The organism is Pseudomonas sp. PSPC3-2 (assembly GCF_049897085.1).
Taxonomy (GTDB): domain Bacteria; phylum Pseudomonadota; class Gammaproteobacteria; order Pseudomonadales; family Pseudomonadaceae; genus Aquipseudomonas; species Aquipseudomonas paraveronii.
In genome coordinates, this window is sequence record NZ_JAFCVO010000009.1 from 224,061 (window position 1) to 280,745 (window position 56,685).

57 protein-coding genes (2 of these 57 running past the window's edge) are annotated in these 56,685 nt (G+C 60.7%); 51 read left to right on the forward strand and 6 right to left on the reverse strand.

Features of this window, described 5'->3' with window-relative positions; translation table 11 throughout:
* The 3 genes from ACP7CJ_RS17085 to phhA all read right to left on the reverse strand — a co-directional run.
* A protein-coding gene (locus tag ACP7CJ_RS17085) for an amino acid aminotransferase (RefSeq protein WP_276194227.1) crosses the window boundary here: on the reverse strand, nt 1-1,069 show its 5' portion. The gene continues 128 nt to the left of window position 1, outside the view; 1,069 of the gene's 1,197 nt are visible here — the first part of the coding sequence; the start codon lies at nt 1,067-1,069; its stop codon lies beyond the left edge, outside the window.
* On the reverse strand, nt 1,069-1,425 hold the full coding sequence (locus tag ACP7CJ_RS17090; RefSeq protein ID WP_426100052.1) for a 4a-hydroxytetrahydrobiopterin dehydratase: 357 nt from the start codon (nt 1,423-1,425) through the stop codon (nt 1,069-1,071). Before ACP7CJ_RS17090 ends, ACP7CJ_RS17085 begins: the two co-directional genes overlap by 1 nt.
* A 107-nt stretch (nt 1,426-1,532) precedes the next feature.
* A complete protein-coding gene (gene phhA / locus ACP7CJ_RS17095; RefSeq protein WP_276194225.1) occupies nt 1,533-2,324 on the reverse strand; it encodes a phenylalanine 4-monooxygenase in 792 nt (263 codons plus the stop codon).
* Nucleotides 2,325-2,579: 255 nt separating this feature from the next.
* On the opposite strand from phhA, the gene ACP7CJ_RS17100 reads away from it, so the two are divergent.
* Complete coding sequence (locus ACP7CJ_RS17100) at nt 2,580-4,166, forward strand: sigma-54-dependent transcriptional regulator (protein WP_276194224.1); 1,587 nt, start codon at nt 2,580-2,582, stop codon at nt 4,164-4,166.
* Between the two features lie 40 nt (nt 4,167-4,206).
* Here the strand turns inward: ACP7CJ_RS17100 and ACP7CJ_RS17105 are convergent, their stop codons facing one another.
* Nucleotides 4,207-4,971 (reverse strand): hypothetical protein, encoded by a 765-nt coding sequence (locus tag ACP7CJ_RS17105; RefSeq protein WP_426100051.1) that lies wholly within the window; start codon nt 4,969-4,971, stop codon nt 4,207-4,209.
* A 599-nt stretch (nt 4,972-5,570) separates the two neighbouring features.
* Here ACP7CJ_RS17105 and ACP7CJ_RS17110 point away from each other — a divergent pair.
* From ACP7CJ_RS17110 to yegS, 50 genes are all read left to right on the forward strand, one after another.
* Entirely contained in the window at nt 5,571-6,311 is a 741-nt protein-coding gene (locus tag ACP7CJ_RS17110; RefSeq protein ID WP_276194222.1) for a flagellar basal body rod protein FlgF, read from the forward strand.
* A 67-nt stretch (nt 6,312-6,378) separates the two neighbouring features.
* Nucleotides 6,379-7,164, forward strand: coding sequence for a flagellar basal-body rod protein FlgG (gene flgG / locus ACP7CJ_RS17115; RefSeq protein ID WP_426100050.1), 786 nt, complete (start codon nt 6,379-6,381; stop codon nt 7,162-7,164).
* A gap of 53 nt (nt 7,165-7,217) precedes the next feature.
* The gene (gene flgH, locus ACP7CJ_RS17120; RefSeq protein WP_276194220.1) at nt 7,218-7,913 is read left to right on the forward strand and encodes a flagellar basal body L-ring protein FlgH; all 696 of its coding nucleotides are present in this window, start codon (nt 7,218-7,220) and stop codon (nt 7,911-7,913) included.
* Between the two features lie 27 nt (nt 7,914-7,940).
* On the forward strand, nt 7,941-9,029 hold the full coding sequence (locus ACP7CJ_RS17125) for a flagellar basal body P-ring protein FlgI (protein ID WP_426100111.1): 1,089 nt from the start codon (nt 7,941-7,943) through the stop codon (nt 9,027-9,029).
* Nucleotides 9,030-9,033: 4 nt separating this feature from the next.
* A complete protein-coding gene (gene flgJ / locus ACP7CJ_RS17130; protein WP_276194219.1) occupies nt 9,034-10,299 on the forward strand; it encodes a flagellar assembly peptidoglycan hydrolase FlgJ in 1,266 nt (421 codons plus the stop codon).
* A 10-nt stretch (nt 10,300-10,309) separates the two neighbouring features.
* On the forward strand, nt 10,310-12,346 hold the full coding sequence (gene flgK, locus ACP7CJ_RS17135; RefSeq protein ID WP_276194218.1) for a flagellar hook-associated protein FlgK: 2,037 nt from the start codon (nt 10,310-10,312) through the stop codon (nt 12,344-12,346).
* Between the two features lie 14 nt (nt 12,347-12,360).
* On the forward strand, nt 12,361-13,944 hold the full coding sequence (locus ACP7CJ_RS17140; protein WP_426100049.1) for a flagellar hook-associated protein 3: 1,584 nt from the start codon (nt 12,361-12,363) through the stop codon (nt 13,942-13,944).
* Nucleotides 13,945-14,220: 276 nt separating this feature from the next.
* On the forward strand, nt 14,221-15,150 hold the full coding sequence (locus ACP7CJ_RS17145; RefSeq protein ID WP_276194216.1) for a ketoacyl-ACP synthase III: 930 nt from the start codon (nt 14,221-14,223) through the stop codon (nt 15,148-15,150).
* 265 nt (nt 15,151-15,415) lie between these two features.
* Nucleotides 15,416-16,858: a flagellin gene (locus tag ACP7CJ_RS17150; protein WP_426100048.1), complete on the forward strand. Its 1,443-nt coding sequence runs from the start codon at nt 15,416-15,418 to the stop codon at nt 16,856-16,858.
* 75 nt (nt 16,859-16,933) lie between these two features.
* Nucleotides 16,934-17,293, forward strand: coding sequence for a flagellar protein FlaG (locus ACP7CJ_RS17155; protein WP_426100047.1), 360 nt, complete (start codon nt 16,934-16,936; stop codon nt 17,291-17,293).
* An 80-nt stretch (nt 17,294-17,373) separates the two neighbouring features.
* A complete protein-coding gene (gene fliD, locus ACP7CJ_RS17160) occupies nt 17,374-18,765 on the forward strand; it encodes a flagellar filament capping protein FliD (RefSeq protein WP_426100046.1) in 1,392 nt (463 codons plus the stop codon).
* A gap of 142 nt (nt 18,766-18,907) precedes the next feature.
* Entirely contained in the window at nt 18,908-19,297 is a 390-nt protein-coding gene (gene fliS, locus ACP7CJ_RS17165) for a flagellar export chaperone FliS (protein ID WP_426100045.1), read from the forward strand.
* A 24-nt stretch (nt 19,298-19,321) separates the two neighbouring features.
* Nucleotides 19,322-19,618, forward strand: coding sequence for a flagellar protein FliT (locus ACP7CJ_RS17170; protein ID WP_276194212.1), 297 nt, complete (start codon nt 19,322-19,324; stop codon nt 19,616-19,618).
* 169 nt (nt 19,619-19,787) lie between these two features.
* The gene (locus ACP7CJ_RS17175; protein WP_276194211.1) at nt 19,788-21,263 is read left to right on the forward strand and encodes a sigma-54 dependent transcriptional regulator; all 1,476 of its coding nucleotides are present in this window, start codon (nt 19,788-19,790) and stop codon (nt 21,261-21,263) included.
* A 110-nt stretch (nt 21,264-21,373) separates the two neighbouring features.
* Nucleotides 21,374-22,585 (forward strand): sensor histidine kinase, encoded by a 1,212-nt coding sequence (locus ACP7CJ_RS17180; RefSeq protein WP_426100110.1) that lies wholly within the window; start codon nt 21,374-21,376, stop codon nt 22,583-22,585.
* Nucleotides 22,586-22,592: 7 nt separating this feature from the next.
* Entirely contained in the window at nt 22,593-23,969 is a 1,377-nt protein-coding gene (locus ACP7CJ_RS17185) for a sigma-54-dependent transcriptional regulator (protein ID WP_426100044.1), read from the forward strand.
* A gap of 131 nt (nt 23,970-24,100) precedes the next feature.
* Nucleotides 24,101-24,430 (forward strand): flagellar hook-basal body complex protein FliE, encoded by a 330-nt coding sequence (gene fliE, locus ACP7CJ_RS17190; RefSeq protein ID WP_276194209.1) that lies wholly within the window; start codon nt 24,101-24,103, stop codon nt 24,428-24,430.
* Between the two features lie 16 nt (nt 24,431-24,446).
* Nucleotides 24,447-26,225, forward strand: coding sequence for a flagellar basal-body MS-ring/collar protein FliF (gene fliF / locus ACP7CJ_RS17195; RefSeq protein WP_426100043.1), 1,779 nt, complete (start codon nt 24,447-24,449; stop codon nt 26,223-26,225).
* Complete coding sequence (gene fliG / locus ACP7CJ_RS17200) at nt 26,218-27,237, forward strand: flagellar motor switch protein FliG (protein WP_048720872.1); 1,020 nt, start codon at nt 26,218-26,220, stop codon at nt 27,235-27,237. The genes fliF and fliG overlap by 8 nt, the downstream gene beginning before the upstream one ends.
* 10 nt (nt 27,238-27,247) lie before the next feature.
* Nucleotides 27,248-28,012 (forward strand): flagellar assembly protein FliH, encoded by a 765-nt coding sequence (gene fliH / locus ACP7CJ_RS17205; protein WP_276194207.1) that lies wholly within the window; start codon nt 27,248-27,250, stop codon nt 28,010-28,012.
* Nucleotides 28,002-29,360, forward strand: coding sequence for a flagellar protein export ATPase FliI (fliI, locus tag ACP7CJ_RS17210; protein WP_253397705.1), 1,359 nt, complete (start codon nt 28,002-28,004; stop codon nt 29,358-29,360). The genes fliH and fliI overlap by 11 nt, the downstream gene beginning before the upstream one ends.
* A gap of 3 nt (nt 29,361-29,363) precedes the next feature.
* Nucleotides 29,364-29,813 (forward strand): flagellar export protein FliJ, encoded by a 450-nt coding sequence (fliJ, locus tag ACP7CJ_RS17215; RefSeq protein WP_276194206.1) that lies wholly within the window; start codon nt 29,364-29,366, stop codon nt 29,811-29,813.
* A 123-nt stretch (nt 29,814-29,936) separates the two neighbouring features.
* Complete coding sequence (locus ACP7CJ_RS17220) at nt 29,937-30,242, forward strand: STAS domain-containing protein (RefSeq protein WP_276194205.1); 306 nt, start codon at nt 29,937-29,939, stop codon at nt 30,240-30,242.
* The gene (locus tag ACP7CJ_RS17225) at nt 30,239-31,957 is read left to right on the forward strand and encodes a SpoIIE family protein phosphatase (protein ID WP_426100042.1); all 1,719 of its coding nucleotides are present in this window, start codon (nt 30,239-30,241) and stop codon (nt 31,955-31,957) included. Before ACP7CJ_RS17220 ends, ACP7CJ_RS17225 begins: the two co-directional genes overlap by 4 nt.
* A 30-nt stretch (nt 31,958-31,987) precedes the next feature.
* Entirely contained in the window at nt 31,988-32,332 is a 345-nt protein-coding gene (locus tag ACP7CJ_RS17230; protein ID WP_247407287.1) for an Hpt domain-containing protein, read from the forward strand.
* A gap of 97 nt (nt 32,333-32,429) precedes the next feature.
* Nucleotides 32,430-33,836 (forward strand): flagellar hook-length control protein FliK, encoded by a 1,407-nt coding sequence (locus ACP7CJ_RS17235; protein ID WP_426100041.1) that lies wholly within the window; start codon nt 32,430-32,432, stop codon nt 33,834-33,836.
* 223 nt (nt 33,837-34,059) lie between these two features.
* Entirely contained in the window at nt 34,060-34,566 is a 507-nt protein-coding gene (gene fliL / locus ACP7CJ_RS17240; protein ID WP_247408027.1) for a flagellar basal body-associated protein FliL, read from the forward strand.
* 9 nt (nt 34,567-34,575) lie between these two features.
* On the forward strand, nt 34,576-35,544 hold the full coding sequence (fliM, locus tag ACP7CJ_RS17245; RefSeq protein WP_247408025.1) for a flagellar motor switch protein FliM: 969 nt from the start codon (nt 34,576-34,578) through the stop codon (nt 35,542-35,544).
* A 60-nt stretch (nt 35,545-35,604) separates the two neighbouring features.
* The gene (gene fliN / locus ACP7CJ_RS17250; protein ID WP_276194202.1) at nt 35,605-36,072 is read left to right on the forward strand and encodes a flagellar motor switch protein FliN; all 468 of its coding nucleotides are present in this window, start codon (nt 35,605-35,607) and stop codon (nt 36,070-36,072) included.
* Nucleotide 36,073: 1 nt separating this feature from the next.
* A complete protein-coding gene (fliO, locus tag ACP7CJ_RS17255; RefSeq protein WP_276194201.1) occupies nt 36,074-36,511 on the forward strand; it encodes a flagellar biosynthetic protein FliO in 438 nt (145 codons plus the stop codon).
* Nucleotides 36,511-37,254, forward strand: coding sequence for a flagellar type III secretion system pore protein FliP (fliP, locus tag ACP7CJ_RS17260; protein WP_198717140.1), 744 nt, complete (start codon nt 36,511-36,513; stop codon nt 37,252-37,254). The genes fliO and fliP overlap by 1 nt, the downstream gene beginning before the upstream one ends.
* Before the next feature lie 4 nt (nt 37,255-37,258).
* Nucleotides 37,259-37,528, forward strand: a complete 270-nt coding sequence (gene fliQ / locus ACP7CJ_RS17265; protein WP_003214552.1) for a flagellar biosynthesis protein FliQ — start codon at nt 37,259-37,261, stop codon at nt 37,526-37,528.
* A gap of 4 nt (nt 37,529-37,532) precedes the next feature.
* Nucleotides 37,533-38,318 (forward strand): flagellar biosynthetic protein FliR, encoded by a 786-nt coding sequence (gene fliR, locus ACP7CJ_RS17270; protein ID WP_276194200.1) that lies wholly within the window; start codon nt 37,533-37,535, stop codon nt 38,316-38,318.
* A 3-nt stretch (nt 38,319-38,321) separates the two neighbouring features.
* Entirely contained in the window at nt 38,322-39,458 is a 1,137-nt protein-coding gene (gene flhB / locus ACP7CJ_RS17275; protein WP_276194199.1) for a flagellar biosynthesis protein FlhB, read from the forward strand.
* Nucleotides 39,459-39,837: 379 nt separating this feature from the next.
* Entirely contained in the window at nt 39,838-40,044 is a 207-nt protein-coding gene (locus ACP7CJ_RS17280) for a cold-shock protein (protein WP_276194197.1), read from the forward strand.
* Between the two features lie 330 nt (nt 40,045-40,374).
* Nucleotides 40,375-42,489 carry a flagellar biosynthesis protein FlhA gene (gene flhA / locus ACP7CJ_RS17285; RefSeq protein WP_276197973.1) on the forward strand — a complete coding sequence of 705 codons (2,115 nt, stop codon included), beginning with the start codon at nt 40,375-40,377 and terminating at the stop codon, nt 42,487-42,489.
* An 11-nt stretch (nt 42,490-42,500) separates the two neighbouring features.
* A complete protein-coding gene (flhF, locus tag ACP7CJ_RS17290) occupies nt 42,501-43,817 on the forward strand; it encodes a flagellar biosynthesis protein FlhF (RefSeq protein WP_276194196.1) in 1,317 nt (438 codons plus the stop codon).
* Nucleotides 43,818-43,922: 105 nt separating this feature from the next.
* Entirely contained in the window at nt 43,923-44,756 is an 834-nt protein-coding gene (fleN, locus tag ACP7CJ_RS17295; protein ID WP_003192912.1) for a flagellar synthesis regulator FleN, read from the forward strand.
* The gene (fliA, locus tag ACP7CJ_RS17300; RefSeq protein ID WP_247407275.1) at nt 44,753-45,493 is read left to right on the forward strand and encodes an RNA polymerase sigma factor FliA; all 741 of its coding nucleotides are present in this window, start codon (nt 44,753-44,755) and stop codon (nt 45,491-45,493) included. The genes fleN and fliA overlap by 4 nt, the downstream gene beginning before the upstream one ends.
* Nucleotides 45,494-45,661: 168 nt before the next feature.
* Nucleotides 45,662-46,036, forward strand: a complete 375-nt coding sequence (locus ACP7CJ_RS17305) for a chemotaxis response regulator CheY (RefSeq protein ID WP_247407279.1) — start codon at nt 45,662-45,664, stop codon at nt 46,034-46,036.
* Between the two features lie 18 nt (nt 46,037-46,054).
* Complete coding sequence (locus ACP7CJ_RS17310) at nt 46,055-46,843, forward strand: protein phosphatase CheZ (RefSeq protein ID WP_017845401.1); 789 nt, start codon at nt 46,055-46,057, stop codon at nt 46,841-46,843.
* A gap of 11 nt (nt 46,844-46,854) precedes the next feature.
* Nucleotides 46,855-49,065, forward strand: a complete 2,211-nt coding sequence (locus ACP7CJ_RS17315) for a chemotaxis protein CheA (RefSeq protein ID WP_426100040.1) — start codon at nt 46,855-46,857, stop codon at nt 49,063-49,065.
* 48 nt (nt 49,066-49,113) lie between these two features.
* The gene (locus ACP7CJ_RS17320; protein WP_253397691.1) at nt 49,114-50,238 is read left to right on the forward strand and encodes a protein-glutamate methylesterase/protein-glutamine glutaminase; all 1,125 of its coding nucleotides are present in this window, start codon (nt 49,114-49,116) and stop codon (nt 50,236-50,238) included.
* On the forward strand, nt 50,238-50,978 hold the full coding sequence (locus tag ACP7CJ_RS17325) for a flagellar motor protein (RefSeq protein WP_247405923.1): 741 nt from the start codon (nt 50,238-50,240) through the stop codon (nt 50,976-50,978). The genes ACP7CJ_RS17320 and ACP7CJ_RS17325 overlap by 1 nt, the downstream gene beginning before the upstream one ends.
* Before the next feature lie 15 nt (nt 50,979-50,993).
* A complete protein-coding gene (motD, locus tag ACP7CJ_RS17330) occupies nt 50,994-51,881 on the forward strand; it encodes a flagellar motor protein MotD (protein ID WP_276194192.1) in 888 nt (295 codons plus the stop codon).
* 50 nt (nt 51,882-51,931) lie between these two features.
* The gene (locus tag ACP7CJ_RS17335; RefSeq protein WP_198717128.1) at nt 51,932-52,720 is read left to right on the forward strand and encodes a ParA family protein; all 789 of its coding nucleotides are present in this window, start codon (nt 51,932-51,934) and stop codon (nt 52,718-52,720) included.
* Nucleotides 52,720-53,520 carry a CheW domain-containing protein gene (locus ACP7CJ_RS17340; RefSeq protein WP_426100039.1) on the forward strand — a complete coding sequence of 267 codons (801 nt, stop codon included), beginning with the start codon at nt 52,720-52,722 and terminating at the stop codon, nt 53,518-53,520. The genes ACP7CJ_RS17335 and ACP7CJ_RS17340 overlap by 1 nt, the downstream gene beginning before the upstream one ends.
* An 85-nt stretch (nt 53,521-53,605) precedes the next feature.
* A complete protein-coding gene (locus tag ACP7CJ_RS17345; RefSeq protein WP_198717126.1) occupies nt 53,606-54,088 on the forward strand; it encodes a chemotaxis protein CheW in 483 nt (160 codons plus the stop codon).
* Nucleotides 54,089-54,481, forward strand: a complete 393-nt coding sequence (locus ACP7CJ_RS17350; protein ID WP_426100038.1) for a DUF2802 domain-containing protein — start codon at nt 54,089-54,091, stop codon at nt 54,479-54,481.
* 143 nt (nt 54,482-54,624) lie between these two features.
* Complete coding sequence (yegS, locus tag ACP7CJ_RS17355) at nt 54,625-55,545, forward strand: lipid kinase YegS (protein WP_426100037.1); 921 nt, start codon at nt 54,625-54,627, stop codon at nt 55,543-55,545.
* Here yegS and ACP7CJ_RS17360 read toward each other — a convergent pair.
* Together ACP7CJ_RS17360 and ACP7CJ_RS17365 are read right to left on the reverse strand one after the other, a co-directional pair.
* Nucleotides 55,504-56,163, reverse strand: a complete 660-nt coding sequence (locus ACP7CJ_RS17360; RefSeq protein WP_247406288.1) for a response regulator transcription factor — start codon at nt 56,161-56,163, stop codon at nt 55,504-55,506. The two genes, yegS and ACP7CJ_RS17360, sit on opposite strands and share 42 nt — an antisense overlap.
* Nucleotides 56,160-56,685, reverse strand: the 3' portion of a protein-coding gene (locus tag ACP7CJ_RS17365) for a sensor histidine kinase (protein ID WP_276194190.1). The gene runs 368 nt beyond the window's last position; 526 of the gene's 894 nt are visible here — the last part of the coding sequence; its start codon lies off the right edge, out of view; the stop codon is at nt 56,160-56,162. The genes ACP7CJ_RS17360 and ACP7CJ_RS17365 overlap by 4 nt, the downstream gene beginning before the upstream one ends.

The window sequence follows — 56,685 nt, forward strand, 5'->3', positions numbered from 1 at the left end:
GCTCGGCACTCAAGCCGGTATAGGAAAACATCCCACGTTGCGCGCCGATATGCGCAAACCGCTCGGCCAGCCCGTGTGGCGCCAGGGCCTCGACCAGTCCGGAGCGCAACTGCGCAATGCGCGCGCGCATCGCTTCGACTTCGCCGCTCCACTGCGCCTTCAGCTCGGCGTCACCGAGGATCGTCGCGACGACTGCCGCGCCGTGGTCCGGTGGGGTTGACCACAGGTTGCGCGCGATATTTGCCAACTGGCTGCGTACATCCGTGAGTTTCTCGGCATTCGCCGCACACACGATCAGCGCGCCGACACGGTCGCTATACAGGCCGAAGTTCTTCGAGCAGGAGCTGGTGATCAGCACTTCCGGCAGCTCGGCCGCGAACAGCCGCACCGCCCAGGCGTCCTGCTCCAGGCCGTCGCCAAAGCCCTGGTAGGCGAAGTCGATCAGCGGCAGCAGGTGGCGCTCGCGCACGATCTGCAAGACCTGGCGCCAGTCCTCCTGGGACAGGTCGAAACCGGTCGGGTTATGGCAGCAGGCGTGCAGCAGCACCACGTCGCGCTCGGGCACCGTGGACAAGGTCGCCAGCATTGCGCCCACATCCAGCCGATTGTCCGCGCCGACGTAAGGGTAGTGACTGACCTTGATCCCGGCCTTGGCGAAGATGCTTTCGTGGATCGGCCAGGTTGGGTTGCTCAGCCATACGCCGCGGCCGGGCAGGCTGTGGGCGATAAAGTCGGCGCTCAGGCGCAGGGCTCCGGTGCCGCCTGGGGTCTGGGTCGCGCCGGCGCGGTGTTCACGCAGCAGCGCGGACTCGGCGCCGAGCACCAGCTCGCTGATCAACCTGCCGAACGCGGCGTCGCCGTGGCCGCCAATGTAGGTCTTGGTGGTTTGCCGTTCCACCAGGCGCTGCTCGGCTCGCTTCACCGAAGGGGGAATCGGTGTCAGCCCTTGGTCGTCCTTATACACGCCCACGCCGAGGTCGAACTTGTTCGGGTTGGCATCCTGGGCATACAGGTCCATCAGCCCGAGGATCGGGTCGCCGGGCACGCGGCCAATCGCATCAAAATGCATTACTTGCGGCCCTCGGCACCCTTGGCCACTTCGTCGGTGCGCGCGGCCATGATGAAGTCGTTGCGGTGCAGGCCTTTGATGGAGTGGCTCCACCAGGTCACCGTGACCTTGCCCCACTCGGTGAGCAGGCCTGGGTGGTGGCCTTCAGCTTCGGAGATTGCACCCATGGCGTTGGTAAAGGCCAGGGCGAACCTGAAGTTCTTGAACAGGAAAACCTTCTCTAACTGCATGACGCCATCGCGCACTTCAATGTTCCAGTCGGGGATCTGTTTGAGCAGCACCGGTAGTTCTTCATCGCTGACTTGCGGGGCATCGGCGCGGCAGGCTTCACAGTGGGCTTGGTTCAAGGTCGTCATGGGGGGGGTGTCCTGAATTCGAGTGTTTGGAAAACGGTCGTCAGTGGCGTCACCCTAAAGCAACGCGGGACCAGGGAACAGATTCACCTGGCTTCAAAACCTACGGTTCACGCGGCTTTGGGCTTGGGTGCGAAGAGCGGTGTGTGCAGACCCAGCTGCATCCCACGCTCGACCATGCCCATGATGTCTTCCTGCGCTACGTCGAACAGGCGCTTGAGCTCGGGCAAGACAAAATATAGCGGTTGCAGGATGTCGATGCGATACGGCGTGCGCATCGCCTCCAGCGGATCGAAGGCTTGATGTTTGGGCTCGGACGACAGGCTGTACACCGTCTCCTTGGGCGACGACAAAATACCGCCACCATAGATGCGCCGACCGGCGGGCGTGTCCACCAGGCCAAATTCGATGGTCATCCAATACAGGCGCGCCAGGTACACCCGCTGCTCCTTGGTGGCCGCGAGGCCGAGCTTGCCGTAGGTGTGGGTGAATTCGGCGAACCAGGGATTGGTCAGCAGCGGGCAGTGGCCGAAGATTTCGTGGAAAATATCTGGCTCTTGCAGGTAGTCCAATTCTTCGTGGGTGCGAATAAAAGTCGCCACCGGAAACTGCTTGTTGGCGAGTAATTCGAAGAACGTCTGGAAGGGAATCAGCGCTGGCACACGGGTGACTTGCCAGCCGGTGGTCTCGGCCAGCACCGTGTTGATTTCGCTCAGTTGCGGGATGCGATCCAGGGGCAGGCCGAGCTTGTCGATGCCGTCCAGGTATTCCTGGCAGGCGCGGCCCTCGATCACTTTCAACTGGCGCGTGATCAGGGTGTTCCACACCGCATGTTCTTCCGGCGGGTAGTGGATAAAACCTTGCGCATCGGGCTCGCGGGCCACGTAGTGCGTCTGCTTCATACGGCTCTCCTGCTGGCAATCGTTCTTGTTATGTCCTGCGATGTACGTATTGATAACCCGGCTGGAGCGAGATTCCATCCGCCTGCGCGAGGAGGTTGTAGGAAAATTTACTGCTATTCGTAAAGTATTCGTTACGGATGGGCCGCTAATCGATGTGTTGGGCTGTAAAAAGGTCGCCAGGTGTAACATAATCTTGACGATTATCTGCGCCCAGCGACAAAAAGACGCGGCGCCTACTCTTCTTCGGGCCTTTTCATGCGTATCAAAGTGCATTGCCAGAACCGCATCGGCATCCTGCGGGACATTCTCAACCTGTTGGTGGAGTACGGCGTCAACGTCGCCAAGGGCGAGGTCGGCGGTGAGCATGGCAACGCCATTTACCTGTTTTGCCCGAACCTGGTGAACATGCAATTCCAGGCGTTGCGCCCAAAGTTCGAGGCGATTGCCGGGGTGTTTGGTGTAAAGCGTGTAGGGCTGATGCCCAGCGAGCGTCGGCATATGGAGCTCAATGCGCTGCTCGGTGCCCTGGAGTTTCCAGTGCTGTCCATCGACATGGGCGGCTCGATCGTCGCCGCCAACCGTGCGGCCGCGCAGTTGCTCGGGGTGCGGGTGGACGAGGTGCCGGGCATTCCGCTGTCGCGCTACGCCGAGGATTTCGATTTGCCGGAGCTGGTGCGCGCGAGCAAATCGCGGATCAATGGCCTGCGGGTCAAGGTCAAGGGTGACGTGTTCCTGGCGGACATCGCGCCGCTGCAATCGGCCGAACACGACGACAGCGAAGCCATGGCCGGCGCGGTGTTGACCCTGCACCGTGCCGACCGCGTCGGTGAGCGTATTTATAATGTGCGCAAGCAGGAACTGCGTGGCTTCGACAGTATCTTCCAGAGTTCCAAGGTCATGGCTGCCGTGGTTCGTGAAGCGCGGCGCATGGCGCCATTGGATGCGCCGCTATTAATAGAGGGCGAAACCGGCACCGGCAAGGAGCTGCTTGCCCGCGCCTGTCACCTGGCCAGCCCCCGTGGCCAATCACCGTTGATGGCCCTCAATTGTGCCGGCCTGCCGGAGTCGATGGCCGAGACCGAACTGTTTGGCTACGGCCCCGGCGCTTTTGAAGGGGCGCGGGCCGAAGGCAAGCTGGGGCTGCTGGAGCTGACAGCGGGCGGTACGTTGTTTCTTGATGGCGTCGGGGAAATGAGCGCACGGTTGCAGGTGAAGTTGCTGCGCTTCCTGCAGGACGGTTGCTTTCGCCGAGTCGGCAGTGATGAAGAGGTGTACCTGGATGTGCGGGTGATTTGCGCAACCCAGGTGGACCTTTCGGAACTCTGCGCGCGGGGTGAATTCCGCCAGGACCTTTATCACCGCCTGAACGTGCTGTCGCTGCATATCCCGCCTCTGCGCGAATGCCTCGATGGTCTGGGGCCACTGGTGGAACACTTTCTCGACCAAGCCAGCCGACAGATCGGCTGCCCGTTGCCCAAACTGGCCCCGGCCGCTATGGATCGGCTCAGCCATTACCACTGGCCGGGCAATGTACGGCAGTTGGAAAACGTGTTGTTTCAGGCGGTGTCGTTGTGTGAGGGCGGGACGGTCAAGGCTGAACACATTCGCCTGCCGGACTACGGCGTGCGTCAGCCCCTTGGCGATTTTTCCCTGGAAGGCGGCCTGGAAGCCATCGTCGGTCGTTTTGAAAGGGCCGTGCTGGAAAGTCTGTATGCCGAACATCCCAGCAGTCGGCAGTTGGGTAAGCGCTTGGGCGTTTCCCATACAACGATTGCGAACAAGTTGCGGGACTATGGCATGAGCAAGGAAAGTGCTGGCAAGCGTCCTGAACACGGCACTTGAAAGGCGCTATGTTCAGGTTGTTCTGCGGTGGCAGGCAGCGTTAAAACACCAGGAAACCCCTGTCCGGGCCTATGACGATGGAGCTACCCGTCTCCTTCTCTATCCAGGCCAGATTGGCTTCTTGATCCGGATGGGTGGGGTAGAGTATGCCCAGGTTGTAGTTCTTGTCTTTCGGCAGTCCCTCAAGGCTCTTCGTAATGTCAGGGGACAGCGCTCCGTACTTTCCGGATCTCAGTGCGTCGGTTGATATCCCTTCATTGGTACTTTTGGGGTTGAGGATTGACAGGTCGATGTGTTCGAGCAACGCCGAGCCATGGGGTGGAAATAATCTACCCTCTTTGCGACTTTCGATTTCGATGGCGGCGCCACCTTTTTGCGGAACCCAAAATACGCCGCCACTCATCCTTTCATTCTCTTCTTTAGAGATTGAGACGATTCGGTAATCCTGGTTTTTATCCAGTTTTTCCAGTTCTTTGAGTGCGCTGCGCGACAAGGGGCCGAACTTACCGCTGCGCACATCGTTAGCGGACACGCCAAAGTCGGCTTCAAAGGTCCTGGTCGGGAGGCTCTGCAGCAGTTTTTGTAGTGCGAAGACCGTTGGATTGACGTCACAGCATGGCGTTTCCCAATCCCTGTTTTTCGCGTAATTGTTTGGGTTTAACTCTGGGCGTGTCTCCAGCGGACGTCGTTGTTCCGAAGGCCGGGTGTTTAACGACTCGACTATGTTGAGAAGGTTGTTATAAAGAAATTGTATTTGCCAGTTTGTTGCTGCTTGCATAGAAGGAGTGTTGCAAGTGCCAGACATTTAAATACCCTTAAGTGCGAATAAGTTGATAAGGCGCGAATGATCGTAAAGTAGTCGTGACTGCTTTGCGATGGAGCGAAGTTACGAGAGCTGTATTTAATCGCCAAGCGGGTTTTGATCAGTAAATGTAAAAGGCTATCGGAGTATTCTTGTTTGGGGTTGGGTTTGTCTGGTTGTTATAAAAAACAAGAGAACTACATATGTGCTCACTCATTTGCGGTGCCGTCAGGTAGGCGGCTTTTTTGGGGTTTGTAATGGGTGGACAATAAAACTTCGCGCCAGTCGTTTCGAGATGACCAGGGAGGAGGGCAAGTGCCCAGTGGCTTGCCAAGTGTTTCAGCGGTTCGGCTTCATCCGCGACCATCCAATGCCGTCGCGCTTGAGTGCTTGGAAAACACCCGTAGGACTCCAACCTTTGCCGTCAGCGGCATAACTCCGCCGTTTTTTCGACTCCTCCTGGGCCGGTCTTTTTCGACGCCTTGCCGCAAACCCTTGCCCCGCCTGGACTTTCTGCGCTTTTAGAAAGTTGGTTCGAAAATTGCTTAAGTCTTATCAGTACAGCGGTGGGCGGCAAGCGTCCGTCAGAAAGAGGATAAAGCGTGGACAAGTACCTTTACGTGGCAATGACCGGCGCCAGCCAGAATGCTCTGGCGCAGAAGGCCCATGCCAACAATCTGGCGAACATTTCCACCAACGGCTTCCAGCGCGATCTGGAGCAGGCGCGCTCGATACCGGTGTTCGGCGACAGCTTTCCGGCGCGGGCATTTGCCCTGACCGAGCGGCCCGCCACCGATTTCTCTCCGGGCGCCATGATCGAAACGGGTCGTGACCTCGATGTGGCGGTCGGCGGCGACGGCTGGATGGCCGTGCAAACCCCAGATGGCAGCGAAGCCTACGTGCGCAGCGCCAGCATGAATGTTGATGCGCTCGGCGTGCTGCGGGCCGGCAATGGTATGCCGATCATGGGCAACGGTGGCCCGATCGCCGTGCCGCCGCAGCAGCAGATTGAAGTGGGCGCCGACGGCACCGTCAGCATTCGCGCGATGGGTGAAGGCCCACGGGTGATGGCTGAAGTGGATCGGATCAAGCTGGTCAAGCCCGACGTCAAGAACATGACCAAAGGCCTGGACGGTACCATCCACACCAAGGACGGCCAGCCGGCCCAGGTCGATGCGAGCGTCAAGCTGACCTCGGGTTTCCTGCAGGCGAGCAACGTCAATGCGGTGGAAGAAATGACTGCGGTGCTGGCGCTTTCCAAGCAGTTCGAGCTGCACATCAAGATGATGAACAGCGCTAAAGAAGACGACCAGGCCATGACGCGCGTTTTGGCAATGAGCTGATTGCGGTTTCACTGAATACTAATTTTGCGGCGCAGCGCCAACAAACAGGCGCACGAAGGAGAACAGCATGCTTCCGGCTCTATGGGTTGCCAAAACAGGTCTGTCTGCCCAGGACACCAACCTGACCACTATTTCCAACAACCTGGCGAACGTTTCGACCAAGGGCTTCAAACGTGATCGCGCCGAGTTCCAGGACTTGCTCTATCAGATCAAGCGCCAGCCAGGTGCCCAGTCGACCCAGGACAGCGAACTGCCGTCGGGCCTGCAATTGGGTACCGGTGTGCAGATCGTCGGCACCCAGAAAAATTTCACGGCCGGTAACCTGCAGCAAACCGGTCAGCCTCTGGACATGGCGATCAACGGCAAAGGGTTCTTCCAGATCCTGCAACCAGACGGGACTACGTCCTACAGTCGAGATGGTACTTTCCACCTGGACTCCAACGGCCAAATCGTCACGGCCAACGGTTTTGCCTTGCAGCCGGCCATCGTCGTGCCTGCCAATGCCCAGACCTTCACCGTCGGCAACGATGGCACCGTGTCCATCACCGTGGCTGGCAACCCGGCGTCGCAAGTGATCGGCAACGTGCAAACCGCCGACTTCATCAACCCGGCCGGCCTGCAAGCCATAGGTGGCAACCTATTCCTGGAAACCGCCTCCAGTGGTGCACCGCAAATCGGCACCCCTGGCCTGAACGGCTTCGGCACCACGCTGCAAAGCACCCTGGAAACCTCCAACGTCAGCACCGTGGAAGAGATGGTCAACATGATCACCACTCAGCGCGCCTACGAGATGAATTCCAAGGTGATTTCCACCGCCGACCAGATGCTTTCGTTCGTTACGCAGAATCTGTAATCAAGTCTATGGGGCGCTCCTTAGGGCGCCTGCAACACCGTGAGGTTAGGGTCATGAATCGCTATGTTTCCGTTCTGGCATTAAGTGGGATTGCCGTGCTCGCGGGCTGTGTCGCCCCGACGCCAAAACCCAATGACCCGTACTACGCGCCGGTGTTGCCGCGCACGCCGTTGCCGGCGGCGGCCAATAACGGCTCGATCTACCAGGCCGGTTTCGAACAGAACCTGTACGGCGACCGCAAGGCGTTCCGGGTCGGTGACATCATCACCATCACCCTCAACGAGAAAACCACGGCCAGCAAGAACGCCAACTCCCAAGTGGACAAGACCAGCAAGAACAGTGTTGGCCTGACCTCGTTGTTCGGCGCCGTGCCGAACACCAACAACCCCTTGGGCAGTGGTGACTTGAGCTTGAGCGCAGGCTACAGCGGTGACCGTGCCACCAACGGCAAGAGCTCTGCTGGACAGAACAACAGCCTGACCGGTTCGATCACCGTGACGGTGGCCGATGTATTGCCCAACGGCATCATCGCCGTGCGCGGTGAGAAGTGGATGACCCTCAACAGCGGTGACGAACTGGTGCGCATCGCCGGCATGGTCCGTGCCGACGACATTGCCACCGACAACACCGTATCGTCGACGCGCATTGCCGATGCACGCATTACCTACTCGGGTACGGGTTCGTTTGCTGATGCGAGTCAGCCGGGCTGGTTCGACCGTTTCTTCCTTAGCCCGCTGTTCCCTTTCTAGGTGGCCACTTTGAAATTCAAACAGCTGATGGCGGCGGCACTGTTGCTGTCCCTGAGCGCAGTCGCCCATGCCGAACGCCTGAAAGACATCGCCAGCATTTCCGGCGTGCGTTCCAACCAGTTGATCGGTTATGGCCTGGTGGTCGGGCTCAACGGTACGGGTGACCAGACCACCCAGACCCCGTTCACCCTACAGACCTTCAACAACATGCTCTCGCAGTTCGGCATTAAGGTGCCGGCGGGTTCAGGCACCGCGCAGCTGAAAAACGTCGCGGCCGTGTCGATCAGCGCCGACTTGCCGGCATTCTCCAAGCCGGGTCAGGTAGTGGACATCACTGTGTCGTCCATCGGTAACTCGAAAAGCCTGCGCGGCGGCACCCTGTTGATGACGCCGCTCAAAGGTATCGACGGCAACGTCTACGCCATCGCCCAGGGCAACCTGGTGGTGGGCGGGTTTGACGCCGAAGGCCGCGACGGCTCGAAGATTACGGTGAACGTGCCGTCGGCCGGTCGTATCCCCGGCGGCGCCACGGTTGAACGCACCGTGCCCAGCGGCTTCAACCAGGGCAACAGCCTGACCCTGAACCTCAACCGTTCCGACTTCACCACCGCCAAGCGTGTGGTCGACAAGATCAACGACATGCTCGGCCCTGGCGTCGCCCAGGCTATCGACGGCGGCTCGGTCCGGGTTACCGCGCCGCTGGACCCAAGCCAGCGCGTGGATTACCTGTCGATCCTGGAAAACCTTGAGGTCGACCCCGGCCAGGCGGTGGCCAAGGTCATTATCAACTCGCGCACCGGCACTATCGTCATCGGCCAGAACGTCAAGGTGTCGCCGGCCGCGGTGACCCACGGCAGCCTGACCGTGACCATTACCGAAGACCCGATCGTCAGCCAGCCTGGGCCGTTGTCCAATGGCCAGACCGCCGTGGTACCGCGCTCGCGGGTGAATGCCCAGCAAGAAGCCAAGCCGATGTTCAAGTTCGGCCCCGGCACCACCCTGGACGAGATTGTCCGCGCGGTGAACCAGGTGGGCGCAGCGCCCGGCGACTTGATGGCGATCCTCGAAGCATTGAAACAGGCCGGCGCCTTGCAAGCCGACCTGATCGTGATCTGAGGCCATGGCCATGGATATGCGCAAGAGCGGGATCAGCAGCACGGCGGACTCGGGGTCTTATTCCGACTTGAACCGGCTTAATCAGCTCAAGGTCGGCGCCGACAAGAACAGCGACGGCAACATGCGCAAAGTGGCGCAGGAGTTCGAGTCGCTGTTCCTGAGCGAGATGCTCAAGTCCATGCGCTCGGCCACCGAGGCCCTGGGCAAGGACAACCCACTGAACACCCCGGCTGCCAAGCAGTACCAGGAAATGTACGACCAGCAACTGGCCGTCTCGATGTCCCGCGAGGGCGGTGGTATCGGCCTGGCCGACGTGCTGATGCGCCAGATGCAGAAGAACAAGCCGGTGGACGCCCAGGCGGCCACCTTGCAGGGGCCGGCGGCGGCTGAACCGGTGAAGAAAGTCGATGTGCCGACTGAAATCGCCGCCGGCACCCAGGCGACCGGGCCATTGGGCCGCTCCAATGGCCAGCGACCACTGTGGGCCTACCGCGTGGCCGTCGCCGAAGGCGCCAGCGCTCACACCAACGACGTGGCGCTGATGAACCAGCGCCGTATCGCCTTGCCGAGCAAGCTGACCGATCGACTGCTCGCCGGCATCGTGCCAACTGCGCCGGTCGCTATCGATGCCAACCGCGCGCCACTGCGTAACAGCGCCTTCGATGACAACGTGATCAACAGCAGCGCACACAGTTCTGCCGTGCCCAGCGGCCGCATGCAGGTCTACGGCCGCGCCGTGGCCCAGCCGCCGTTGGCACCAGCGAAGAAAGCCTTCAGCTCCCAAGATGAATTTGTCGCCACCATGTTGCCGATGGCCAAGGCCGCAGCGGCGCGTATCGGTGTCGATCCGAAGTACCTGGTGGCCCAGGCCGCCCTGGAAACCGGTTGGGGTAAATCGGTGATGCGCGCCGAGGATGGCAGCAGCAGCCACAACCTGTTCGGTATCAAGGCCGGCCAGAGCTGGCAGGGCGGCCAGGCCCGCGCGATCACCAGCGAGTTTCGCGATGGGGCAATGGTCAAGGAAACGGCGCAGTTCCGTTCCTACGATTCCTACCAGGACAGCTTCCATGACCTGGTGACGTTGTTGCAAAGCAATGATCGCTATAAAGAAGTTGTGAAATCAGCCGACAACCCGGAACAGTTTGCGCGCGAGTTGCAAAAAGCCGGTTATGCAACCGATCCGGATTACGCCAGTAAGATTTCGCAGATTGCCAAAACGATGAACAGCTACCAGAACTACGCTGCCGCGGGCGCGACCACTCATTTATAAGGTCTGAATCATGAGTTTGCTCAATATCGGGATGTCGGGGTTAAACGCCGCTCAAGGATCGTTGTCAGTCCTGAGTAACAACATTGCCAACGTCAACACCCCGGGATACTCGCGCCAGCAGACCACGCAGAATGCCAGCGTCAGTAACCAGTACGGCGGCGTGTATATCGGCAGTGGCACCACCCTTGGTGATGTGCGCCGTATTTATAACGATTTTCTGGGGGCCGCCTACCAGAAGAGCACCTCGCTCAACAGCGATGCCACCGCTTACGCGGGCCAGGCCTCTGCGATCGACAAGACCCTGTCGGACAAGTCCACCGGCATGTCCTCGGCGCTCAGCTCGTTTTTTGCCTCCCTACAGACCGCTGCGGCAACGCCCAGCGATGTGTCCGCGCGCCAACTGCTGGTGACCAGCGCCCAGACCCTGAGTAACCGCTTCAACTCGATTTCCTCACAGCTGACCCAGCAGAGCGAAGGCATCAACAGTCAGTTGAGCACCATGAGTGACCAGGTCAACAAGCTGACCTCCTCGATTGCCTCGCTGAACAACCAGATATCACAGGTCCAGGGTTCGTCGAACAGTACGCCGAACAATCTGCTGGATGCGCGCGATGAAGCGGTTCGCTCGCTCAACGAGCTGATCGGTGTCACCGCGACTGAGAAGAACGGCCAGTACAGCATCAACACCGGAACGGGGCAGTCGCTGGTCGAGGGCAGTACCTCCAATACGATTTCCGCCGTGCCCAGCAGCACCGACAATAGCCAGTACACCATCCAGCTCAAAATGGGCAGCACGTCGATGGACATCGGTTCTGTGGTGACCGGCGGCAGCATCGGCGGCCTGTTGCGCTATCGCAGTGATGTGCTGACGCCGGCGATCAACGACCTGGGGCGCATCGCCCTTGCGACCGCCGACAGCGTGAACAGCCAGTTGGGCCAGGGCCTGGATCTCAACAGCGATTTCGGTTCTTCGCTGTTCAGCGATATCAACAGCGCAACGGCCATTGCCCAGCGTAGCCAGGGGGCTGCGGGTAACAGCGCAGGGTCGGGCAACTTGAACGTGACGATTGCCGACAGCAGCAAGCTGTCGACCTTCGACTACAAGGTCACCTTCACCAGCGGCAACCAGTACAACGTGGTGCGCTCCGACGGTAAAGCCATGGGCGCGTTCGACACCACCACCACGCCGCCGCCGGTGATTGACGGGTTCACACTGGCGTTGGATGGCAATGGGCCGGTTGCTGCTGGGGATAGCTTCAAAGTCCGCCCGACGGCGACGGGCGCCAGCAACATCGGCGTCGGCGTCACAGACCCCAACAAACTGGCTTTTGCAGGGCCATTGGCCGGTAATGCAAGCAAGACCAACACCGGCACTGGCACATTTACAGCACCGACTTTGACGGTGCCGATAGACATCAATGGCGGCGCCACTACTGCTCAGTTGCGCACCGGGATCGAGAATTCGATGCCGGTGAAGATGGTGTTCGGCAAGCCAGCGGCGGACGGCACCCAGCCCTACACGCTCAGCGATGCCCAGGGCAACTCGATCGGCACCGGCAGCATTATCCCGGGCCAGGACAATAAGATCACCGCCAATGTGCCGATGCGCGATGCCACTGGCGCGTTGATTCCAGGCAAGAGCTTTAGTTTCGATACCACCGTGGCGGGTGCGCCTGCCAACGGCGACAGCACCACCTTTTCGTTCAACAGTGGCGCGACCTCCGATGGTCGCAACGCGCAGCAGTTGCTGGGTTTGCAGACCAAGGCGACGGTCGGTGCGGTGGATGGCAATGCGGGCGTGAGCCTGGTCAGCGCCAACAGCCGTCTGGTGTCTCAGGTCGGTTCCAAGGCCGCCCAGGCCAACACCGACAGCACCGCCACTGGCGCCCTACTGACGGCAAATAAGGCGGCTAGCAACTCTGCGTCCCAGGTCAACCTGGACGAGGAGGCGAGCGACATGATCAAGTTTCAGCAGTACTACACCGCGTCGTCGCAAATCATCAAGGCCGCGCAAGAAACCTTCAGCACACTGATTAACGCCCTTTAAAGGAGTCTGGAACGATGCGTATCTCTACACAGCAGTATTTCGACACCAGCTCCAGCAAGTATCAGGACAACTATTCGGGTGTGGTGAAGGCCCAGGACCAGGCGAGTTCCGGTGTCCGCGTACAAACGGCCTCCGATGACCCGGTGGCCGCTGCGCAATTGCTGATGCTGCAACAGCAAAAAGACATGCTGGGGCAGTACAACGGCAATATCACCACTCTGCAGAACTCGTTGACCAACGAAGAGAGCGTCCTGTCGAGCATCAATACGGTGATGCAAACCGCCAGCGGCTTGGCGTTGCAGGCCGGTAACCTCAAGCTCAGCGATGATGATCGCAGGGCGATCGCCAGTCAGGTGGGGGCGCTGGAAGACCAGGTATTGGGCCTGCTCAACACCAAGGACTCCAGCGGCAACTACATGTTCTCCGGGGCCAAGACCGATACGCCGCCCTATAATCGCAATAATGATGGCACTTACACCTACCAGGGTGATGAGACGTCTCTGAGCCTGCAGGTGTCGAGTAACTTGACGGTTGCGGCGGGGGATACCGGCAAGACGTTGCTGGAGAGTTCATCCAACACCGGTCGCACCCAGGCCACGCTGTTGCCGCCGGCGGTCAACGATGGCACGGTTGGGATTTCGGCCGGCCTTGTCACGTCCGGCACGGATTACACCAAGAGTTTTGCCGATGGCCAGCCTTATAAGCTGACTTTCGCCAGCAGCACCCAATACAGCGTGACCGACAATGCCGGTAACGATGTCACGTCCGAGATCACCGGTAACGGGACATTTGACGCTACCAAGGAAGGCGCTTCCAGCGTCAACCTTCGTGGGGTGAAGTTCGACATCCGCCTGAACCTGGGGGCGGATGTGGCGACGGGGGCTCCCTCCGATGCGTTGGTGGCGGGCACGGCATTCACTTTGGAAAGCAAGCCGGATACATTCAGCCTTTCGCGTACCGCGAGTAATGCATCCACGGCGCAGTTGACCGGCGGTCAGGTTACGAATCAGGCGGCCTACGCCAGCACCTTCCCCAACTCGGGGGCGGTGGTCAAGTTCACCAGCGGTAACGCTTATGAGGTGTACGCTCAGCCGTACACGGCCAACAGCAAGACGATCGCCACAGGTACCATGCTCACTGGCGCGACGTCGATCACCGCTGCCGGTGTGACCTTTGGTGTGAGTGGTACGCCGGGTGCGGGGGATCAGTTCTCCGTCGGTGCCACCAGCAACAAGAATATGAATGCCCTGGATACCCTGGGCCAGTTGCGCAAGGCCCTGCTAACGCCGGCCGATGCCAGCCAGGTCGCCAAGAACTCGCTCAAGGATGCGTTGAACACCTCCATCGGCAACTTGGCCAACGCCTCGGCGCAGATCGACCAAGTGCGTGGCTCCATCGGCGCGCGCCAGAACGCCCTGGATATTCAGGGCCAGGAAAACACCAGCCTGAGTTTGGCCAATACCTCCACCATGTCGTCGCTGGCAAACGTCGACATGGGGCAGGCCGCCATTGACCTGACGTTGCAACAGACCATGCTGCAGGCCTCGCAGCAGGCCTTCGTGAGAATCTCTCAGTTGAGCCTGTTCAGCCGCATGTAATCAACAGCAGGACTCGCGGCCCCACCTGGCAACAGGGGGGCCGTTGTCGTTTCTGGCGGCGGGAATGTTGCAGGGTTTTGCACAAAGCGCACAAAATTGAGTGACCTGTGAGTCATAAAGCGCATCTTCACTGTATCGTGTGAAAAGGATAAGTCACCTGCGGGTCTTTGCGTGGCGGCTTTCAGCGAAATTTTTACGGGGTTATCCCCTTTATTTTCAGCGCTCCCGGCATAGTCCGAGGGGTGTTATCCAGCTATTTAGTATTGGGAAGCCACAATGATTGGCATAAAAAGTATCGCCAGTTACGTGCCGGCAGACGGGATCGATAACTACGCCCAGGGTGCCAAATTCGCCAAGGATGAAGAATTCATCATCGGCAAGATCGGTTCGGCGTTCCTGCCGCGTAAGGATGCCGCGCAGGAAACCTCCGACCTGTGCGTCGAGGCGGTCAATGCCTTGTTTGCTGCCAACCCTCAGTTGTCGCGCGAATCCATTGACGCACTGGTCGTCGTGACCCAGAACGGCGATGAGGAGGGTTTGCCTCACACGGCCGCTATCGTTCAGGACAAATTGGGCCTGCCGACCCATGTGGCTGCGTTTGATCTCTCCCTGGGCTGCTCCGGCTATGTCTACGGCATCTATGTGATGAAGGGCTTCATGGAAGCGACCGGCCTGAAAAACGGCCTGCTGATCACCGCCGACCCGTATTCGAAGATTGTCGACCCGGACGACCGCAACACCACCATGCTCTTCGGCGATGCCGCCACCGCCACCTGGATGGGGGAAGACCCTGAGTGGTTGCTGGGCAAGTCGAAGTTCGGTACCGACGGTTCCGGCGCGCCGCATTTGAAGGTCAGTGATGGCGTGTTTTTCATGAATGGTCGCCAGGTGTTCAACTTCGCCTTGCTCAAGGTGCCGGCGCATTTGCACGAGCTGCTCAACGAATCGGGCCTCAAGGCCGACGACATCGACGCCTTCTGCATTCACCAGGGCAGTGCGGCGATTGTTGATGCCGTGGCCCGGCGTTTCGAAGATGCACCTGTGGAGAAGTTCATCAAGGACATGGTCGAAACCGGCAACACCGTGTCTTCGAGCATTCCGTTGCTGCTGGAAAAACGCATGAATGACCCCGACTGGAAGCGCGTTGCAATCAGTGGGTTTGGTGTGGGCCTGTCGTGGGGATCGGCGATTCTCTATCGCCCGTGATCCTCTGATGGTGCGGCACAAAAAACGCCCAGGCTCAAAAAGCCTGGGCGTTTTTTATTTGGCGCCAGAAAGCCCAGTATTTACGGGGCGGCAGGCGATCGTAAATGCTTGAATTCCAAAGGGTGGCCCCGTGCTAGTAAAAAAAATCAAAAAAATCCTCAAGCAACCTGCATTCACGACGATAACTATTACGAAGGTTCTCTAGGCCACACCCGGCGGTTGCCAGGGCCGGAAGCCGCAGTACACCACCCACGAGGATTTCGTCATGGCATTAACAGTAAACACTAACCTTGCTTCGCTGAACGTTCAGAAAAACCTGAACAGTGCTTCCACTGCCCTGCAAACCTCCATGCAGCGCCTGTCCTCTGGCCTGCGTATCAACAGCGCTAAAGACGACGCCGCCGGCCTGCAAATCTCCGACCGTCTGACCAGCCAAATCAACGGCCTGGGCGTTGCGATCAAAAACGCCAACGACGGTAGCTCGATTGCTCAGACCGCTGAAGGCGCGATGCAGCAGTCCACCAACATCCTGCAAAGCATGCGTACTCTGGCTCTGCAATCCGCGAACGGCTCGCCAAGCGCTGAAGACCGTAAGTCGAACCAGGCTCAATACTCCGCTCTGACTGCTGAATTGACCCGTATCGCGACCACCACCACCTTCGGTGGCAAGAACCTGCTCGACGGTTCTTTCGGCACTACTTCGTTCCAGGTCGGCGCCAACGCCAACCAGACTATCGACATGACCATCGGTAACGTTGCCGCCAACAACATTGGTTCGCAACAGCTGAAAACCCAGGCCCTGACGCCTAACGCAACCGGTATCGGCGCTGGCGCGATCATCGTTACCGGTGGTGGTCAGTCTGCAACAGTGAACCTGGCAGCTGGCGCTTCCGCCAAGCAGATCGCTACGCAAATGAACGGCGCTGTCGGTGGCCTGGCTGCTACTGCCAGCACTGAAGCTCAGTTCACTGTGAACGCGGCTACCATTGCTGGCGCTACTCCGCCTAACGCCAACTTCACCCTGCAAGTGGGTAGCGGTTCTGCGGTCCAGTTCACTGGCGTGACCAGCACTTCCGACCTGGCTGACCAACTGAAGTCCAACGCTGCCAAGCTGGGCATCAGCGTTAACTACGATTCGACTACCAACTCTCTGTCGGTCAAGTCTGACACTGGTGAGAACCTGACCTTCAACGCTGGCGACGGCGGTGCTGCTGGTATCTCGGTTGCAACCAAAGGCGGTAGCGGTGCCTACGGTACTGCTACTGCTCTGGCCGCCACCGCTATCGTTGCGACCGGTGCTGTTTCGCTGAACTCTTCCAACAGCTACGCGCTGAACGGTGCTGGTGTAACGGGTTTGTTCGCCGCCACAGGTACTGCTGCCAACTCCGCCAAAACCACCGTCAACAACACCGACGTTACCACTGCTAGCAACGCGCAGAACGCGATCGACGTGATCACCCAGGCGATCTCGGACATCGACTCCCAGCGTGCCGGTCTCGGTGCTGTACAAAACCGTTTCGACAACACCGTTGCCAACCTGACTAGCATCGCCAACAACTCCACTGCCGCTCGCGGCCAGATCCAGGACGTTGACTACGCTGCTGAAACTGCTCAGTTGACCAAGCAACAAACCCTGCAACAGGCGTCCACTGCGATCCTGTCCCAGGCCAACCAACTGCCTTCCGCTGTACTGAAGCTGCTTCAGTAATAGCCATCGGTAGATGACTGACGGAAGGGCGCGTTTACGTGCCCTTTTGTCTTTTGCGTGATGAGGAGATTGGACATGGACATGAGCGTCAAGTTGAACCAGTCTTATCCTGCAGCGGCGCCGCAGAGTGCTCCTGCCGCCAAGAGCAGCGACCCGCAGCAAACCAAGGTCGATCCTACGGTTGCCACGGTCGAACCCAAACAGGACTCGAAGCCGTCGGACCTTGAACAGGCGGTGACGGATATTCGCAAATTCGTCCAGGCTACCCAGCGTAACCTGGATTTTTCCATTGATGACTCCACCCATCAGGTGGTGGTCAAGGTCATTGCGACCGAAACCGGCGAGGTCATTCGTCAGATCCCTTCGGAAACGGCATTGAAACTCGCACAAAACCTTCACGACGCCAGCAACGTGTTGTTTAACGCCAAAGTCTGAGCTGGCATGAATTTTGTTGCTGTAGCTGCTTGAGGCGTCGTCCGTCAAGAAAGCGCCAGCCCCAATCAGGAGATAGAGTCATGGGTGATATCACGGTAAGCGGCCCGGTTACGGGTATCAACACTGAGTCGATCGTGACAGCTTTGGTGAACGCGGAACAAGCACCCAAGCAGTCGCAGATCAACAAGCAAACGCAGACGTCGACCGCCCAGCTGTCCTCGATCGGCAAGATTCAAGCGGCGCTGGATGCTTTTCGCGGTGCCATGGACAACATGGCCAAGGACGCCAGTATCGGCGGTATGACGGCGAGCACCTCGGATTCCAGCATTTCCTCCATCACCCTGGGTGCCGGTGCCTCCACCGGGACTTACGCGCTGGTGGTCAACCAGTTGGCGACGGCCTCTAAGGTCGCTAGCAAGACTTACGCGGGCGGTGCGTCGACGGTCATCAACTCGACCGCCTCAGCGACCAGCCTGACGCTCTCCCAATCGGGTAAGAATTATTCGGTCAATGTGCCCGCGGGCGCGACGTTGCAGCAAGTGCGCGACTCGATCAACTCGCAATACACGAGCGCAGGCTTGAGTGCCAACATCCTGACCGACTCCACGGGTTCCCGTCTGGTCATGACGTCGACCAATACCGGGGCCGGCACCGACATTACCATTGGCGGCAACTCCGGCCTGGAAGTCGGCACCTCGGTGTTGGCGGGCGGCGTGCCGCAGAATGCGAAATACACCATCGACGGTACGGCGCAGGAATCCAAGAGCAACAACCTGGCTGACGCGATCAGTGGCGTGAGTATCAAGTTGACGGGCGTCTCGGCAATGTCTTCTGACGGCGTTAACCGGGTGGCGTCGACCATTTCGGTCACACGTAGTACCGACACGCTCAAGAGCTCGGTCAAGGGGTTCGTGGATACCTATAACGCCTTGGTAACCGCGATGAACACTGAGACGGCAGTCACCACCAACGCTAATGGCACTACCACGGGCTCTGCGCTGACGGGCGATGCCACCATGCGCAATCTGCAGTCGGCTTTGCGTAGTCAGTTGAACGCATTGTCGGGTTCGGGAACGTTGAAGTCCCTGGCTCAGTTTGGTGTGAATACTGACCAGACAAGCGGCAAGCTGAGCATTGACGATAAACTGTTCGGTGCGGCTGTCTTGACTAACCCCACCGACATCGGCGGCATCTTCAACGGTGACAATGGTCTGCTGGCGCGTATGAAATCGGCGACTGACAGCTATGCGCTAAGCAATACCGGCATCCTCGCCACGCGTTCAACGACGCTGTCGAGCGACCTCAAGGATATGCAAACCCAGCAGGATACTCTAACGGCGCGCATGGCCGCGCTGAAGACGAGTCTGACCGCTAAATACACGGCGATGAACAACCTGGTTGCGCAGCTCACCTCTCAACGAACAAGCGTCATGACCACGCTCGATTCACTGAACAGTACGAAGAGCAACTGATCCTCAATGAGGCCGCCCGGCGAGGTGATGACCTTTGTCGGGCGTGGCCTTCGCCAGACCGCCGGCTTAAAGTTTTTTGCGATACCGTCGACATAATTACCAGAGCCGTTCTTTTTAGTGTTGCCTGTCACGAGGTAGAAAAATGAATCCCATGAGAGCCCTTCGCCAATATCAGAAGGTCAATTCCCATGCCCAGGTCTCCGAGGCCAGCCCACACCGTTTGGTCCAGATGCTGATGGAAGGCGCTTTGGATCGCATGGCTCAGGCCAAGGGCGCCATGGCTCGTGGTGATATCGCGCAAAAAGGCTTGTTGTTGGGCAAGGCGATCGACATCTTGATCGGCTTGCGTGATGGCCTTAACCCAAAAAAAACTGATGACCCGGCGGCGTTGCAGCAACTGGATAACCTGTACGCCTATATGACCACGCGCCTGCTGGAAGCAAACAGCAAGAGCGATGTCACCATGATCGACGAAGTAGCCGGCCTGATGATTACGCTCAAGGAAGGCTGGGACGGTATTGCAACACTGTAGGCCTTTGGGCCTGAGGAAGATGTCATGAGCCACGCCCTGCAACGGATTGACGAAACCCGCGAAGCTTTGGTCGACGCATTGGCTGAACGTAATTGGGACGCTATCGGCGAACTGGATATGGGCTGCCGTGCGGTGATTGATGAGGCGCTCAATAATGCGCCGGTGGACGAGGATGCCCTGCGGGAAAAGCTCGAGAGCTTGTTGGCGGTCTATCAGCAGTTGCTTGAGGTGACGACTGGCGAGCGCCAGGCGATTTTCGAAGAGATGTCGCAGATCAACCGAGCGGAAAATGCGTCAAAGGTTTACCATCTGTTCGGTTGACCGGGCGCAGTTAATCCGAACGGCGCGTCATATATTTGACTGTGCCAGCATTTTTGACTTAACTAGTGCTGTTTTCAGATTTCAGACGTCTAGTAAGGTAAGAAGTCTTACAGGCATCTAGATAGCCCACACTCTGGGCGGAGCGTTTTACTAGGGAAGTTGCTATTGCATGTGGCGTGAAACCAAAATTCTGCTGATTGATGACGATAGCGTCCGCCGCCGCGATTTAGCGGTGATTTTGAATTTTCTCGGCGAAGAAAATCTTCCCTGCGGTAGCCACGATTGGCAGCAGGCGGTCAGCTCGTTGTCGTCGAGCCGTGAAATCCTTTGTGTGCTGATTGGGACGGTAAACGCTCCTGGCGCAGTTCTGGGCTTGTTAAAGACACTGTCAACCTGGGATGAGTTCCTTCCGGTGTTGCTGATGGGCGATATTTCTTCGCTCGACCTGCCGGAAGACCAGCGCCGCCGCGTGTTGTCCACCCTGGAAATGCCGCCCAGCTACAGCAAATTGCTCGACTCCCTGCACCGCGCCCAGGTCTATCGCGAAATGTACGACCAGGCCCGTGAGCGTGGTCGCCACCGTGAGCCCAACCTGTTCCGCAGCCTCGTTGGCACCAGCCGGGCGATCCAGCACGTGCGCCAGATGATGCAGCAAGTGGCCGATACCGACGCCAGCGTGCTGATCCTCGGCGAGTCGGGCACCGGCAAGGAAGTGGTCGCGCGCAACCTGCACTATCACTCCAAGCGCCGCGACGGGCCGTTTGTGCCGGTCAACTGCGGGGCGATCCCGGCAGAGCTGCTGGAAAGCGAATTGTTCGGCCACGAGAAGGGCGCCTTTACCGGGGCGATCACCAGCCGTGCCGGGCGTTTCGAGCTGGCCAACGGCGGCACCCTGTTCCTCGACGAAATCGGCGACATGCCGCTGCCGATGCAGGTCAAGCTGCTGCGCGTGCTGCAGGAGCGCACCTTTGAGCGCGTGGGCAGCAACAAAACCCAGAGCGTCGACGTGCGCATCATTGCGGCGACCCACAAGAACCTCGAAAGCATGATCGAGGTCGGCAGCTTCCGCGAAGACCTCTATTACCGCCTCAATGTGTTCCCGATCGAGATGGCTCCGCTGCGTGAGCGCGTGGAAGACATCCCGCTGCTGATGAACGAACTGATCTCACGCATGGAGCACGAAAAGCGCGGCTCGATTCGCTTCAATTCGGCGGCGATCATGTCCCTGTGCCGCCACGCCTGGCCGGGCAACGTCCGCGAGCTGGCCAACCTGGTGGAGCGCATGGCGATCATGCATCCCTACGGTGTGATCGGCGTGGTCGAGCTGCCGAAGAAATTCCGCTACGTCGACGAAGAAGACGAGCATCTGGTGGACAGCCTGCGCAGTGACATGGAAGAGCGGATCGCCATCAACGGCCATACCCCGGACTTCGGTGCCAACGCCATGCTGCCGCCGGAAGGGCTTGACCTCAAAGACTACCTCGGCAACCTCGAACAAGGGCTGATCCAGCAAGCCCTGGACGACGCCAACGGCATCGTCGCCCGTGCGGCCGAGCGCTTGCGCATCCGTCGAACCACCCTGGTGGAGAAGATGCGCAAGTACGGGATGAGTCGTCGAGACGGTGATGAACAGGCAGATGATTGACGCCTGTTTTTCAAGCCACTGTTTTATAGGTGGTTTTTTTTAGGCACGGGTATTGCTACAGCCCTCGCAACGTTCCGTTTAACTGACGGTCAGCCAAGCGAGAGAGCATGATGCCCCACGCCGCCCAACTATCTTCGGTCCCTGAGCTCCAGGGGCCGGTCCCGACCGCCGAACAGCTCAGCCGACATGGCCTTGAGCAGGCGTTCTCGCTGTTCAGCCAGATGTCCAGCCAACTGAATGACTCCTATAGCCTGTTGGAAGCGCGGGTCTCCGAGCTCAAGGGTGAACTGGCGGTCGTCAGTGCGCAGCGCATGGAAGAGCTGGCCGAGAAAGAGCGCCTGGCCAACCGTCTGCAAAACCTCCTCGACCTGTTGCCCGGCGGCGTGATCGTCATCGACGACCAGGGCCGCGTGCGCGAAGCCAACCCGGCCGCCTGCGACCTGCTCGGGCTGCCGTTGGAGGGCGAGCTATGGCGCCATGTCATCACCCGCTGCTTCGCACCGCGTGACGATGACGGCCATGAAATCTCCCTCAAGGATGGGCGCCGCCTGTCTATCGCCACGCGCTCCCTGGATGCCGAGCCCGGCCAACTGGTGCTGCTCAACGACCTGACTGAAACCCGTCACCTGCAAGACCAACTGGCGCGCCATGAACGCTTGTCGTCGTTGGGAAGGATGGTCGCTTCTTTGGCGCATCAGATCCGCACGCCGTTGTCGGCGGCGTTGATCTACGCCAGTCATTTGACTGATGAGCAATTGCCCGCCGAAACCCAGCAGCGTTTTGCCGGACGACTCAAGGAGCGTTTGCATGAGTTGGAGCACCAGGTGCGCGACATGCTGGTGTTTGCCCGCGGAGAATTGCCGCTGACCGACCGCCTCACCCCGTCCGGCCTGATGCAGGCCCTGCAAGCGGCGGCCGCCACCCACGTCCAGGGCGCCAATGTGCGCTGGCAGTGCGACAGCCACCAAGGCGAATTGTTGTGCAACCGCGACACGCTGGTGGGCGCGCTGCTCAACCTGATCGAAAACGCGACCCAGGCCAGCGGCCCCGGCGCGCAGCTCAAGGTGCATCTGTACACCCGCGCACAAACCCTGCGCCTGTGCATCAGCGACAGCGGTAGCGGCATCGAGCCGGGGGTGCTGCAACGCCTCGGCGAACCGTTTTTTACCACTAAGACCAACGGTACGGGCCTGGGCCTGACGGTGGTCAAGGCAGTGGCACGTGCCCATCAGGGAGAATTGCAACTGCGTTCCCGCTTGGGGCGTGGCACCTGTGCATTGATGACCTTGCCGCTGTTTTCATGCGCGGCAAGCGCGGAGTAAAAAGGCTATGGCTATCAAGGTTTTGTTGGTGGAAGACGATCGTGCCCTACGTGAGGCATTGGCTGACACGCTGTTGCTGGCGGGCCATGACTATCGTGCGGTCGGTTCCGCCGAGGAAGCCTTGGAGGCGGTGGAGCAAGAGCCCTTCAGCCTGGTGGTCAGCGACGTGAACATGCCAGGCATGGACGGCCACCAGTTGCTCGGCCTGCTGCGTGCGCGACAGCCGCAACTGCCGGTGTTGCTGATGACCGCTCATGGCGCCGTCGAGCGCGCGGTGGACGCCATGCGCCAGGGTGCGGCGGATTATCTGGTCAAGCCCTTCGAGCCCAAGGCGTTGATCGAACTGGTGGCGCGGCATGCCCTGGGAGTGATTCCGGCCGGTGAAGGCGACGGCCCGATTGCCTTCGAACCCTCCAGCGCACAATTGCTGGAACTCGCGGCCCGCGTGGCGCGCAGTGACTCAACCGTGTTGATTTCCGGCGAGTCGGGCACCGGCAAGGAAGTGTTGGCGCGCTATATCCACCAGCAATCGGGCCGCGCCCAGCAGCCCTTTATCGCGATCAATTGCGCGGCGATCCCCGACAACATGCTCGAAGCCACGCTGTTCGGCCACGAAAAGGGCTCGTTCACCGGCGCCATCGCGGCCCAGGCGGGCAAGTTCGAACAGGCCGACGGCGGCACCATCCTGCTTGACGAAATTTCGGAAATGCCCCTGGGCCTACAAGCCAAGCTGCTGCGGGTGCTGCAAGAGCGTGAAGTGGAGCGGGTCGGTGCGCGCAAGCCGATCCAGCTGGATATCCGCGTGGTCGCCACCACCAACCGCGACCTGGCCGGCGAAGTGGCGGCGGGGCGCTTTCGGGAAGACTTGTTCTACCGTCTCTCGGTATTCCCCCTGGCCTGGCGCGCACTGCGCGAGCGCCCGGCGGACATCATCCCGCTGGCCGAGCGTCTGCTGAACAACCACGTCAAAAAAATGAAGCACGCCCAGGCGCGGCTGTCGGTCGAAGCCCAGGCCTGCCTGATCAGCTACGCGTGGCCCGGCAACGTGCGGGAGCTGGACAACGCGATTCAGCGTGCATTGATTTTGCAACAGGGCGGCTTGATCCAGCCCCAGGACTTCTGCCTGGCCATGGGCAGTGGCGCCGCGCCGTTACCGAGCCTGGCGCCCGTGCCGCTGGTCGCTGAAGCCGAGTCTGCAGGGGCTCTGGGCGACGACCTGCGCCGCCGCGAATTCCAGATGATCATCGACACCCTGCGCGCCGAACGCGGCCGCCGCAAAGAAGCGGCCGAGCGCCTGGGCATCAGCCCGCGCACCTTGCGCTACAAGCTGGCGCAGATGCGCGACGCTGGGATGGACGTGGAAGGCTACCTTTTCGCCACCTGATCGGTAACAAGGTCGACAAGTTTTGTCGCCTTTTCTTACAAGTTGCTACAGAGCTGGCACCCTTGTTGCTACCACCCCTAGTAACTGCTGCGTAGTGTCAAAAAAATGCGGGTCGTCGGAGAGAGAAGGTCATGAGCCAGGGTATTGAGTTCAATCGGTTGATGTTGGATATGCGCTCCATGCAAATGGATGCCATGGCTCAACCGAAATCCGTCGCGCCAGCGCCGGAATTGGGCCAAAGCAGTTTCGCCGACATGCTCGGCCAGGCAGTCAACAAAGTCAGTGACACTCAGCAAGCCTCCAACCAGTTGGCGACCGCGTTCGAGATCGGCAAGAGCGGCGTGGACCTGACCGACGTGATGGTCGCTTCGCAGAAAGCCACTGTGTCCTTTCAAGCCTTGACCCAGGTGCGCAACAAACTGGTTCAGGCTTATCAAGACATCATGCAGATGCCGGTTTAAGGGCGAGATTTAAGTCATGGCAGAAGCAGTCGTGGACAACGTACCCGCCAAGGCAGACGGCAAGCCGCCGCTGTTTGGCCTGTCGTTCCTGGAAAACCTCTCGGAAATGACCATGCTGCGTCAGGTGGGCCTGATGGTCGGCCTGGCTGCCAGCGTGGCGATTGGTTTTGCCGTGGTGCTGTGGTCGCAGCAACCCGATTACCGGCCGCTTTACGGTAGCCTGGCCGGTATGGATTCCAAGCAGATCATGGAAACCCTGGCCGCCGCCGACATCGCCTACACCGTGGAGCCCAACTCCGGGGCGCTGCTGGTCAAGGCCGATGATGTCGCCCGTGCCCGCATGAAGCTGGCCGCCGCCGGCGTGACCCCGTCCGACAGCAATATCGGTTTTGAGATCCTCGACAAGGACCAGGGCCTGGGCACCAGCCAGTTCATGGAAGCGACCCGCTACCGTCGTGGCCTGGAAGGCGAACTGGCGCGGACCATCTCCAGCCTCAACAACGTCAAGGGCGCCCGTGTTCACCTGGCGATTCCGAAGAGCTCGGTGTTTGTGCGTGATGAGCGCAAGCCAAGTGCCTCGGTATTGGTCGAACTGTTTTCCGGCCGCTCCCTGGAGCCTGGCCAAGTGTTGGCGATCATCAACCTGGTGGCCACCAGCGTTCCCGAATTGAGCAAGTCGCAAATCACCGTAGTCGACCAGAAGGGCAACCTGCTGTCCGATATGGCGGAAAACTCTTCGCTGACCCAGGCCGGCAAGCAGTTCGACTACAGCCGCCGCATGGAAAGCATGCTCACCCAGCGTGTCCACAACATCCTGCAACCGGTGCTGGGTAACGATCGCTACAAGGCTGAAGTGTCCGCCGACGTGGATTTCAGCGCCGTCGAATCGACCTCCGAGCAGTTCAACCCGGACCAGCCGGCCCTGCGCAGCGAGCAATCGACCAGCGAACAACGCACCGCCAGCAGCGGCCCACAAGGTGTGCCGGGTGCCCTGAGCAATCAGCCGCCAGCCCCTGCTTCAGCCCCGCAGACCACCGGCGGTGCCGCCGCGACCGCTGGCGCCATTGCCGCTGGCCAGCCACTGCTGGACGCCAACGGTCAGCAGATCATGGACCCGGCCACCGGCCAGCCGATGCTCGCTCCGTACCCGGCGGACAAGCGTAACCAGTCGACCAAGAACTTCGAACTCGACCGTTCCATCAGCCACACCAAGCAGCAACAGGGCCGGATCAATCGCCTGTCGGTGTCGGTGGTGGTCGATGACCAGGTCAAGATCGCCGCCGCTGATGGCGCCGTCACCCGCGCGCCGTGGAGCGCCGACGAATTGGCACGCTTCACTCGCCTGGTGCAGGATGCCGTCGGTTTCGACGCCAGCCGTGGTGACAGCGTCAGCGTGATCAACATGCCGTTCTCCGCCGAGCGTGGCGAAGTCATCGCTGAAGCGGCGTTCTACACCCAACCGTGGTTCTGGGACATCGTCAAGCAAGTGCTGGGCGTGTTGTTCATCGTAGTGCTGGTGTTCGGCGTGCTGCGTCCGGTGCTCAACAACATCACCGGCAATGGTAAGAAACAACTGGCAACCTTCGGTGGCAGCGATGTCGAGTTGGGTGGCATGGGCGGCCTGGATGGCGAACTGGCCAACGACCGCGTCAGCCTCGGCGGCCCGCAAAGCATCCTGTTGCCAAGCCCGAGCGAAGGCTATGACGCTCAGTTGAACGCAATCAAGAGTCTGGTGGCAGAAGACCCGGGCCGTGTGGCCCAGGTCGTGAAAGAGTGGATTAACGCAGATGAGTGATAGTCGAGCCGCTGTTGCCAAGCTCACCAAGGTCGACAAAGCCGCAGTCCTGCTGCTGTCCCTGGGTGAAACCGACGCCGCACAAGTGCTGCGCCACATGGGGCCCAAAGAGGTCCAGCGCGTGGGCGTGGCCATGGCGCAGATGCGCAACGTTCACCGAGAGCAGGTCGAACAGGTGATGAGCGAGTTCGTCGAGATCGTCGGCGACCAGACCAGCCTGGGCGTCGGCTCCGACAGCTACATCCGCAAGATGCTCACCTCGGCCCTCGGCGAAGACAAGGCCAACGGCCTGATCGACCGCATCCTGTTGGGCGGCAACACCAGCGGCCTCGACAGCCTGAAATGGATGGAGCCGCGCGCCGTCGCCGACGTGATCCGCTACGAGCACCCGCAGATCCAGGCGATCGTGGTGGCGTACCTCGACCCCGACCAGGCCGGCGAAGTGCTCGGCCACTTCGACCATAAAGTGCGCCTGGACATCATCCTGCGCGTGTCGTCGTTGAACACCGTGCAGCCGGCGGCCCTGAAAGAACTCAACACGATTCTCGAGAAGCAGTTCTCGGGCAACTCGAATGCTTCGCGTACCACCTTGGGCGGTATCAAGCGCGCAGCCGACATCATGAACTTCCTCGACAGCTCGGTCGAAGGCCAGTTGATGGACTCGATCCGCGAGATCGACGACACCCTGTCCGGCCAGATCGAAGACCTCATGTTCGTGTTCAACAACCTCTCCGATGTCGACGACCGTGGCATCCAGGCGCTGTTGCGCGAAGTCTCCTCCGACGTGCTGGTACTGGCCCTCAAGGGTTCGGACGAAGGCGTCAAGGAAAAGATCTTCAAGAACATGTCCAAGCGCGCCTCCGAACTGTTGCGCGACGACCTGGAAGCCAAAGGCCCGGTACGCGTCAGCGACGTGGAAACCGCGCAGAAGGAAATCCTCACGATTGCCCGCCGTATGGCCGAAGCCGGAGAAATCGTTCTCGGTGGGAAGGGCGGCGAAGAAATGATCTAAGGCGCCTCGCATGTCGAACAAAGATGAAGCGCCCAGCGACCTGATTCGCGCGCGGGACGTGGGCGGGTTCGACATCTGGTCGTTGCCCAGCTTCGATCCGCATGTGCCGGAGCCCGAACCTGAGCCTGTGGAAGAACTGCCGGCGGAAATGGAAGAAGTGCCGCTGGAAGAAGTCCAGCCGCTGACCCTGGAAGAGTTGGAAAGCATTCGCCAGGAGGCCTACAACGAAGGCTTCGCCGCTGGCGAAAAAGATGGTTTTCGCAGCACCACGCTCAAGGTTCGCCAGGAAGCCGAGGCTGCCTTGAACGTCAAGCTGGCCAGCCTGGAACGCCTGATGGGCAGCCTGTTCGAGCCCATCGCCGAGCAGGATTCGCAGATCGAAAAAGCCATGGTCGGGTTGGTCGAACACATCGCCCGCCAGGTGATCCAGCGTGAGCTGGTGCTGGACTCCAGTCAGATCGAAAGCGTCATGCGTGAAGCCCTCAAGCTGCTGCCCCTGGGTGTCGGCAATGTGCGGCTGCACATCAACCCGCAGGATTTCGAACAGGTCAAAGCCCTGCGCGAGCGCCATGAAGAAACCTGGCGCATCGTCGAAGATGCAGCGCTGCAGCCCGGTGGTTGCCGCGTCGAGACCGAATACAGCCGCATCGACGCCACGGTGGAAACGCGCATCAGCCAGATCATGGCCCAGTTGCTGGACCAGGTGCACGAGCAGGTCCTGAACCCGGCCGAACCTGACATGAGCGTGGACCTGGACGCCCCTGATGCGCCTTGATCGCACCAGTTTCGCCAAGCGTCTGAGCGGGTATGCCGAGGCCACCAAGTTGCCCGGCCAGCCGATCCTCGAAGGGCGCTTGCTGCGCATGGTTGGCCTGACCCTCGAAGCCGAAGGCCTGCGCGCCGCCATGGGCAGCCGCTGCCTGGTGATCAACGACGACAGTTACCACCCGGTGCAGGTCGAAGCCGAGGTGATGGGCTTTTCCGGCAGCAAGATTTTCCTGATGCCGGTTGGCAGCCTGGCGGGCATCGCCCCCGGCGCCCGCGTGGTGCCGCTGGCCGATACCGGCCGCCTGCCCATGGGCATGAGCATGCTCGGTCGCGTGCTGGACGGTGCCGGTCGTGCGCTGGACGGCAAGGGCGGCATGAAAGCCGAAGACTGGGTGCCGATGGATGGCCCCACCATCAACCCGCTCAAGCGCAACCCCATCAGCCAGCCGCTTGACGTGGGCATTCGCAGCATCAACGGTTTATTGACGGTCGGTCGCGGCCAGCGCCTCGGCCTGTTTGCCGGTACCGGCGTGGGTAAGTCGGTGTTGCTGGGCATGATGACCCGTTTTACCGAGGCCGACATCATCGTGGTGGGGCTGATCGGCGAACGGGGCCGGGAAGTGAAGGAGTTCATCGAGCACAGCCTCGGTGAAGAAGGCCTCAAGCGTTCCGTCGTCGTTGCGTCCCCGGCCGACGATGCGCCGCTGATGCGTTTACGCGCCGCCATGTACTGCACGCGCATCGCCGAATATTTTCGCGACAAGGGCAAGAACGTCCTGTTGCTGATGGACTCCCTCACGCGTTTCGCCCAGGCCCAGCGGGAAATCGCCCTGGCCATCGGCGAGCCGCCGGCCACCAAGGGCTATCCGCCGTCGGTGTTCGCCAAGTTGCCCAAGCTGGTGGAGCGCGCCGGTAATGCCGAGGCGGGGGGTGGGTCGATCACCGCGTTTTACACCGTGTTGTCTGAAGGCGATGACCAGCAAGACCCGATCGCCGACTCGGCGCGGGGCGTGCTCGACGGTCACATCGTGCTGTCGCGGCGCCTGGCGGAGGAGGGGCACTACCCGGCCATCGACATCGAAGCGTCCATCAGCCGGGTGATGCCGTCGGTGGTCACCCCGGAGCACATGGCCCGTGCCCAGCAGTTCAAGCAGTTGTGGTCGCGCTACCAGCAAAGTCGCGACCTGATCAGCGTTGGCGCCTATGTGGCCGGCGGCGATCGTGAGACTGACCTGGCGATTGCCCTGCAACCGCAATTGGTCACCTACCTGCGCCAAGGCCTCAACGACAACATCAGCATGGGCGAAAGCGAAGCGCACCTGCAGTCCATCTTCGCCCCCGCGCCAGGCGGCTAAGCCATGGCCAGCAACCGCTCCTCACGCTTGGCCCCGGTGGTGGACATGGCCGAAAAGGCCGAAAAAACCGCCGTCCAGCGCCTGGGTTACTTCCAGGGCCAGGTGCGCCTGGCGGAAAGTAAGCTCGGCGACCTGGAGCGCTTTCGCGGCGAGTACCAGCAGCAGTGGATCGAGCGCGGCACCAAAGGCGTGTCCGGCCAGTGGCTGATGGGCTACCAGGGCTTTCTCAACCAGCTTGAAACCGCTGTCGGCCAGCAGCGCCAGAGCCTGGCCTGGCACCAGAACAACCTCGACAAGGCCCGCGAAAGCTGGCAGCAGGCGTATGCCCGGGTCGAAGGGTTGCGCAAGCTGGTGCAGCGCTATATCGATGAGGCGCGGGCGCTTGAGGATAAGCGCGAGCAAAAACTGCTCGATGAGTTGTCCCAGCGCCTGCCGCGCCAGAATCCCTACTAGCGCCAAGCTCCGGACTCAATGTGGGAGGGAGCAAGCCCCCTCCCACATTTGCTTCGCTGTGTTGCCCACATCCGGTTAGCCTGCTACACCTTGTATCTAGACCCATGACAAGGAAGCAGTCACATGTCAGTCGAGTCAGAAGTATCCCTGGATGGGAAGAAGTTGACGATCGCAATCAAGGGCCGGTTCGATTTCGGCAGCCACCAGCTCTTTCGTGACGCCTACGAGCGTTTCTACAAGGTGCCAGACGTATACATCGTCGACCTGAAAGAAACCACCTACATGGACAGCTCCGCCCTGGGCATGCTCCTGCTGCTGCGCGATCATGCCGGGGGAGATAACTCGGAAATCCAGGTGATCAACAGCAGTTCCGACGTGCGCAAGATCCTCGCGATTTCCAATTTCGACAAACTGTTCGACATCAATTGAGCGCGCTGGCTCCGGTCCTCGAACCGCTGACCATCCTGATCGCCGAAGACAGCGCCGCCGACCTGCTGTTGCTGTCGACCATCGTCCGGCGCCAGGGCCACCAGGTGCTCACCGCCAGCAACGGCGCACAAGCCGTCGAGCTGTTTGCCCGCGAACGTCCACAACTGGTGCTGATGGACGCCCTGATGCCGGTGATGGATGGCTTTGAGGCCGCGCGGCGGATCAAGCAACTGGCGGGTGAGGCCCTGGTGCCGATCATCTTCCTCACCTCCCTGCGCCAAAGCGAAGCCCTGGCCCAGTGCCTGGATGCCGGTGGCGATGACTTCTTGCCCAAGCCCTATAACCCGCTGATTCTCGCGGCCAAGATCAATGCGATGGATCGCCTGCGCCGCCTGCAGGCCACGGTGTTGCAGCAGCGTGACCTGATCGCCAAGCACCATGACTACCTGCTGCATGAGCAGCGCGTGGCCAAGGCGGTGTTCGACAAGGTCGCCCATTCGGGTTGCATCAACGCGGCGCCGAACATTCGCTACCTGCAATCGCCCTATGCGCTGTTCAACGGCGACTTGTTGTTGGCAGCCTACACGCCGGCGGGTGACATGCATGTGCTGCTCGGCGACTTCACCGGGCACGGCCTGCCAGCGGCGGTCGGCGCCATGCCGTTGGCCGAAGTGTTCTATGGCATGACGGCCAAGGGCTACGGGTTGACGCAGATCCTGCGGGAGATGAACGCCAAGCTCAAACGCATCCTGCCGGTGGACATGTTCTGCTGCGCGACGCTGTTGTGCCTGAGCGCGCAACGGCGTGCGGTGGAAGTCTGGAATGGCGGCATGCCCGAGGGCTATGTGCATGAAGTCGCCACCGGTAAGCGCACGCCGCTGATATCACGGCACTTGCCGTTGGGCGTGCTGTCGGCGCAGGCGTTCGATGATCGCACCGAAGTCTGGCCGATGGCCCTGGGCGACCGCGTATTTCTGCTCTCCGATGGCGTGCTGGATACCGCCGATGCCAACGAACAATTGTTCGGCGCCGAGCGCTTGCAGCAGGTGTTTGCCGCCAATCGTGAGCCCGACCGCTTGTTCGAGGATATCGAGCAGGCCCTGGCGGCGTTTCGCGGTGAGGCGCGGGATGACGTGAGCATGCTCGAAATTACCCTGCAGGCCGGCCAGTCGATGCGTGCGACGGGGCCGCTGTATGCCGACAGTGGCCAGTCGTGCCCGTTGGATTGGTCGGTGAGTTTCGAGTTTCGCGCCGAGACCCTCAAACGCTACAACCCGTTGCCCTATCTGTTGCAACTGCTGCTGGAGATCCACGGCTTGCGCGAGCAGAGCGGGGCGCTCTACAGCGTGATGGCCGAACTGTATTCCAACGCCCTGGAGCATGGCGTGCTGGGCCTGGACTCGCGGCTCAAGCGCAATGCTGAAGGTTTTGCGCAGTATTACCGCCAGCGCAATGAGCGGCTGGTGCAACTCAACAGCGGTTATGTGCGCGTGCATGTGCAGGTAGAGCCCACCGCTACGGGCGGCAGGATGACCTTGCGCATCGAAGACAGCGGCCCCGGGTTCGATGTGGAACAGGTACTGGCTCGCCCGCTCGATCTCGACCGTCTGTCTGGTCGCGGCTTGGGCCTGGTGCGTCAACTGAGTAGCGATGTACGCTGGTCCGACGGCGGGCGCAGTGTCTGCGTGGAGTTTTGCTGGGAGGCTCTGGCATAATCCGCCGATTCTTGATCAAGGAGCGAACAAGTGGTTGAGGTTCATCTGGACCCGGACGTGTTATCGGGTTTGCAGGAAGTCATGGAAGGCGAGTACCCCAAATTGCTCGATACCTTTCTCGATGATTCGCAAAAGCGCGTCGAAGCGCTGCGCAAAGCTCGCGACGATGCCAAGGCGTTGGCGCGCATCGCCCATAGTTTCAAGGGCAGCAGTGGTAACCTCGGTGCAGTGCGGTTGGCGCACTTGTGCCAGCGCTTGGAGGTTGAGTCTGTCGAGGCTGCGGCGGACCTGGGGGCCTTGGTCGATCAGATCGACCATGAGTTTGCGCTGGTCAAGCCGCTGTATGAGTCGGAGCGCCAGCGCTTCCAGCTTTAATTTCAGGCCCCACACCGCTTTTCCGCAGAGCTGGCCCGACTCTTGCTATATCTCCTGATACTGCATCCCCGATTCCCATGCAGTGGAGACCTTACCTATGCCAGTCGCCCCTAATTCGCTCCTTCAGGCTGCCCCTGCGGCCAAGCCTCAAGCGCCTGCCGCCAATCCACCGGCGGCGGCCGCGGAGCCGCGGGACAAGGGCCCTGGCTTTGCTCAGGTGTTCGCCAGCCAAGGTTCGAAGCCCTCGGCCAAGGCCGACGACAACTCGGCCAAGCCCGCGCGCGACAAGCCTGCTGACGCGAGTGCCAAGCCTGTTGCTGGCAACGATAAGCCTGTCGCGAACAACGATAAACCTGCCGCGAACAACGATAAGCCTGCCGCCGGTACGCCAGCGGTTGCCGATAGCGGCAAACCCTTGCCAGCCGAACCGCCGGCCAAACCCGCCGACAGCGCCAGCAGTGATCAAACCCCGCCCGCCGACCCAGCCCTGGCGCAGCAGCCGGCGGTAGACCCAGTGGTTGCCCCGGTGGTTGATCCGGCCCTGATTGTCACGGTCACGCCGGTTGCTGTGCCAGTGCCAGTGCCGGTGGAAACGCCAGCCCCGGCTGCCGCCGCCAAGGATGACAAGGCCCAGCCGGTGGTCACGGCACCGCTGGCAGCGACCGATGTGGCCAAGCCGGCCTTCGATCCCACGGCAGACCCTCTGGATGCGATGCCGGCGGTACGCCTGGCGATGGAGCAGGGCGGTCATGTGTCGGCCAGCAGTCAGGCCCCGCAGAGCGCCGCGCCGCCGTCCCAGGACCAGCCGACCGCTGCGCAGAACTTCGCCACGGGCCTGGCTAACATGGTGGACCAGCAAGCCAGCAAGGACAGCACCGACCAGGGCGGCGACAAAGCCTTTGGCGGGTTGATCGAAGGCGGCCTCAAGGATTTGAAGAGCGCCAGCAGCGACACGCGTGTCGATGACTTCGCCAACCGCCTGGCCGCACTGACCCAGGCCGCCACGCCGAAAACCGCCAATGCTTTGCCGCCGGTCGCCAACGCACCGCTGGCCATGCACCAGAGCGGCTGGACCGAGGAAGTGGTCAACCGCGTGATGTACCTGTCCAGCGCCAACCTCAAGTCGGCAGAGATCCAGCTACAGCCGGCCGAACTCGGGCGCCTGGATATCAAGGTCAACATGACGGCCGACCAGCAGGCCCAGGTCACCTTCATGAGTGGTCACGCCGTTGTGCGTGAAGCACTGGAAACCCAGTCCGGCCGTTTGCGCGAGATGTTTGCCCAGCAGGGCATGGGGCAGGTCGACGTCAATGTGTCCGACCAGTCCCGTGGTTGGCAGGGCCAGGGTCAACAGCAACAGAACCAGAACCAGGCGAACGGTGTCAGTGGTCGTGGCGGTCGGGGTGACAGCGGCGACGTTGCCGATCATGCCGAAGTGGCCGCGGCCGTCGCGCCGGTGACGGCCACCGTGATTGGCTCCAGCGCCGTTGACTATTACGCCTGATCCTAAGCCTGGCACCGGCTCAAGTGTGGGAGGGGGCTTGCTCCCGATGGCGGTGTATCAGCCAATGAATCTATTGACTGACACACCGCTATCGGGAGCAAGCCCCCTCCTACATTCGATTCGCGGTGATCTCTCTTCCCCGATTGCCAGACAACTCTGGCATAACACTTGCTCTTGCCTTTCCGTAGATCTATGAATCCCCAAATAGTGACGGATTATTGGCATGGCGAAGAGCGAAGACGCAGCACAAGCACCCGCAGGTAAGGGCAAGGGCAAGCTCAAGCTTATCCTGTTGATTGTCCTGGGCCTGGTCCTGGCGATTGGCGCGTCCGTGGGCGGCACTTGGTACATCATGCACAGCAGTGCGAGCAAACCGGCGCCCGCCGCCGAAACTGCCAGTAACGTCAAGCAACCGGCAATCTTCGAGCCGATGCTTCCGGCCTTTGTCGCCAACTTCAATCAGAACGGTCGTCAACGCTACCTGCAGGTGAGCATCACCTTGCTGGCGCGCAACCAGGCGGACCTTGAGGCCCTCAAGGTGCATATGCCGGTGATCCGCAATAACCTGGTGATGTTGTTTTCCGCGCAAAGTTTCGACAGCCTGGCTACGCCGGTGGGCCAGGAAATGTTGCGCCAGAAGGTCACTGCCAGCGTGCAGGAAGTGGCCCAGAAAGAGCTCGGCAAAGTGGTGGTCGAGCAGGCGCTCTTCACTAATTTCGTATTGCAGTAGGATCACGACATGGCCGTGCAAGACCTGCTGTCCCAGGATGAAATCGATGCGCTGCTGCATGGCGTGGACGATGGTCTGGTACAGACCGAAATGGCTGCTGAGCCCGGCAGCGTCAAAAGTTATGACCTGACCAGCCAGGATCGCATCGTCCGTGGACGCATGCCGACCCTGGAAATGATCAATGAGCGTTTCGCCCGTTACACCCGCATCAGCATGTTCAACATGCTGCGCCGCTCGGCAGATGTGGCGGTGGGCGGCGTGCAGGTGATGAAGTTCGGCGAATATGTACACTCGCTGTACGTGCCTACCAGCCTCAATCTGGTCAAGATCAAGCCATTGCGCGGTACTGCGTTGTTCATCCTCGACGCCAAACTGGTGTTCAAACTGGTGGACAACTTCTTCGGTGGCGACGGCCGTCACGCCAAGATCGAAGGCCGCGAGTTCACCCCTACTGAACTGCGCGTGGTGCGTATGGTGCTGGAGCAGGCCTTCATCGACTTGAAGGAAGCCTGGCAGGCGATCATGGAGGTCAATTTCGAGTACATCAACTCGGAAGTGAACCCGGCCATGGCCAACATCGTTGGCCCCAGCGAAGCCGTTGTGGTGTCTACCTTCCACATCGAACTCGATGGCGGTGGCGGCGACCTGCACGTGACCATGCCGTACTCGATGATCGAGCCCGTGCGCGAAATGCTCGACGCCGGCTTCCAGTCAGACCTCGACGACCAGGACGAACGCTGGGTCAAGGCCCTGCGCGAAGACCTGCTGGACGTCGACGTGCCCCTGACCGCCACCGTGGCCCGTCGCCAACTGCGCCTGCGGGATATTTTGCACATGCAGCCGGGCGACGTGATTCCCGTCGAGTTGCCGGAAGAACTGATCATGCGCGCCAGCGGCGTACCGTCGTTCAAGGTCAAGCTTGGTTCGCACAAGGGCAAACTGGCACTGCAAGTGGTGGAGTCGATCAGCCGGCGCTGAGTCACCCGTATTGATGCACCCCTATTTATTTATGAATGTTTGCTCCGCCGAGGACATGTAATGGCTACCGAACACGAAAACACTTCCGCCGAAGACCAGGCCCTGGCCGACGAATGGGCTGCGGCCCTGGAAGAAACCGGCGATGTTGGCCAGGACGATATCGACGCGCTGCTGGCGGCCGATGCCTCCACCGCACCGGCCAGTAACCGCATGCCCATGGAAGAATTCGGCAGCGTGCCGAAGAATAACAACCCGGTGACCCTCGACGGCCCGAACCTGGACGTGATTCTCGACATCCCGGTGTCGATCTCCATGGAAGTCGGCAGCACCGACATCAACATCCGCAACCTGCTGCAGCTCAACCAGGGCTCGGTGATCGAGCTGGATCGCCTGGCCGGTGAGCCGTTGGACGTACTGGTCAACGGCACGCTGATCGCCCATGGCGAGGTAGTGGTGGTCAACGAAAAGTTCGGCATTCGCCTGACCGACGTGATCAGCCCGAGCGAACGCATCAAGAAGCTGCGCTGACATGAAGTATTCGATGGCGGGACTGTTTTTGGCGCTGCCATTGAGCGCCCTCGCGGCCGAGCCGGTCGCGCAAGCGGCCGCCGCCCCCGTGGTGAGCAGCGGCATCGGTGGCCAACTGACCCAGTTGGTGCTGGGCCTGTTGCTCGTGGTCGGGCTGATTTTTGTGCTGGCCTGGCTAATGCGTCGTGTGCAGAACATTGGTCCGGGCAACGCCCAGGTCATCGAGATGATCGGTTCGCGCGCCCTCGGCCCGCGTGATCGGCTGGTGCTGGTGCAGGTGGGCGAGGAACAGATCCTGCTGGGCCTCACCCCCGGCCGCATCACCCCGCTGCACGTGCTCAAGACGCCGGTCAACGTCGCCCCGACCCAGGCCGCCACGCCAGAATTCGCCCAGCGCCTGATGGAGTTGCTGGGCAAGGATCAGAAGGATAAGAAGTAATGCGCGTTTTATTGACGCTCATGCTGTGGCTGGCCGCGCCATTGGCGTTCGCCGCCGACCCGTTGTCGATCCCGGCGATTACCCTGGGCACCAACGCGGCCGGGGCCCAGGAGTATTCGGTCAGCCTGCAGATCCTGTTGATCATGACGGCGCTGAGTTTTATCCCGGCGTTTGTCATGCTGATGACCAGCTTCACCCGGATCATCATTGTGTTCTCGATCCTGCGTCAGGCCCTGGGCCTGCAACAGACGCCATCGAACCAGATCCTCACCGGCATGGCGCTGTTCTTGACGATGTTCATCATGGCGCCGGTATTCGACAAGGTGAACCAGCAAGCCCTGCAGCCTTACCTTGCGGAAAAGCTCACGGCGCAAGACGCCATCGACAAGGCCCAAGGCCCGATCAAGGACTTCATGCTGTCGCAGACCCGCTCCAGCGACCTTGAACTGTTTGTGCGTCTGTCCAAGCGCACCGACATCGCCACCCCGGATCAGGCACCGCTGACGATCCTGGTGCCGGCGTTTGTTACCTCGGAATTGAAGACGGCGTTCCAGATCGGTTTCATGATCTTTATCCCGTTCCTGATCATCGACCTGGTGGTGGCGAGCGTGCTGATGGCCATGGGGATGATGATGCTGTCGCCGCTGATCATCTCGTTGCCGTTCAAGATCATGCTGTTTGTGCTGGTGGACGGCTGGGCGCTGATTATCGGCACGTTGGCCAGCAGTTTCGGCGGAGTGTAGGGCCATGACCCCAGAAGTTGCCGTCGACCTGTTCCGTGAAGCGTTGTGGCTGACCACCATGATGGTCGCCGTGCTGGTGGTGCCGAGCCTGTTGGTCGGCCTGCTGGTGGCGATGTTCCAGGCCGCGACCCAGATCAATGAACAAACCCTGAGCTTCCTGCCGCGCCTGCTGGTGATGCTGATCACCCTGATCGTCGCCGGCCCGTGGCTGGTGCAGACCTTCATGGAATACATCCTGCAGTTGTACGGCAGTATTCCGCAGTTGATCGGCTGACCGCATGCAATCGCTGCTGGCGTTGACCGACACCCAGATCAGTACCTGGGTGGCTTCGTTTATCTTGCCGCTGTTCCGCGTCACGGCGGTGCTGATGAGCATGCCGGTGTTCGGCACTACCCTGGTGCCGCGCCGCATCCGCCTGTATTTCGCGGTGGCGATCACCGTGGCCCTGATGCCGGGCTTGCCGCCGATGCCGCCCGTCAACGCGCTGGACCTCAGTGCGCTGATGCTGATTGCCGAGCAGATCCTTATCGGCTCGCTGCTGGGTTTCTCCCTGCAGCTATTCTTCCAGGCCTTCGTGATTGCCGGGCAAATCATCTCGATCCAGATGGGCATGGGCTTCGCGTCCATGGTCGACCCCACCAACGGCGTGTCGGCAGCGGTGATCGGGCAGTTCCTGACTATGCTGGTGACCTTGCTGTTCCTGGCCATGAACGGCCACCTGGTGGTGTTCGAGGTGCTGACCGAAAGTTTCACCACCTTGCCGGTCGGCTCGGGGCTGGTGGTCAATCACTTCTGGGAGCTGGTGGGGCGCCTCAGTTGGGTGTTGGGCGCTTCGCTGTTGCTGGTGCTGCCGGCGATCACTGCGCTGCTGGTGGTCAACATCGCCTTTGGCGTGATGACCCGCGCGGCGCCGCAACTGAATATCTTCTCTATCGGTTTCCCGTTGACCCTGGTGTTGGGCATGGGGATTTTCTGGATCGGCATGGCCGACATACTCAATCAGTATCAACCGCTGGCGACCGACGCCTTGCAGTTCTTACGTGATCTGGCACGGGCGCGCTGAGCCATGGCCGAGAGCGAGAGTGGTCAGGACAAAACAGAAGACCCCACGGATAAGCGTAAAAAGGACTCCAGGGAAAAGGGCGAGATTGCCCGCTCCAAAGAGCTCAACACCGTTGCGACAATGATGGCCGGTGCTGGCGCCTTGCTGATCTACGGCGGCGGCCTGGCGCTCGACCTGATGGAGTTGATGAAGCTCAACTTCACCTTGCCCCGTGAAGTGCTGCTCAGCCCCGGCGCCATGGGGCAGTACCTGCTGCATTCGGGGAAAATCGCGATCCTGGCGGTGCAGCCGATTTTGATCACTTTGTTGCTGGCGGCGCTGATCGGCCCCGTCGCCCTTGGCGGCTGGCTATTCGCTGCGAGCAGCATGGCGCCCAAATTCAGCCGCATGAACCCTGCCGCCGGGCTCAAGCGGATGTTTTCCACCAAGGCCCTGATGGAACTGCTCAAGGCCCTGGCCAAGTTCATCCTGATTTTGTTCGTGGCGCTGGTGGTATTGACCTCCGACATCGACGACTTGCTGCGCATCGCCCATGAACCGGTGGAGTCAGCGATCATCCACAGCGTGCAAGTGGTGGGCTGGAGCGCGTTGTGGATGGCCGCCGGGTTGATCCTGATCGCCGCCGTGGATGCGCCGATCCAGTTGTGGGAAAGCCACAAAAAACTGCTGATGACCAAGCAGGAAGTGCGCGACGAACACAAGGACCAGGAAGGCCGCCCCGAGGTCAAGCAACGCATTCGCCAACTGCAGCGCGAAATGTCTCAGCGCAAGATGATGGCTTCGGTGCCCGACGCCGACGTGGTGATCACCAACCCGACCCACTACGCCGTGGCCCTCAAGTACGACCCGGAGAAGGGCGGCGCGCCGATGCTGCTGGCCAAGGGCAGCGACTTCACCGCCCTGAAGATCCGCGAAATCGCCGTGGCCAATGGCATCCTGCTGCTGGAATCGCCGGAGCTGGCGCGGTCGATCTTCTACTCCACTGACCTCGACCAGGAAATCCCTGCCGGGCTGTACCTGGCGGTGGCGCAGGTGTTGGCGTATGTCTATCAGATTCGCCAGTACCGTGCGGGCAAAGGGAAGCGGCCTGATCCGCTTAAAGACCTGCCGATTCCGCCGGACTTGCGTCGCGATTCCTGACGGGTCGTTCAAATTGGCACCGTGCCATTCGTCGTAAAACCTTCCTGGCCTGTCAACTTTGACAGTAGCCAGCATCGCCTGCTCTCGGTTCTATTACCTCGCGTACTGCGCAACAAGATGCAGGGAGTGGGGCGATGCAGCTATTCACAGGCAGGGTCAAATCTTATGACCAACAGACCGGATTGGGTTCTATTGCGCTGGACAGCGGGGCAGAAGATGTATCGGTAGAACTATGCAGCTCGGATAGACCCCTGCTGTCGGAGGGGCAGAAAGTGGAGTTTTGGATGATCCATCGACCGACTGGCATCTATGCATGCGACATTCGACTGATCTGACGACACCTGTGTAAGTCCTTAATTGAAGTGTACGGAGAACGGCAATGGCAACAGGCACTGTGAAATGGTTTAACGCGGAGAAGGGGTTTGGGTTTATTAGCCAGGATGGCGGCGGCGATGTGTTCGTCCATTTTTCCGCCATCCAGGCCGAGGGTTTCAAGTCTCTTGAAGAGGGCCAGAAAGTGGAGTTTCTCGTCGAAAAAGGGCCTAAGGGCGATCAGGCTGCGAGCGTGAAAATCCTCTCTAAATAGAGCCGGCTGGTTGATCGTTCCCGCGCTGAATGTCGGAACGATCCGCCATCAGGTCGTTGAGTGCGCCCTTGCGCCCTTGCGTCGAACTCTTTCCAGCTCAAACGAAAAGTCATTGAGCAATGCATTGGCTGAGGTTGACCAGCAGGTCTTCGGTCATTTGAATCAGTTGATCCCCTACCTGCTCATTCGCCAGTCAGTCCTCGCCATAAGGGATCTGCGACCTCAAGCAAAAGTTGGAAGGCTTCTTGCAATACCGCCTTCAGGACGCCCTCTAGCGTCAAAACTTTGCTTCAAGGAACGCGAGGAATACCGGTGGTAGATCGCTCTCAAATGCTCAACACGGCCCGTGGCACCCTGACTGATTTGTCGCGGGGCAATCTGGGTGTGCCGTTGTTGTTGCTGGTGATGCTGGCAATGATGATGTTGCCAATACCGCCGTTCCTGCTCGACGTGTTCTTCACCTTCAACATTGCCTTGTCCGTCGTCGTGTTGCTGGTCTGCGTCTATGCCCTGCGGCCGCTCGACTTTGCGGTCTTTCCGACCATCCTGCTAATCGCCACGCTGCTGCGGTTGGCGCTGAACGTGGCGTCCACGCGGGTGGTGATGCTCAACGGCCAGGACGGTCACGCCGCCGCCGGTAAGGTGATCCAGGCCTTCGGTGAGGTGGTGATCGGCGGTAACTACGTGGTCGGTATCGTGGTGTTCGCGATCCTGATGATCATCAACTTCGTGGTGGTGACCAAGGGCGCCGGGCGGATTTCCGAGGTGAGCGCGCGCTTTACCCTCGACGCCATGCCCGGCAAACAGATGGCTATCGACGCCGACCTCAACGCCGGCCTGATCGACCAGAACCAGGCCAAGACGCGCCGCCTGGAAGTGGCTCAGGAAGCCGAGTTCTACGGTTCCATGGACGGTGCCAGCAAATTCGTGCGCGGTGATGCCATCGCCGGCCTGTTGATTCTGTTCATCAACCTGATTGGCGGCATGGCGGTCGGGATCTTCCAGCACGGCATGAGCTTTGGCGATGCGGGCAAGGTCTACGCCCTGCTGACTATCGGTGACGGTTTAGTGGCGCAATTGCCATCACTGTTGTTATCCACAGCAGCGGCGATCATGGTGACCCGTGCATCGGGCTCCGAAGACATGGGCAAGCAGATCAGCCGGCAGATGTTTGCCTCGCCCAAGGCCCTGGCCGTGGCGGCGGGCATCATGGCTATCATGGGGCTTGTGCCCGGCATGCCCCACGTCTCGTTCTTGAGCATGGCGGCCATGGCCGGCGGTGGCGCCTACCTGTTCTGGAAAAAGCAGAACGTGATCAAAGTGAAGGCCCAGCAAGAGATCGCGCGCCAGCAGGAGTTGCTGCCGTCGCCGGCCCGCGCCCAGGAAACCAAGGAGTTGGGCTGGGACGATGTGACCCCGATCGACATGATCGGCCTGGAAGTCGGCTACCGCCTGATTCCGTTGGTAGACCGCAACCAGGGCGGCCAATTGCTCGCGCGGATCAAGGGTGTGCGCAAGAAGTTGTCCCAGGACCTGGGCTTCCTGATGCCCACCGTGCATATCCGCGACAACCTCGACCTGGCCCCCAGCGCGTACCGCCTGACCCTGATGGGCGTGATCCTCGCCGAAGCGGAGATCTACCCCGACCGCGAGCTGGCGATCAACCCCGGCCAGGTGTTCGGCACACTGAACGGTATAACCGCCAAAGATCCGGCTTTTGGCCTGGAAGCGGTATGGATCGAAGTCAGCCAGCGTAGCCAGGCGCAGTCCCTCGGTTACACCGTGGTGGACGCCAGTACGGTTGTCGCCACGCACCTCAACCAGATTCTGTACAAGCACTCCCACGAGCTGATCGGCCACGAAGAAGTCCAGCAATTAATGGGTTTGCTGGCCAAGGCGTCGCCAAAACTCGCCGAAGAACTGGTGCCGGGCGTGCTGTCGCTGTCGCAATTGCTCAAAGTGCTGCAGGCGCTGCTGTCCGAACAAGTGCCGGTGCGCGACATTCGCAGCATCGCCGAGGCCATCGCCAACAATGCCGCCAAGAGTCAAGATACCGCCGCCCTGGTGGCTGCGGTGCGCGTCGGATTGTCCCGCGCTATCGTGCAAAGCATTGTAGGGGTTGAGTCTGAGCTACCTGTGATCACCTTGGAGCCAAGGTTGGAACAAATATTGCTCAATAGTATTCAGAAGGCAGGACAAGGCCAGGAAGAGGGCGTTCTGCTGGAGCCAAGCATGGCTGAAAAACTGCAGCGTTCGTTGATCGACGCCGCACAGCGCCAGGAAATGCAGGGCCAACCGGTGATTCTGTTGGTGGCAGGTCCGGTCCGAGCGATGTTGTCGCGGTTTGGACGCCTGGCAGTGCCGAATTTGCACGTTTTGGCTTATCAGGAAATCCCTGACAACAAGCAAGTGACTATCGTCGCGACAGTAGGGCCCAACGGCTGAGGTAGTGGGTTATGCAAGTAAAGCGTTTTTTCGCCGCCGATATGCGTCAGGCCATGAAACTGGTACGTGACGAGCTGGGCGCCGACGCTGCGATTATCGGTAACCGTCGTATTGCCGGCGGTGTCGAGCTGACGGCTGCCCTGGATTACACCCCTTCGGCGCTGGCCCCGCGCGTCCCGAACATGGAGCTTGAAGACGAGCTGCGCAAGACTGCCTCGCGCATTGTCTCGGCCCAGGCCGAACTGAGCATGCGTGGCGACAGCGATGCGACCACCAATCGCCAGTTGTTCGCCGGCCTGCCGCTGACCGCCGCCGAGCCGTTGATCGAGCCGACGTTCATCGAACCGCCGCGTCCTGCCGCGCCAGCTCCGGCCGCCGCAGTCGACCAGCGTGTGTTCGATTCGATGCGCTTTGAACTCAACGGCCTGCGCGAACTGCTGGAAGTGCAGCTTGGTTCGCTGGCGTGGACCCAACTGCAAGGCAGCAAACCGCAACAGGCCAACCTGTGGCGTCGCCTGCAACGCATCGGTCTGTCCGGCCCGTTGTCCCGCGACCTGCTGGCGCTGACCACCGAAATCGAAGAACCTCGCCAGGCCTGGCGCATGTTGCTGGCCCACCTGGCGCGGATGATCGTGACCCCGGAACTCGAACCCCTGGAAGAGGGTGGCGTGATCGCCATGGTCGGCCCTGCCGGCATGGGCAAGACCACCACCCTGGCCAAGCTGGCCGCGCGTTACGTGCTCAAGTACGGCGCCCAGAATATCGCGCTGGTGAGCATGGACAGCTACCGCATCGGTGCCCAGGAGCAACTCAAGACCCTGGGCCGTATCCTCAATGTGTCGGTGACCCACGTTGACCCGGGCCAGTCCCTGGCCAACGCCCTCGATCCGTTGCTGCGCAAGCGTGTGGTGTTGATCGATACCGCCGGCCTGCAAGCCAGCGACCCGGCGTTGCGCATGCAACTGGAAAGCCTGGCCGGGCGTGGTATCAAGTCAAAAAATTACCTGGTGCTTGCAACCACCAGCCAAAAACAAGTTCTTACCGCTGCGTACCATAGCTACAAGCGCTGTGGCCTGGCCGGATGCATCCTCACCAAGCTCGATGAAACCGCGAGCCTGGGCGAGGTGTTGAGCCTGGCGATCAGTCATGAACTTCCGGTCGCCTACCTGACCGACGGGCCGCGGATTCCAGATGATTTGCATCTGCCGCGCCGTCATCAGTTGGTCAGCCGTGCCGTCAGCGTGCAAATGCAAGAAGAGCCTAGCGAGGAAGCGATGGCCGATATGTTCGCCGACCTTTACCACAACCCGGCAAAACGGGTGGGTTGAGGGCAGCATGAACACCCTGAATTGTATCTACATCGATGGTCTGCAGCGATTCACGCGGCCAACCCATGTAGCCTGCGTCTAAGCAAGACAAGGTAAAGAAATAAAATGGGCAGCATGCATCCCGTACAGGTGATCGCGGTGACCGGCGGCAAAGGTGGCGTCGGGAAAACTAACGTGTCAGTGAATTTGTCCCTGGCGCTGGCAGAGCTTGGCCGTCGTGTCATGCTGCTGGATGCTGACCTGGGATTGGCGAACGTTGACGTTTTGCTGGGGCTCACGCCCAAACATACCCTCGCCGATGTGATCGAGGGCCGCTGCGAGCTGCGCGATGTGCTGCTGCAGGGCCCTGGAGGCATCCGCATCGTGCCGGCCGCCTCGGGCACTCAGAGCATGGTCCACCTGAGCCCGGCGCAGCATGCCGGCCTGATTCAGGCGTTCAGCGATATCGGCGACAACCTCGACGTGCTGGTGATCGACACCGCCGCCGGGATCGGCGAGTCCGTGGTCAGCTTCGTGCGCGCCGCGCAAGAAGTCCTGCTGGTGGTCTGCGATGAACCCACCTCGATCACCGACGCCTACGCCCTGATCAAACTACTGAATCGTGACTACGGCATGAACCGCTTCCGCGTGCTGGCCAATATGGCCCAGAGCCCGCAGGAAGGGCGCAACCTGTTCGCCAAGTTGACCAAGGTCACAGATCGCTTTCTCGATGTCGCCTTACAATACGTCGGCGCAGTTCCCTATGACGAGTGTGTACGCAAGGCTGTGCAAAAGCAGCGTGCAGTCTACGAAGCGTTCCCTCGTTCGAAATGCGCCTTGGCGTTCAAGGCTATTGCTCAGAAGGTCGATACCTGGCCATTGCCCGCCAACCCACGGGGGCATCTGGAGTTTTTCGTCGAGCGATTGGTGCATCAGACGAGCGCAGGACCGGTGCTATGACAGCCAGCGGCTATAACCTTTACAAAAAATCGGCACGTGACAGCCAAGGTGAATTGATCGAGCGCTATGCGCCCCTGGTCAAGCGCATCGCTTATCACTTGCTGGCACGCCTGCCCGCCAGCGTTCAGGTCGAAGACTTGATCCAGGCCGGCATGATCGGCCTGCTCGAAGTGTCGACCAAATACGACGCGAGCAAAGGTGCGAGTTTCGAGACGTATGCGGGTATCCGTATCCGTGGCGCGATGCTCGATGAGGTGCGTAAAGGGGATTGGGCGCCGCGTTCGGTACACCGCAATACGCGCATGGTCAGTGACGCAATTCGTGCAATTGAAGCAAAAACCGGTCGCGACGCTAAAGATCACGAAGTTGCGGCCGAACTCCAATTGAGTCTCGATGATTATTACGGGATTTTGAACGATACCTTGGGCAGTCGCCTGTTCAGTTTCGACGACCTGTTGCAGGACGGCGAACACGAAGGGCTGCACGAGGATGGCGCGAGTACTCATCTCGAGCCGTCGCGTGACCTGGAAGATGAACGCTTTCAGGGTGCGCTGGCGGACGCGATTGCCAATTTGCCGGAGCGTGAGCGACTGGTGTTGGCGCTGTACTACGACGAAGAGCTGAACCTCAAGGAAATCGGTGAGGTCCTGGGGGTCAGCGAATCGCGTGTCAGCCAACTGCACAGCCAGTGCGCAGCCCGCTTGCGGGGACGCCTGGGAGAGTGGCGCGCGCGCTGACAGGCAGTGTGGGGACACTGCAAACACTACCGTGAGGGCTCTGGTTTTCGCGGGTGAGTTTCGTGGTGCCCTGGGCAGTCCTTTTTTGTGTAACGCCTGTTGATTGAAATGGCGCGTCCAGGTGCTGGGCGCGTTTAAGACTGCTTGGAGGTCGAATTGGACAAGAACATGAAAATCCTCATCGTTGATGACTTCTCAACGATGCGGCGGATCATAAAAAACCTGTTGCGTGACCTTGGGTTCACCAACACGGTCGAGGCGGATGACGGCCTTACGGCGATTCCGATCCTCAACAGCGGGAGCATCGACTTTTTGGTAACCGACTGGAACATGCCCGGCATGACCGGTATCGACTTGCTGCGTCATGTGCGCGCCGATGAAAAACTGCGCAGTCTTCCCGTGTTGATGGTGACCGCCGAAGCCAAGCGTGAGCAGATCATCGAAGCCGCCCAGGCCGGGGTCAACGGCTACGTGGTCAAGCCATTCACTGCGCTGGCCTTGAAAGAGAAGATCGAAAAAATCTTCGAACGCATCGGTCATTGATGCTGCCACGGGGGAGCTATGGAGCATAAAGAAACGTCACAGGGGGACTTTGAGTCGACCCTGAAAAAGCATGCTCACCAGCTCGTCGAGAGCCTTGAAAAAGGCCAGTTCGGCGACGCGGTGCAGTTAATCCATGAGCTTAACCAGACCCGTGACCGCGGCCTGTATCAGGAAGTGGGCAAGCTCACACGCGAGCTGCACAGTGCGATCGTCAACTTTCAGATTGACCCGCACATGCCCCAGGCCGAAGAGATTTCGCAAATCACCGATGCGACTGAACGCCTGTCCTATGTGGTCAGGCTGACTGAAGCGGCGGCCAACCGCACCATGGATCTGGTGGAAAACGCCACGCCTCTGGTCAACGGCATGGCCAATGAAGCCCAGGCGCTCAGCGTTGACTGGGGCCGTTTCATGCGTCGGGAAGTGGGGGCTGAGGAATTTCGTGAGTTGGCCCGTCGGGTTGAAGGTTTCCTGTCGCGTAGCGAACAGGACAACCACACGGTTTCCAGCAACCTCAATGACATTCTGCTGGCCCAGGATTACCAGGACCTCACCGGTCAGGTGATCAAGCGCGTGACCCAATTGGTCACCGAAGTGGAAAGCAACTTGCTCAAATTGGTGCTTATGGCAGGCCAAGTTGATCGTTTCGCCGGCATCGAACATGACCGCGAAGCGATCCTCTCGGAAAAAGATCCACAAAAACATCTCGCCAAGGGTGAAGGTCCGCAGATTCATGCCGATAAACGTGAAGACGTTATGTCAGGTCAGGATGACGTAGATGACCTGTTATCCAGTTTAGGCTTCTAAGGAGCACACCCATGAGCTTCGGCGCCGATGAAGAAATCCTTCAGGATTTCCTTGTAGAGGCCGGCGAAATTTTAGAGCAACTGTCCGAACAACTGGTCGAGCTGGAAAGCCGACCGGATGATGCGAACCTGCTCAATGCAATTTTTCGCGGTTTTCACACTGTAAAAGGGGGCGCCGGCTTCCTCCAGCTCCATGAGCTGGTGGAGTGCTGCCACATCGCCGAGAACGTGTTCGACATCCTGCGCAAGGGTGAGCGTCACGTTGATTCGGAGCTGATGGACGTGATTCTCGAAGCACTGGATGCGGTCAACGGCATGTTCAGCGAAGTCCGCGAACGTGCCCCGATCACCGCAGCCACTCCGGAACTGCTGGCCGCCCTGGCGCGCCTGGCTGAACCTGCCGACACCTCGGCCGCGCCGGTGGTGGAAGCGGCTCCGGAGCCTGTGGTCGAAGCCGAAGCCGATGTCACCGACAGCGAGTTCGAGCAACTGCTCGACTCTCTCAATGCGGTCAAGGCCGAAGCCGAAGCGCCGCAAGCGGTCGCCGCAGTCGCCGTGCCGACCAGCGAAGACATTACCGACGCAGAATTCGAATCCCTGCTCGATCAGTTGCACGGCAAAGGCCAGTTCGCCGCCGACGCCGTTGCACCCACGGCTGCGCCGCAAGCGCCGGCGGCGACCGCCGGCACCGACATTACCGACGACGAATTCGAAGCGTTGCTCGATCAGTTGCATGGCAAGGGCGCCTTTGCTGCCGATGCCTTGCCGGAAGTCGCAGCGACTGCCGCCGCACCTGCTGCCAGTGCAGCACCTGCCGGCGACGGGCTGATTTCCGATCACGAATTCGAAGCGTTGCTCGACGAATTGCACGGCAAGGGCAAGTTCACCGAAGTGGCCCCGGCCGCAGCGGCGACGGCAGCTCCGGTAGCAGCCAAACCAGCGCCAGCCAAAGCGGCGGCGCCTGCCGCCGCCAAGCCGGCGCCGGCCCCAGCTGCTGCTCCCGCACCCGCGCGAGCCCCGGCCGCCGCCGTGGCCGACAAGCCCGCCAGTGAAGCCGAAACCACCGTGCGCGTGGACACCGCGCGCCTGGACGACATCATGAACATGGTCGGCGAATTGGTGCTGGTGCGTAACCGCCTGGTGCGCCTGGGCCTGAGCAGCGGCGACGAAGCCATGCAGAAGGCCGTGTCGAACCTCGATGTGGTCACCGCCGACTTGCAGACCGCAGTGATGAAGACGCGGATGCAGCCGATCAAGAAAGTCTTCGGCCGCTTCCCTCGCCTGGTTCGCGACCTGGCACGTCAGCTCAAGAAAGAGATCAACCTGGAACTGGTGGGTGAAGAAACCGACCTCGACAAAAACCTTGTCGAGGCCCTGGCCGACCCGCTGGTCCACTTGGTGCGCAACGCCGTCGACCACGGCGTAGAAACCCCGGAAGAACGCGAAGCCTCGGGCAAGTCCCGTGGCGGCAAGGTGATTCTGGCGGCGGAACAAGAGGGCGACCATATCCTGCTGTCGATCACCGATGACGGCAAAGGCATGGACCCGGCGATCCTGCGGGGTATCGCGGTCAAGCGTGGCGTGATGGACAAAGACGCCGCCGACCGCCTGACCGACACCGAGTGCTACAACCTGATCTTCGCCCCGGGCTTCTCGACCAAGACCGAGATTTCCGACGTGTCGGGCCGTGGCGTGGGCATGGATGTGGTGAAAACCAAGATCAGCCAGCTCAACGGTTCGATCAATATCTACTCGACCAAGGGCCTGGGCTCGAAGATCGTCATCAAGGTGCCGTTGACCCTGGCGATCATGCCGACCCTGATGGTGATGCTGGGCAACCAGGCCTTCGCCTTCCCGCTGGTCAATGTTAACGAAATCTTCCACCTCGACCTGTCGCGCACCAACGTGGTGGACGGCCAGGAAGTGGTGATCGTGCGCGACAAGGCGTTGCCACTGTTCTACCTCAAGCGCTGGCTGGTCGCCTCGGCTGCCCATGAAGAGCAGCGCGAAGGCCATGTGGTGATTCTCTCCGTGGGCACCCAGCGCATCGGCTTTGTCGTCGATCAACTGGTGGGCCAGGAAGAGGTCGTCATCAAGCCTTTGGGCAAAATGCTGCAGGGAACCCCGGGCATGTCGGGTGCGACCATCACCGGTGACGGTCGCATCGCATTGATTCTCGATGTTCCGAGCATGCTCAAGCGTTACGCCGCACGGCGTATTTGATTCTGGTGGGGCAGGGCGGTATTGCCCGCCCCGCCTAACGGAGTGTTTATGGTAGTCAAGGTCCTGGTGGTGGACGATTCGGGTTTCTTCCGCCGCCGCGTCTCGGAAATTCTTTCCGCCGATCCAACGATCCAGGTGGTCGGTACGGCCACCAACGGCAAAGAGGCGATTGATCAAGCCATAGCGTTGAAGCCGGACGTGATCACCATGGACTACGAGATGCCGATGATGGATGGCATCACCGCAGTCCGGCACATCATGCAGCGCTGCCCGACCCCGGTATTGATGTTCTCCTCGCTGACGCATGAAGGCGCCCGGGTCACCCTGGATGCGTTGGACGCCGGCGCAGTGGACTTCCTGCCGAAGAATTTCGAAGACATCTCGCGCAACCCCGAGAAGGTCAAGCAGATGCTGTGCGAGAAGGTCCACAGCATTTCGCGCAGCAACCGTCGCAGCCTGTTCAGCGCCCCGGCGCCCGCGCCGGTCGCCGCCCCGGCCGCACCCACCAGCACCGCGTTTGGTCGCCCGGCTCCGGCGCCTGTGGCCCGGCCTGCCGTAGCACCTGCGCGCACGCCTGCGCCGAGCGCCCATTCGCCGGCGCCGAAACGCAAGGCGTATAAACTGGTCGCCATCGGCACCTCGACCGGCGGCCCGGTCGCCCTGCAACGGGTATTGACCCAACTGCCGGCCAACTTCCCGGCGCCAATCGTGCTGATCCAGCACATGCCCGCCGCGTTCACCAAGGCCTTTGCCGAGCGCCTGGACAAGCTGTGCCGCATCAGCGTCAAGGAAGCCGAGGATGGCGACATTCTGCGTCCAGGCCTGGCGCTGCTGGCCCCTGGGGGCAAGCAGATGATGGTCGATGGCCGTGGTGCGATCAAAATCCTGCCAGGCGATGAGCGCCTCAACTACAAACCTTGCGTGGATATCACCTTCGGTTCGGCAGCCAAGTCCTACGGTGACAAAGTTCTGGCGGTGGTGCTCACCGGCATGGGCGCCGACGGTCGTGAAGGCGCGCGCCTGCTCAAACAGGGCGGCAGTGCGATCTGGGCCCAGGACGAAGCCAGTTGCGTGATCTATGGCATGCCGATGGCTATCGTCAAGGCTGACCTGGCCGACGCCGTCTACAGCCTGGACGATATCGGCAAGCATTTGGTGGAGGCCTGCCTCTGATGGATGTACTGAGCCTGATCGGCATCACCATGGCGTTTGTCGCGATCATCGGCGGCAACTACCTCGAAGGCGGGCACCTCGGTGCCTTGGCCAACGGCCCGGCGGCGCTGATCGTGATCGGTGGCACCGTGGGCGCGGCGTTGCTGCAGTCGCCCATGAGTTCGTTCAAACGCGCCATGCAAATCCTGATCTGGATCATTTTCCCGCCGCGTGTCGACCTGGCCGGTGGCATCGACCGCGTGGTCAACTGGAGCCTCACCGCACGCAAGGAAGGCCTGCTGGGCCTGGAAGGCGTGGCCGACGCCGAGCCCGACAGCTACGCGCGCAAAGGCCTGCAATTGCTGGTGGACGGCGCCGAGCCGGAGGCGATTCGCAGCATCCTGGAAGTGGATTTCTATACCCAGGAAAGCCGCGATATTAATGCCGCCAAAGTGTTTGAAAGCATGGGCGGCTACGCGCCGACCATCGGCATCATCGGTGCAGTGATGGGCCTGATCCACGTGATGGGCAACCTGGCCGATCCGTCGCAACTGGGTAGCGGCATTGCGGTGGCGTTTGTCGCCACCATCTACGGTGTGGCGAGTGCCAACCTGGTGCTGTTGCCGGTCGCCAGCAAGCTCAAGTCGATTGCCACGCGCCAGTCGCGTTACCGTGAAATGCTGCTCGAAGGCATCCTGTCGATTGCCGAGGGCGAGAACCCGCGCTCCATCGAATTGAAGCTCCAGGGCTTCATGGACTGATGGGAGGTATTGGTTGTGAGCCGTCGCCGTCGCGAGCCTGAAGAACACGTCAACCATGAACGCTGGCTGGTGTCCTACGCGGACTTCATCACCTTGCTGTTCGCGTTTTTCGTGGTGATGTACTCCATCTCGTCGATCAACGAAGGCAAGTACAAAGTCATTTCCCAAGCCCTGATCGGTGTGTTCAACGACGCCGACCACTCGCTCAAGCCGATCCCTATCGGCGAAGAGCGGCCCAAGACCGTGACCCCGGCCAAGCCGCTGGTCGACGATAGCGATGAAACCTCCGCCGGCATGGGTGGCACCGGCGACCCGCTGAAAAGCATCGCCAACGATATCAGCGCCGCGTTTGGCGACCTGATCAGCTCCAACCAGATGACCGTGCGCGGCAATGAGTTGTGGGTGGAGATCGAGCTCAATTCGAGCCTGCTGTTTGCCAGCGCCGATGCCATGCCCAGCGACCAGGCGTTCACCATCATCGACAAGGTGGCGGCGATCCTCAAACCGTTTGAAAACCCGATCCACGTGGAAGGCTTTACCGACAATTTCCCGATCAATACCGCGCAGTACCCGACCAACTGGGAGCTGTCGTCGGCCCGGGCGGCCAGCATCGTGCGTATGCTCGCGATGCAGGGTGTGAACCCCAGTCGCCTGGCGTCGGTCGGCTACGGCGAGTTCCAGCCGGTGGCCAATAACGCTACGGTAGAAGGCCGCGCCCGCAACCGCCGGGTGGTGCTGGTGGTCTCGCGCAACCTGGATGTACGCCGCAGCCTGACCGGCACCGGCACGGCAAATGCGAGCCCGGACGCAGCATTGAAGCGGGCTGGCACACAAACTGCACCGGCCTCTGCAAAGCCGCCGGTACGGCAAAGCTCCGTCAATTCTCCGTCACCGGCTCAATAACTTATGCACTGTCTCGGTCGCGCCTGTGCCCACCGGGAGGAATCAACTGAATGAGAGTCTGGGCAGTTGCCAATCAAAAAGGTGGAGTCGGCAAGACCACCACCTCCATCGCCTTAGCCGGCTTGCTGGCTGATGCGGGCAAGCGCGTGGTCGTGGTCGACCTGGACCCCCACGGCTCGATGACCAGCTATTTCGGCTACGACCCGGACGCGCTGGAGCACAGCAGCTATGACCTGTTCCTGCACAAGGGCAACGTGCCGAGCGATCTGCCCGGGCAACTGCTGCTGCCCACCAGTAATGAAAGCATTTCCCTGCTGCCGTCGAGTACCGCCCTGGCCACCCTTGAGCGCCAGTCGCCGGGGCAGAGCGGCCTGGGCCTGGTGATCGCCAAGACCCTGGCGCAACTATGGCAGGACTTCGACTACGCCATCATCGACAGCCCGCCGTTGCTCGGTGTGCTGATGGTCAACGCCTTGGCGGCCAGCCAGCAATTGGTGATCCCGGTACAGACCGAGCACCTGGCGGTCAAAGGCCTGGAGCGTATGGTCAGCACCCTGGCGATGATCAATCGCTCACGCAAACAGGCGCTGCCGTTCAGCATCGTGCCGACGTTGTTCGACCGCCGCACCCAGGCGTCCCTCGGCACCTTGCGCGTACTGCGCGATGCCTACCCGGACACCATCTGGGAAGGCTACATTCCGGTGGACACGCGTCTGCGCGACGCCAGCCGTGCGGGCCTGACCCCTTCGCAGTTCGACGGTAAAAGTCGCGGCGTGCTGGCGTACCGCGCGCTGCTCAAGCACCTGCTGTCGCAACAACTTGTGGCGCAGGTGGCGTGATGAACCGTCCCGTCGAACTCAAGGTCAAGACCCGGCCGCAACTGGCACTGGAATCCTACCTGGATGCCTTGCTGCAGGAAGCGACCGCCGAAGACCTGCCGGAACCGATCCTGGCTCTTGAATCCGCCGTCGAAGCGCCAAGCACACTGGATGAATTCCAGTTGGCGGTGCTGGAAGAACAGGCGCGGGATGCGCAGGTTGTGGTACCGACGATTGCACCTGTTGTGGCCGCGCCTGTGGTGGTTGCACCTGTGGTGGTCGAGCCGGTGGTTGAAGTGCACATGCCGCCGAGCATCACACCGCCGCCGGTCACCGGTGACGGCCGTCCGGCGTGGGCCGCAGAGCCGTTCGAATGCCTGCTGTTTGACGTCGCCGGGTTGACCCTGGCAGTGCCGCTGGTGTGCCTGGGCTCGATTTACTCGCTGGAAGGTCAGGAGTTGACGCCGCTGTTCGGGCAACCGGAGTGGTTCCTCGGCATCCTGCCCAGCCAGGCCGGCAACCTCAAGGTGCTGGACACCGCGCGCTGGGTGATGCCCGATCGCTACCGCGATGACTTCCGCCAGGGCTTGCAATACGTGATCTCGGTGCAGGGCTACGAGTGGGGGCTGGCAGTGCATCAAGTCAGCCGTTCGTTGCGCCTGGACCCGAATGAAATCAAATGGCGCAGCCACCGGGGCCAGCGCCCCTGGTTGGCGGGCACCGTGATCGAACACATGTGCGCGTTGCTCGACGTCGCCGAACTGGCCGAGTTGATCGCCAGCGGCGCGGTCAAGTCGATGCCGGGCCAGCAACGCAGTTAATTGAACAAGATCGGCCGCACGGTTGTGCGGCCACAGCGAAGAAGCACACACGCCGTGTCCAACGGCATTTGAAGGGGTCAGGGGTATGAATAAGTCAGCGTCCGCACAAGGTTTGGATGATCCGATCCTGCAATGGGTTACCTTCAAACTGGACAACGAGTCCTACGGCATCAACGTCATGCGCGTGCAGGAAGTGCTGCGCTACACCGAAATCGCTCCGGTTCCGGGTGCGCCAAGCTACGTGCTGGGCATCATCAACCTGCGCGGCAACGTGGTGACCGTGATCGACACCCGTCAGCGTTTCGGCCTGATACCGACCGAAGTCAACGACAACACCCGTATCGTGATCATCGAGGCCGACAAGCAAGTGGTCGGGATCATGGTCGACAGCGTGGCCGAAGTGGTTTACCTGCGCCAATCGGAAGTGGAAACCGCGCCGAACGTGGGTAACGAAGAGTCGGCCAAGTTCATCCAGGGCGTCTGCAACAAGAACGGCGAACTGCTGATTCTGGTCGAGCTGGACAAGATGATGAGCGAAGAAGAATGGTCGGATCTGGAGAGCATCTGATTGTTCCTTGAAGCAGCGGTAATCGTCCTGGCCCTGTTATGGGCCGGGACATTGGCGTTTTTGCTGCGCTCAGCGCGCCAGCAACGCGAGTGGGTGGCGCAACAGGCCGAACGCGACGCCCTGCGTGATCGGCGCGTGGTCGAGTTGGCCAAGCGCGTTGATCACTTCCAGCAAAGTGCGGTGCGGGTCGGGGATGAGGTGCATGAATTGCGCGCGATCCTCGCACCCATGCCGGATAAGTTGGAGCAGTTGGAGCAGCGTGATCCAGCGAACCTGTCTTTTGCCCAGGCGGCGAAGCTGGTGGGCATGGGCGCGACCGTGGATGAACTGACGCAGTCGTGTGGGTTGACCCAGGCTGAGGCGCAGTTGATGAGCAAGTTGCACAAAAGCTGATTGCGGCCTGTCAGGTTTATACCTATCCAACGGTAGGCGCTTGATGTTGCCCGCTGCCAATTAAATTCCAAACCCGATGGCTTTTTTCATCTCCTCAAAGGTCAACATCCTTCAAGTACCTTTGACCCCAGGAGAGTTCCCCCATGACCGCCCACAAAGCCCTGTTGATCCTCCACGGCAAGCAAGCCCTCAACGAGGAGGTGCGCGCCGCCGTGCTGGCTCGGCGTGAGCAGGGCTGGGAGCTGGCGGTGCGGGTGACGTGGGAGGGCGGCGACGCACAGCGGTTGGTCAAAGAGGCCCTCGGCGGCGGGTACACGTGCATCATTGCCGGCGGTGGTGACGGCACCTTGCGTGATGTCGCCGAGGCGATGGCCCAGGCCGAGACCGACGCCAGCCTGGTGCTGATGCCTTTGGGTACTGCCAATGATTTTGCACGCGCCGCCGGTGTACCGCTGCAGCCCGATCAGGCCCTGGCGCTGCTGGACGTGCCGGCCAGGGCGATCGACCTCGGCCGCGTCGGTGGGCAAGTCTTCCTCAACATGGCGACCGGTGGCTTTGGCAGCCAGGTCACCGCCAACACCTCCGAAGAACTGAAGAAAGTGCTGGGCGGCGCGGCCTATTTGTTTACCGGTTTGTCGCGCTTCAGCGAGTTGAAGGCGGCGTATGGCGAGTTGGAAGGCCCGGGTTTCCATTGGAAAGGCGAGCTGCTCGCGCTGGGTATCGGCAACGGCCGCCAGGCAGGCGGTGGGCATGTGCTGTGCCCTGGCGCACTGGTGGACGATGGGTTGCTGGATATCAGCATTTTGCCGGCGCCCCAGGAAGTGGTCGGCACCCTGCGTGAACTGATGAACAATGGCTGGGGCCTGGACACCATGTTTGTCCGCGCGCGCCTGCCGTGGGTCAAGATCAAGGTCGCGCAAGGCTTGTACATCAACCTGGATGGCGAACCGCTGGAAGGCGATGACTTGCACTTCGAGATCGTGCCCAAGGCCCTGCGCGTGCACTTGCCGCCGGGCTCGCCCCTAGTCGTCCAGGCTGATGATCTGCTCGCGCACGGCAAATAACACCAGGCCCGCCACATCAAAAATTTGCAGGCGCTTCATGATTTGCGAGCGGTGGGCTTCTACGGTCTTGATGCTTAGCCCCAGGCCGTGGGCGATTTCCCGGGTGGATTTGCCGCGCACGATCAGGCGCAGGATTTCCAGCTGGCGAGCGGTGAGATTATGGTTGTGGGCGACCGGGGAGGCCGGGGCCTGGTTGCGTACCAGCGCCTGTTTGATCACGGTGTGGGCAATCGCCGGGCTCAGGTAGCGCTCGTCGTTGCTCAGCGCCAGCAGTGCTTGCTCCAGCTCGTTGGCGGTGGTGTCCTTAAGCAGGTAACCGTGGGCGCCGGACTCCAGCGCACGCATGATCAGCTCTGGGTCGGTGTGCATCGACAGGATCAGCACCTTGCTCTTGGGATAGGCCGTCTTGAGTTGACGCAACGCATCCAGGCCGCCAGTGTGTTTCATCGACAGGTCCAGCAGTACGATATCCGGCAATAGGGCGCTGAATGTTTCCAGCACCTGTGCGCCATCGCTGGCTTCGCCAATCACGGTGTAGCCGGGAATATCCTGGACCAGTGCGCGTACGCCGGCCCTGATCAGTGCGTGGTCATCCACCAGGAGTAAAGTGCGGGTCACTCGATAACCTTCGGGGAACTGGCCCGTTCGAGGGCGCGCGGCGCCCAGGGGAAAAGCGCGTCGATCCGTGTGCCTTTGCCTGGCTGGCTGCTGACGGACAACGAGCCCCCCAGTTGATCAATCCGCTCGGACATGCCGGCCATGCCCCGTTGGCCTTCCAGGCCTGGGTTGATGGCGGGCGAAAAACCCAGGCCGTCATCACTGATAAACAGCGACAGGCCCTGGGGTAGGCGCTGCAGGCGTACCAGCAGGTTTTGCGCCTGGGCATGGCGCAGCATGTTGGTCACCGCTTCCTGGGTGATGCGAAAAGCGGCCACGGCCATTTCTTCGGGGATGCCGGTCAGCCGTTGCTGGCATTCCAGGCTCCAGTGAATCGGGGTGTTTTCTAGGGTCTTGAGCAGGTGCGCGCGCAGGCTGGCTTCCAGGCCCAGGCTGGCCAACTGGCGAGGGTTGAGAATGGCGGATACGTCGCGCACCTTGGCCAGCGTCTCGTTCAGGGTGTTGCACAGCACCGTGCATTGG

Bases quoted from the DNA above. Each gene is read 5' to 3' on its own strand.
- phhA (WP_276194225.1), bottom strand. From the start codon at position 2,324: ATGAAGCAGACGCACTACGTGGCCCGCGAGCCCGATGCGCAAGGTTTT.
- ACP7CJ_RS17325 (WP_247405923.1), top strand. From the start codon at position 50,238: ATGGATGTACTGAGCCTGATCGGCATCACCATGGCGTTTGTCGCGATC.
- ACP7CJ_RS17155 (WP_426100047.1), top strand. From the start codon at position 16,934: ATGGACATGAGCGTCAAGTTGAACCAGTCTTATCCTGCAGCGGCGCCG.
- fliI (WP_253397705.1), top strand. From the start codon at position 28,002: ATGCGCCTTGATCGCACCAGTTTCGCCAAGCGTCTGAGCGGGTATGCC.
- fliL (WP_247408027.1), top strand. From the start codon at position 34,060: ATGGCGAAGAGCGAAGACGCAGCACAAGCACCCGCAGGTAAGGGCAAG.
- fliE (WP_276194209.1), top strand. From the start codon at position 24,101: ATGAGCCAGGGTATTGAGTTCAATCGGTTGATGTTGGATATGCGCTCC.
- ACP7CJ_RS17335 (WP_198717128.1), top strand. From the start codon at position 51,932: ATGAGAGTCTGGGCAGTTGCCAATCAAAAAGGTGGAGTCGGCAAGACC.
- fliF (WP_426100043.1), top strand. From the start codon at position 24,447: ATGGCAGAAGCAGTCGTGGACAACGTACCCGCCAAGGCAGACGGCAAG.
- ACP7CJ_RS17220 (WP_276194205.1), top strand. From the start codon at position 29,937: ATGTCAGTCGAGTCAGAAGTATCCCTGGATGGGAAGAAGTTGACGATC.
- fliO (WP_276194201.1), top strand. From the start codon at position 36,074: ATGAAGTATTCGATGGCGGGACTGTTTTTGGCGCTGCCATTGAGCGCC.
- ACP7CJ_RS17185 (WP_426100044.1), top strand. From the start codon at position 22,593: ATGGCTATCAAGGTTTTGTTGGTGGAAGACGATCGTGCCCTACGTGAG.
- fliP (WP_198717140.1), top strand. From the start codon at position 36,511: ATGCGCGTTTTATTGACGCTCATGCTGTGGCTGGCCGCGCCATTGGCG.
- flgJ (WP_276194219.1), top strand. From the start codon at position 9,034: ATGGCCATGGATATGCGCAAGAGCGGGATCAGCAGCACGGCGGACTCG.
- fleN (WP_003192912.1), top strand. From the start codon at position 43,923: ATGGGCAGCATGCATCCCGTACAGGTGATCGCGGTGACCGGCGGCAAA.
- ACP7CJ_RS17100 (WP_276194224.1), top strand. From the start codon at position 2,580: ATGCGTATCAAAGTGCATTGCCAGAACCGCATCGGCATCCTGCGGGAC.
- ACP7CJ_RS17140 (WP_426100049.1), top strand. From the start codon at position 12,361: ATGCGTATCTCTACACAGCAGTATTTCGACACCAGCTCCAGCAAGTAT.
- ACP7CJ_RS17235 (WP_426100041.1), top strand. From the start codon at position 32,430: ATGCCAGTCGCCCCTAATTCGCTCCTTCAGGCTGCCCCTGCGGCCAAG.
- flhF (WP_276194196.1), top strand. From the start codon at position 42,501: ATGCAAGTAAAGCGTTTTTTCGCCGCCGATATGCGTCAGGCCATGAAA.
- ACP7CJ_RS17310 (WP_017845401.1), top strand. From the start codon at position 46,055: ATGGAGCATAAAGAAACGTCACAGGGGGACTTTGAGTCGACCCTGAAA.
- ACP7CJ_RS17145 (WP_276194216.1), top strand. From the start codon at position 14,221: ATGATTGGCATAAAAAGTATCGCCAGTTACGTGCCGGCAGACGGGATC.
- ACP7CJ_RS17175 (WP_276194211.1), top strand. From the start codon at position 19,788: ATGTGGCGTGAAACCAAAATTCTGCTGATTGATGACGATAGCGTCCGC.
- ACP7CJ_RS17280 (WP_276194197.1), top strand. From the start codon at position 39,838: ATGGCAACAGGCACTGTGAAATGGTTTAACGCGGAGAAGGGGTTTGGG.
- fliJ (WP_276194206.1), top strand. From the start codon at position 29,364: ATGGCCAGCAACCGCTCCTCACGCTTGGCCCCGGTGGTGGACATGGCC.
- flgH (WP_276194220.1), top strand. From the start codon at position 7,218: ATGAATCGCTATGTTTCCGTTCTGGCATTAAGTGGGATTGCCGTGCTC.
- ACP7CJ_RS17320 (WP_253397691.1), top strand. From the start codon at position 49,114: ATGGTAGTCAAGGTCCTGGTGGTGGACGATTCGGGTTTCTTCCGCCGC.
- ACP7CJ_RS17090 (WP_426100052.1), bottom strand. From the start codon at position 1,425: ATGACGACCTTGAACCAAGCCCACTGTGAAGCCTGCCGCGCCGATGCC.
- ACP7CJ_RS17315 (WP_426100040.1), top strand. From the start codon at position 46,855: ATGAGCTTCGGCGCCGATGAAGAAATCCTTCAGGATTTCCTTGTAGAG.
- ACP7CJ_RS17125 (WP_426100111.1), top strand. From the start codon at position 7,941: ATGGCGGCGGCACTGTTGCTGTCCCTGAGCGCAGTCGCCCATGCCGAA.
- ACP7CJ_RS17170 (WP_276194212.1), top strand. From the start codon at position 19,322: ATGAGCCACGCCCTGCAACGGATTGACGAAACCCGCGAAGCTTTGGTC.
- fliN (WP_276194202.1), top strand. From the start codon at position 35,605: ATGGCTACCGAACACGAAAACACTTCCGCCGAAGACCAGGCCCTGGCC.
- fliQ (WP_003214552.1), top strand. From the start codon at position 37,259: ATGACCCCAGAAGTTGCCGTCGACCTGTTCCGTGAAGCGTTGTGGCTG.
- ACP7CJ_RS17305 (WP_247407279.1), top strand. From the start codon at position 45,662: ATGAAAATCCTCATCGTTGATGACTTCTCAACGATGCGGCGGATCATA.
- flhA (WP_276197973.1), top strand. From the start codon at position 40,375: ATGCTCAACACGGCCCGTGGCACCCTGACTGATTTGTCGCGGGGCAAT.
- flhB (WP_276194199.1), top strand. From the start codon at position 38,322: ATGGCCGAGAGCGAGAGTGGTCAGGACAAAACAGAAGACCCCACGGAT.
- fliM (WP_247408025.1), top strand. From the start codon at position 34,576: ATGGCCGTGCAAGACCTGCTGTCCCAGGATGAAATCGATGCGCTGCTG.
- fliA (WP_247407275.1), top strand. From the start codon at position 44,753: ATGACAGCCAGCGGCTATAACCTTTACAAAAAATCGGCACGTGACAGC.
- ACP7CJ_RS17105 (WP_426100051.1), bottom strand. From the start codon at position 4,971: ATGTCTGGCACTTGCAACACTCCTTCTATGCAAGCAGCAACAAACTGG.
- fliD (WP_426100046.1), top strand. From the start codon at position 17,374: ATGGGTGATATCACGGTAAGCGGCCCGGTTACGGGTATCAACACTGAG.
- fliR (WP_276194200.1), top strand. From the start codon at position 37,533: ATGCAATCGCTGCTGGCGTTGACCGACACCCAGATCAGTACCTGGGTG.
- ACP7CJ_RS17340 (WP_426100039.1), top strand. From the start codon at position 52,720: ATGAACCGTCCCGTCGAACTCAAGGTCAAGACCCGGCCGCAACTGGCA.
- flgK (WP_276194218.1), top strand. From the start codon at position 10,310: ATGAGTTTGCTCAATATCGGGATGTCGGGGTTAAACGCCGCTCAAGGA.
- flgG (WP_426100050.1), top strand. From the start codon at position 6,379: ATGCTTCCGGCTCTATGGGTTGCCAAAACAGGTCTGTCTGCCCAGGAC.
- fliG (WP_048720872.1), top strand. From the start codon at position 26,218: ATGAGTGATAGTCGAGCCGCTGTTGCCAAGCTCACCAAGGTCGACAAA.
- fliS (WP_426100045.1), top strand. From the start codon at position 18,908: ATGAATCCCATGAGAGCCCTTCGCCAATATCAGAAGGTCAATTCCCAT.
- ACP7CJ_RS17345 (WP_198717126.1), top strand. From the start codon at position 53,606: ATGAATAAGTCAGCGTCCGCACAAGGTTTGGATGATCCGATCCTGCAA.
- ACP7CJ_RS17150 (WP_426100048.1), top strand. From the start codon at position 15,416: ATGGCATTAACAGTAAACACTAACCTTGCTTCGCTGAACGTTCAGAAA.
- ACP7CJ_RS17180 (WP_426100110.1), top strand. From the start codon at position 21,374: ATGCCCCACGCCGCCCAACTATCTTCGGTCCCTGAGCTCCAGGGGCCG.
- fliH (WP_276194207.1), top strand. From the start codon at position 27,248: ATGTCGAACAAAGATGAAGCGCCCAGCGACCTGATTCGCGCGCGGGAC.
- yegS (WP_426100037.1), top strand. From the start codon at position 54,625: ATGACCGCCCACAAAGCCCTGTTGATCCTCCACGGCAAGCAAGCCCTC.